The sequence below is a fragment of the Streptomyces ficellus genome (assembly GCF_030406405.1).
Classification (GTDB): domain Bacteria; phylum Actinomycetota; class Actinomycetes; order Streptomycetales; family Streptomycetaceae; genus Streptomyces; species Streptomyces ficellus_B.
This window is the reverse complement of record NZ_JAUEPL010000053.1, coordinates 1-51,096: the sequence shown is the minus strand read 5'-3', so window position 1 is coordinate 51,096 and position 51,096 is coordinate 1. Positions and strand designations below refer to the sequence as shown.

The following is a 51,096-nucleotide window of genomic DNA, read 5'->3' as shown; positions in this document are numbered from 1 at the left end:
CAGCGCCGAGGACCCGGACCGCGAGCAGGAACTGGCGCTGGCGCTGTGCGCCCGCCGCGTCGACGGGCTGATCGTGATCCCGGCCGGTACCGATCACCGGTACCTGGAGCCGGAGATCAGGGCGGGTCTCGCGACGGTCTTCGTGGACCGCCCGGCCGGGCGGATCGACGCGGACGGGGTGCTGTCCGACAGCTTCGGCGGCGCCCGCGCGGGCGTGGCGCACCTGATCGCGCACGGGCACCGCCGGAGCGGGTTCAACGGCGGCCGGCCGCGCCGCCCCACCGCCGTGGCGCTGCCCCCGTCGGCCCGGCTGCTGGACGAGCTGGGCCTGGCCCGGGCCACGCCCGCGTCGCTGATGGCCCGGTGGGCGTCGGCGCCGGACGGCACGGCCGTGCTGGGCGCCGGTCCGCGAGGGCCGCTGGCCGTGGACCTCACCACAGAGGGCCCGCATCTGCTGATCGAGGGCCCGCCGGGCAGCGGCCGCACGGAGCTGCTGCGCGCGGTCGCCGCCTCCCTGGCGGCCGCGTCCCGCCCCGACCGGCTGGCCCTGCTGCTGGTCGACGGCTCGGGCGGCGGACGCGGCGAAGGGCTCGCCCCCTGCGCCGAACTCCCGCACGCCACCGAGCATCTGGTCGCCTCGGACCCCGTTCGGATGCGGGAGTTCGCCCAGGCACTCGGGGCGGAGCTGAAGCGGCGCGCCGAGCTGCTGGGCCGCCAGGAGTTCACCGAGTGGCAGACCCAGCGCGAGGTGGCGGACCGGATGGTCGGCCCGCGACGGCCCGCCGACCACGACAACGACCACAACGACCACGCCCGCGACCACGGCCCCGGCCACCGCACCGACGACAACGCCCCGCCCACCGGCACGCTGCGGCTGCGCCCCGCCGCCGCCCGTACGAAGAACGAGGTCCCGCTGCCCCGCCTCGTCGTCCTGGTCGACGACTTCGACGCGCTGGTCGCGCCCGCCCTCGGCAGCCCCGGGCGGCCCGCTGCCGGGTCGGTCGTGCGGGCGCTGGACGCCGTGGCGCGGGAGGGCCACCGCCTGGGCGTGCACCTGGTGGCGGCGTCCGCCCGCCCGGACCGCACGGCCGACACGGAGCTGGCCCACGGGGCGCGGCTGCGTATCGTGCTGGACGCGCCGCCCGTGTCGCCCGGTCCCGACGTCCCGGCGCCGGGGCGCGGCCGGCTGGGTCACCCGGACGGCCGGGTGACGCCGTTCCAGGGCGGCCGGATCACCGGGCGCATCCCGCGTACGGCGACGCAGCGGCCCACCGTGGTGCCGCTGGAGTGGGAGCGGATGGGCGACCCGCCGACCCGCCGCCCGGTGCGCGAACTGGGCAACGGCCCCACCGACCTGGCGCTGCTGGCCAGCGCGCTGGACCGGGCGGCCCGCTCCGTCGACGCGACACCCCTGCCGCCGCTCACTTCCGGCCACCAGCCCTCACCGCGGCACTGACGGCACGTCACGACCCGATCACGATCGCCGACTTGACACCCAAGGCGGTATTGCGACCCCCGTACACCGGGCGTAGACCTGACGGCGGGACGCGCACGCGCGGGGACGAGCGCGAGCGGAAGCGCATGGAAGAGACGGGGCAGTGATGCGCACAACTCTTCGGACACGCAGGGCCGCCATGGCGATCGCGGCCGCCTGTGCCCTCGCCCTCGCCGGGTGCGGCGGCGGCGACGGCGGGAAGGGCGGCTCCGAGCCGGCGAAGGACACCACCAAGGACGCCACCGGCGGGGCCGCGACCGTTCAGCTGCCCAGGCTGGACGGCCAGCAGGTCCAGGTCGTGGCGGTGTGGACGGGCCCGGAACAGCAGGCCTTCACCAAGGTCCTCGACGAGTTCGAGAAGCGCACCGGGGCACAGGTCGCCTACGTACCGACGCAGGACGCGATGCTCAACTACATCGGTACGAAGATCGCGGGCGGCGCGCCGCCGGATGTCGCCATGCTCCAGCAGGTCGGGGCGCTCCAGCAAGCCGTCGAGCGCAAGTGGGCCAAGCCGGCCGGCGCCGGGGCCAAGGAGCAGCTGGCCAAGAACTACTCCAAGGGCTGGCAGGACCTGGGGGCGGTCAACGGCACGCAGTACGGGGTGTACTTCAAGGCCGCCAACAAGTCGCTGATCTGGTACAACACGGCCGTCTTCGAGAACGCGGGCGTATCGGAGCCGAAGACCTGGAAGGACCTGCTGAGCACCGCGGAGACGATCTCCGCCTCCGGTGTGACCCCCTTCTCCATCGGTGGCGCGGACGGCTGGACGCTCACCGACTGGTTCGAGAACATCTACCTGTCGCAGGCCGGTCCCGAGAAGTACGACCAGCTGGCCAAGCACCGGATCAAGTGGACCGATCCCTCGGTCACGAAGGCGCTCACCACCCTCGCCGAGCTGTTCGGCAAGCCGAACCTGATCGCGGGCGGCGCGGCCGGTGCCCTGCAGACGGAGTTCCCGGCGTCCGTCACGCAGACGTTCACGGGCGGCGACGAGCCCAAGGCCGCGATGGTCTTCGAGGGTGACTTCGTCGCCATCAACATCGCCCAGACCGACGCTGAGATCGGCAAGGACGCCAAGGCGTTCCCGTTCCCGGCGGTGGGTGCCGAGCCGCCCGTGGTGACCGGCGGCGACGTGGCCGTCGCGCTGACCGACAAGCCCGCCTCCCAGGCGCTGCTGACGTTCCTGGCGTCCCCCGACGCGGCCCGCGTCTGGGCGGCGGAGGGCGGGTTCATCTCCCCCAACAAGTCGATGGACGTGGCGGCGTACCCCAACGACGTGCAGCGCGACATCGGCAAGGCGCTGATCGCGGCGGGCGACGACTTCCGCTTCGACATGTCGGACCAGATGCCGCAGTCGTTCGGCGGGACGCCCGGCAAGGGTGAGTGGAAGGCGCTTCAGGACTTCCTGAAGAACCCGAAGGACATCGCGGGTGTCCAGCAGCGGCTGGAGGCCGACGCGGCCAAGGCATTCAAGGGCGACTGACGCCATGTCGGCGGCGGTTCCCCCGGGGGGCACGGTGACACCGGTGCCCCCCGGCACACGCAAGAGCGCCACCGGTACGCGCAGGAGCGTCACCGGAACCCGCAAGGTCGTCGCGGCCGGCTTCCTGCTGCCCGCGCTGGTCCTGCTGGGCGCGCTCGTGGTCTACCCGATCGGGTACTCGGTCTACCGGTCCTTCTTCGACCAGTCCGGCAACGGCTTCGCCGGACTGGGCAACTACGTCGAGATCTTCACCGACGACACCATCCTCACCGCCGTCAAGAACAACGCCGTCTGGGTCGTGGTCGCGCCGACCGTCGCCACGGCCCTCGGCCTGATCTTCGCGGTCCTCACGGAGCGGGTCCGCTGGGGTACGGCGTTCAAGCTGATCGTCTTCATGCCCATGGCGATCTCGATGCTGGCCGCCGGCATCATCTTCCGGCTGGTGTACGAGCAGGATCCGGACCGTGGCGTCGCCAACGCCGTGTGGGTGGGCGTGCACGACGTGTTCTCCGAGTCGGCCGGCTACCCCAAGGCGCGGCCGCTCGACGTCCACCCGCTCAAGGCGGCGGGCGGCGGGGCGTTCATCACCGAGGAGCCCGTCCGGGCCGGCACACAGGTGAAGCTGCCGCTGGTCGGTGTGGCGCCCGCGAAGATGCCGGGCGACGCGAAGCCCGCCACCGCACCGCCCACGAGCGGGGATCAGGTCACCGGCACCGCCTGGCTGGACTTCACCAAGGGCGGCGGCGGCACGTCCAACACCATCGACGCCAAGGAGCTGGGCCTCAAGGGGCTCAAGGTCGAGGCGGTCAAGGACGGCAGGGTCGTCGCCACCGCCACGGCGGCCGCCGATGGCACCTTCTCCCTCTCCAAGGAGGCGGACGGCGCCCATCTGCGGCTGCCGGAGAGCAACTTCCGCGAGCCGTACAACGGCGTGGACTGGCTCGGCCCGTCCCTGGTCACCCCGGCCATCATCGGCAGTTACGTATGGATGTGGGCGGGTTTCGCGATGGTGCTGATCGCGGCCGGTCTGGCGGGCCTGCCGCGTGAGCTGCTGGAGGCGGCCCGCGTGGACGGTGCCAACGAGTGGCAGGTGTTCCGCCGTGTGACGGTCCCGCTGCTGGCGCCCGTCCTCGCGGTCGTCCTGGTCACCCTGATGATCAACGTCCTGAAGATCTTCGACCTGGTGTTCATCATCGCGCCGGGCTCGGTCCAGGACGACGCGAACGTGCTCGCGCTCCAGCTCTACCGCTCCTCGTTCGGCACGGACGCGCACCTCGGCGTGGGCAGCGCCATCTCCGTACTGCTCCTGCTGCTGGTGATCCCGGTGATGTTCTTCAACATCCGGCGCATACGGAAGGAGGCCCGGCGATGAGCGACCGTTCCGCCCCCGCCGCGGTCTTCTGCCGGGGGTCCGGGGGTTGTCCCCCGGGCAAGCACAGCAACATCCGGCGCATACGGAAGGAGGCCCGGCGATGAGCGGCAGCACCCGGCAGAGCCTCGCCGCGCGTATCGCGGCCCGTACCGGCGGCGGGGTCATGCGGGTCTTCCTGGTGCTGGTCGCGCTGTTCTGGCTGATGCCGACGGTCGGCCTGCTGCTGTCCTCGCTGCGCGACCCCGCCGACATGAGCGCGAGCGGCTGGTGGACGGTGTTCACCGCGCCCGCCCAGCTCACCACCGCCAACTACGCGAACATCCTCGACAACGACACCATCACCCACTCCCTCCTCTCCACGGTCCTGATCACCGTCCCGGCGACCGTCCTCGTCGTCGTGATCGGTTCGCTGGCCGGATACGCCTTCGCGTGGATGGAGTTCCCCGGCCGCGAATGGTGGTTCCTGCTGGTTGTCGGCCTGCTCGTGGTGCCCGTGCAGGTCGCCCTCGTACCGGTGTCGAAGCTGTTCGGCGAGATCGGCATCTTCGAGACGACGCTCGGCGTCGTGCTGTTCCACGTGGCCTTCGGCCTGCCGTTCGCGATCTTCCTGCTGCGCAACTTCTTCGCGGAGATCCCCCGCGAGCTGCTGGAGGCCGCCCGGCTCGACGGGGCGGGCGAGATCCGGCTGTTCACCCGGGTGGTCATGCCGCTGGGCGGCCCGGCCATCGCCTCGCTGGGCATCTTCCAGTTCCTGTGGGTCTGGAACGACATGCTGATCGCGCTGATCTTCGCGGACTCCGAGTCGCCGCCGATCACGGTCGCGCTCCAGCAGCAGGTGCGGCAGTTCGGCAACAACGTCGACATCCTGGCGCCCGGCGCCTTCGTCTCCATGGTGATCCCCCTCGCCGTGTTCTTCGCCTTCCAGCGGCAGTTCGTCTCCGGTGTGATGGCGGGCGCGGTGAAATGACGCCAGGCATACGGGGGACGGCGGCCGTCCCCCGTATGCCACGGCGGGCGTAACCCGGTCGGTCCACCGGCAGTTCCCGGGCCATGCCCCGGTTCAGCGTCATCGTCCCCGCGTACAAGGTCCAGGCCTATCTGCACGAGTGCCTGGAGTCGGTGCTCTCGCAGTCCTGCGGCGATCTGGAGCTGATCGCCGTGGACGACTGCTCACCCGACGGCTGCGGGGCGGTCATCGACGAGTTCGCCGCCCTCGACCGCCGGGTCGTCGCCGTGCACCTGCCCGAGAACGCCGGCCTGGGTCCCGCCCGCAACGCCGGGCTCGCCCGCGCCACCGGGGACTACATCGTCTTCCTGGACGGTGACGACACCTTCGTGCCGGGCGCGCTCCAGGCCATCGCCGACCGCCTGAAGGAGACCGGCTCGCCCGACCTCCTGGTGTACGACTACGCCCGCGTGTACTGGTCGGGCGAGGCGGTGCGCAACGAGTTCCACCGCCACCTCAGCGAGGCCGGCCCGGCGCCCTTCCCGCTGACCGAGCGCCCGGAGCTGCTGCGGGTGCTGATGGTGGTGTGGAACAAGGCGTACAAGCGGGAGTTCGTCGAGCGCGAGGGCTTCGCCTTCCCGCCCGGCTTCTACGAGGACACGCCCTGGACGTATCCGGCGCTGATGGCCGCCGGGTCGATCGCGACCCTGGACCGCGTCTGCGTCCACTACCGCCAGCGCCGCACGGGCTCCATCCTGCGCACCACCAGCCTGCGCCACTTCGACCTGTTCGACCAGTACGAGCGGGTCTTCGCGTTCATCGACGCGCGGCCCGAGCTGGCGCGCTGGCGGCCCGTGCTGTTCCGGCGCATGGCCGACCACTTCACGTCGGTCTTCACCGCGCGCGGCCGCCTCCCGCGCGGCACCCGCGCCGCCTTCTTCCGCCGCGCCCGCGGCCACTACCGCCGCTACCGCACGCGCGGCGCGACGCCGAAGCTCACCACGCGCGTCCGGCACGCCCTGGTCCGGCTGGGCAGCCACCGCACGTACCGCGCGCTCATGGCCGCCCGGGTGCTGCTCAGGCATGCCCTGCGGTACGGCTCCGCGGCCGCGCGCGCCCTGCGCGGCGCCCTGCTCCAGTTGCACTACCGCGTCCAGCTGTGCCTGCCGGTGCGCGCCGACCGGGCGGTGTTCGCCGCGTACTGGAACCGCGGGTACGCGTGCAGCCCGGCCGCGATCGAGGAGCGGGTGCGCGAACTGGCCCCGCACGTCCGCACGGCGTGGATCTGCGCGCCCGAGCACGCCGCGACGGTGCCGCCCGGCACGCGGTGGCTCCGGCCGGGGTCGGCCGCGTACTGGACGGCGCTGGCCCGCTCCGCGTACCTGGTCAACAACGTCAACTTCGACCGGCGGCTGGTCAAGCGGCGCGGCCAGCTGCTGATCCAGACCCAGCACGGCACGCCGCTGAAGCACATGGGCCTGGACCTCCAGCACCGGCCGGCCGCCGCGCGTTCCCTGGACTTCGCGCAGCTCCTGCGCAACATCGACAAGTGGGACTGCCTGATCACCGCCAACCGCCACTCCAGCCTGGTGTGGGAGCGGGTCTACCCGGCCGCCTACCGCACCCTGGAGTTCGGCTGCCCGCGCAATGACGTCTTCCAGCGCGCCACCGCCTCCGACGTCGCCGCGCTGCGCGAGTCGCTGGGCATCCCCGAGGGCCACACCGCGATCCTGTACGCCCCCACGCACCGCGACTACGCACACCCCCAGCCGCGGCTGCTGGACCTGAACCGGCTGCTGCTGGCCCTCGGTCCCCGCTACGTCGTCCTGGCCCGCCCCCACCCCACGCACGGCACCGGGCCCGAGGCCACCACCAACCCCCGGGTCATCGACGTCTCCGCCCACCCCGCCGTCGAAGAGCTGTGCCTGGCCTCCGACGTGCTGGTCACCGACTACTCGTCCCTGATGTTCGACTACGCGGGCCTGGACCGGCCGATCGTCGTGCACACGGAGGACTGGACGGCGTACGACGCGGCCCGCGGGACCTACTTCGATCTGCGGGCGTTCCCGCCGGGCGCGGTGGCCCGCACCGAGGACGAGCTGATCGACATCTTCGCCACGGGCCACTGGCGCGGTTCGCGCTCGGCGCAGCTGCGGGCCGCCTTCCGGGCGCGCTTCTGCCCGTACGACGACGGGTACGCGGCCGAGCGGGTGGTGCGGCACCTGTTCCTGGGCGAGGACCCGGCGGCCCTGCCGCCCGTCGTACCGGTCGAGGACCGCCGCCCGGCTCCGGCGCTGGGCGGAGCCGGGGTGCTCTTCCCGGCCCCGCGCTGAGCGCCGCTACCGGCGTACGAGCGCCTTGGCGGCCCGTCGCACCGGCCCCCGCTGCACCACCGGGCCGAGCAGCCGGCCCACCACTCCCCCCGGCCGCCAGCGCAGCTGCAACCGTCCCGCCTCCCGCCCCTCCGGCTCGACCGTCACCCGGTGCCGCCCGGCGCCGGCCACCTCGAAGGGCGCGAAGTCCAGGGGCGCGAGCAGCACGCCGGTGTTGCCGCCGCACCCGTCGGTGACCTCCAGCACGGGGTGGCGCACGCCCCGGAAGCCGTGCACGGGCAGCGACGCGGCCGCCAGGTCGAGCCGTACGGTGCCCTCGAAGACGCCGCGGCCCGCCGGGTCCAGCCGCAGCGGCACGGTCAGCCGCCGCCCGGCCGGTGAGACGTGCAGGCGCGCGGGCTGGGGGGCGAGCCGCAGCCGCAGCCCCGGGTCGTAGGTGCGTACCGTCAGGTCCACCGCGGCGCCCGGCCCCTGCGCGACCCGGGTGATCTCGTGCCGGAACCGGGCGGAGCCGAAGGGGCAGCCCTCCAGGTCGAGGTCCGCGAGGTCCAGGTCACGCCGCGCCGCCTCCGATGAGGGCAGCGCGCTCCCCCAGTACGTACGCCCCCGCCCGTCGCGCACCGTCTCGCGGGGGCCCGCGCCGTGCGCAGCGCCCCGGGCGGCCAGGCGGGCCTCCTCGTGGCGCCCCTCCCGCAGCAGCCCGATCACCACCCGCTCGTCCCGCCGCAGCCGTGCGAACGCGGCGGCCGACAGCCCGTCCAGATACGGCACCACCTCGGCGGCGAACTCCTCGACCCACGCGACGTCCCGGTAGGGCAGGTCGCCCGCGTACAGCCGCAGGTCGTGCGAGAGGAACTTGTAGTCCTTCTCCTCCCGGACCGCCGCCGACGCCCCCTCCTCCTCCAGGAACGCGTCGATCAGCCGCGCGACCGTCACCCGGTCCCGCACGTTGGACATCAGGTGGCGCCGGTTGGAGATCGTCGCCGCCTCCGCGCCGGCGTAGGGGGCGATGTACCAGCGGTAGACGGGCTCGGTGATGACGGTGAGGGCGCGGGCGTGGGTGTAGGCGCGGGCGGAGAACAACTGGTCCTCGTAGTGCAGGCCCTCGGGGAAGCGCAGGGCGTGCCGGTCCAGGAACTCCTTGCGGTACATCTTGTTGGTGGACAGCGGTTCGAACAGCAGCCGGGGCTCGTCCTCGATGCCGCGGACCGTGCGGCGCCGGGTGAACAGCGGCGCCATCCAGGCGGAGACGTCGCCGGTGTCGGTGCGCACCCGCTCCACCGCGCCCATCGTGAAGTCGACGTCGGCCTCGGCGTGCGCGGCGAGCAGCAGTTCACAGGCGCGCGGCGGCAGTTCGTCGTCGCTGTCGAGGAACATCAGGTAGGGCGCGCGGGCGATGTCCATGGCCCGGTTGCGGGGGGCGCCGCAGCCGCCGCTGTTGCGCTCCAGCCTCAGCACCCGGATGCGGTCGTCCTGGGCGGCGAGCGCGGCCGCGACCTGCGGGGTGGCGTCGGTGGAGTGGTCGTCGCTGATGATGATCTCGATGTCGCGCAGGGTCTGGGCGCGTACGGAGGCGATGGCGCGCGGCAGGCGTTCGGCGTCGTTGTGGACGATGACCGTGACGGTCACATCGGGGATGGTGATCATCGGCGCGCGGCCTCCTCGGGGGTCGGGGCGGGGGTGCGGCGCTCCAGGGGCAGCACGGGCGGCAGGCTCTCCTCGCCCTCGCCGAGGAAGACGCGGCGGACGACGCGCTCGGCGGCGCGCCCGTCGTCGTACTCGCAGAAGCGCAGCCGGAAGTCGTGGCGCTGTTTGGCGGCGGCCTCGTCGCACCAGGTGCCGTCGAGGAGGATGCCGGTCAGGTCGTCCTGGGTCCGGGTGACGGGCCCCGGCGGTTCGGCTGTGATGTCGAAGTAGACGCCGCGGGTGGCGGTGTAGGTCTCCCAGTCGTCGGTGTGCAGGACGATGGGCCGGTCGAGGTTGGCGTAGTCGAACATGATCGACGAGTAGTCGGTGATCAGCGCGTCGGCGGCCAGGGCGAGTTCTTCGACGGGGTCGTAGCCGGTGACGTCGAGGACGCGGTCGTGGCGCGGGCCGGGCAGCCGCTCGTGGAAGTAGTGGCCGCGGACGAGCAGGACGGTGTCCTCGCCGAGGTCGTCGGCGAGCCGGGGCAGGTCGAGGCGGGGCGTCCAGCGGGATTCGTGGTCGCGGTGCGTGGGGGCGTACAGCAGAGCCCGCTGACCGGGCCGGATGCCGAGCTTGGCGCGGGCGGCGCGGACGTCGGCGGCGGTGGCGCGGTAGTGGATGTCGTTGCGCGGATAGCCGTAGTCCAGGGTGCGGTAGCCGGAGGGGTAGGCGCGCTGCCACATCTCGGTGGAGTGGCTGTTGGCGGACAGGCTGTAGTCCCAGCGGTCCACGCGCTCCAGCAGGGTCTCGAAGTTGAGGCCCTGGGCGGCGGCGGGGTGCTCGCGCTGGTCGACGCCCATGCGCTTGAGGGGGGTGCCGTGGTGCGTCTGGAGGTGGACGGTGCCGGGGCGTTTGACGACTGCGTTGGGGAAGTTGACGTTGTTGACCAGGTACTTGGCGCGGGCGAGGACGTCCCAGTAGCGGCGGGTGCCGGGCAGGACGTGGTCGGTGCCGGGCGGCAGCAGCGGGACGCGGTCCGGTTCGACGATCCACACCTGGCGGATGTCGGGGGCCAGTTCGGCGAGTTCGGCGGCGATGGCGGCGGGGTTGCAGTGGACGCCGCGCCCCCAGTACGCGGAGAAGACGGCGAGGTCCTGGTCGATGCCCCGGCGCAGGGAGCGGCGGTAGTGGTGGCGGGTGCGGGCGGCGGCGACCTGGCCGGCGCGGGTGGCTGCGCCGCTCTGGAGGGCGCGGCGCTTGTCGTTGGCGATGCGCAGCAGGCGGTAGCCCAGGTGGGCGCCCTGGCCGAGGAGGGCGTGGCGTACGCCGTCGAGGCCGCCGGGCCGGTGGTGGCCCTCGGGGCGGAAGCGGGCGGTGTGGCGGGCGGCGCGGCGGAAGTACTCGGTGAGCAGGGCGGGCGGCAGTTCGTCGCGCCGGGCGAGGGTGGTGAGGTAGTCGCCGACCATCCGGTCGTAGAGCCGGGCGCGCAGGGCGGTGGGCGCGTCGGCGGCCAGGGCGAGCTGGTGGAGGCGTTCGTACTGGCCGAAGGCGGCGAAGTGCTGCTCGGGTCCGGCGGCGCGGCGTTGGGCGGGGCGGTCCTTGTGGCGGATGAGGCCGATGGTGCCGCAGGCGGTGATGCGCCGGGCGAGGAGGAGCACGGCGTACGAGAGGTAGAGCTCGTCGTGCCCTTCGGTGCCGATCAGCTCGGGGTGGCCGGCCAGCAGCCGGGCGCTGATGAGGCGGTTGCCGAGGAGGGGCGCGATGCCGAGGAGGCCGGGGTGGCCGACGAGGGTGGTGTCCGCCGGGACGGCGGCGAGGAGGTCGGTGGTGCCGCTGGGCACGGCCTCGTCCCACCAGTGGGCGTGGTGGTGGTCGAACAGCAGCACGTCCGGCGCCGTCCGCAGGGCGCCCAGCCGGGCGGTGAGGGCGGCCGCGGCCCCGGCGGGCAGCCGGTCGGTGGCGGGGTGCAGGAACTGCAGGTGGGCGCCGGTGGCGGCGTGGGCCGCGGCGGCCCGGGCGGTGGCGGCCGGGGCGTCGGGGGCGACGGGCACGACGGTGACGCGCGGGTCGCGCACCTCGTGGACGGCGGCGAGCGCGCGTGCGGCGCCGTCGTCGTCGGCGACGGTGACGACGATGTCGAGGTCGGGGGGCGTCTGTGCGGTGACGCTGTCCAGACAGGCGCGCAGCCGGCTGTGCGGGGCGTGGCCGGTCACGATGACGCTGAGGGGTGTGGGCATGTGCGTGCGCTCCTCGCGGAGGGGGGTCAGTTCCGTTGGCCGTAGAAGACGGTCACCAGGCCGATCACCACCAGCAGCGAGCCGGCCCAGGTCCACACCGAGGTCCGCTCGTGCAGCAGCGTGGAGCCGGCGAGCACGATCAGCAGATAGCCGAGGGCGTTGAAGGGGTACGCGATGGACAGCGGCACCCGGGCGAGGGTGGACATCCAGGCGACGGCGGACACCGCGAAGACGGCGAGGCCGACCACCACCCAGGGCGTGGTCGCGGCGCGTACGGCCAGGGAGCCGCCGGTGCGCTCGGCGGTGGTGGCGGCGGCCTTCATCCCGTGTTTGAGCATGATCTGGCCGGCCGCCGAGGAGAACACGGCGAACAGCAGCAGCGTCAGGCTGGGCAGGGTCAACGTCCGCCTCCGGGGCGCCGGTCCGGGCTCAGACGCCCACGTGGTGGGTGGGGCTGTCGGCGGGGACGAACTGACGGTTGAGGATGTCCTGGACATCGATGTGCTCCCCAGCGATGATCGTCCGCGCCGCATGCGGGGTGAGCAGTGCGACGTACTGGTAGCCGAAGAGGGTGGGCCGGATGCGGGTCAGCCCCTTGGACAGCCCGCCCAGGACCGTGGCGGTGGGGCCACCGCCGAGGACGGACCAGAAGGGCGCCCCGGTGGCGGTCAGGGACAGCACGTCGTACCCGGCGGAGCGGACCGTGCGGCGCAGGCTGGCGCGGCTGAAGAAGCGCAGGTGCGTCTCGTCGAGGATGCCGCGCCGGTCGTAGTCGAAGACGCCGAGCGCGACGCGCAGCCGCGAGTACCAGTGCCCGAAGTTCGGTACGGACACAAAAACGTGCCCGCCGGGGCTCAGGACGCCCCGCACCTGGGCGAGCAGGCGCTCGGGCCGGGAGAGGTGTTCGATGACGTCCCCGGCGACGACGTAGTCGTACCCCTCCCCGATCCCCTCGGGCAGCCCGTCCTCCAGGTCGGCGAGGAAGAACCCGCCGGAACACCGCTGCCGTACGCCGTCGACCTCGACGCAGTCGATGCCGGTGACCTGGTGGCCGAGGGCTTCGAGGCGCTCGGCGAACAGCCCGCCGGAGCAGCCGACGTCCAGGACGCGGCCGGGCGGCAGGGCGCTCATCTTGTCCAGGATGACGGCGTGCGAGGAGCCGTCGCCCTCCTTGAAGGCGTACTCGACGGGCTTGGGGATCCAGCCGCAGGTGCCGAAGCCCTTCTTCGCCAGCCGGTATTCGAGGACGTCCTTGATGACGTCCTTGGCGTAGCGCATGCCGTTGACGTAGCAGATCTCGTCCCCGTAGTAGGTCGGGATGGGGATCTCGCGGATGCGCATCCCGGCGTCGGCCAGCTGGACGATGATCTGGGTGTCGAAGTCGAAGGCGTCGGTGTTGCGGTCGATGGGCAGGCGGCGCAGGGCGTCCACCTTGTAGGCCCGGTAGCCGGAGTGGAACTCGGTGAGCCGGGAGCCGAGCAGCTTGTTCTCCAGCCGGGTCAGCACGCGGTTGCCGAGCCATTTGTAGAGCGGCATGCCGCCGCGCAGGGCGTCGCGGGGACGCATCATCCGGGACCCGAACACCGCTTCGCACTCGCCGCGTACGAGCGGTTCGACCATCTGCGGCAGCAGCTCGGGCGCGTACTGGCCGTCGCCGTGGAGGAGGACGACGATGTCGAGGCCGCGCTCGGCGGCCAGGGCGTAGCCGGCCTTCTGGTTCCCGCCGTAGCCGAGGTTCTTGGTGTGCCGCATGACGACGGTGGGCGGCATGCCGTCGAGCTGGGACCAGCGGCAGCCCGCGGTGAAGGTCGCGTCATGGCTGGCGTCGTCGAGGATGAGGATCTCGGCGATCTTCGGCCGGAAGTCGGCGGGGATGCGGTCGAGGGTCTTCTCCAGCGTCGCTTCCGCGTTGTACGCCACCACCAGGATGCCGATCCTGGGGCTTGGCCGGCTGCTCTGGCCTTCCGTCACGGGCTTCTCCACTCTCGCGGGGTTCGGGGGCGGGTCAGTTGGCAGAGGGCGCGGTGGGCGTCTGCGTACGGGGTACGGGGTCGTCCACGGGTGACGCCTTGCCGGGTGGCGCTTGGGGCGCGGTGCGCCGGGCTTCGGGCAGCAGCGGTACGGCGGGCCCGGGCGCCGGGCCGGACAGGGCGCGGTGGATGCCCGAGGCCACGCAGACCGCGAGGACCGCCCACCCCAGCGCGCCGAAGGCCATCTCCGTGTCCGTCCAGTGCACCGGCCGCTGCCCGGAGTAGACCGACGCCGCCACCCCGCCGACGACCGCCCCGTACGCCAGCCCCTGCCACAGGCCCACGACGAACAGCCCGGCCGCCGGCCACGCCAGGTACTGCACGCCCGAGGCCGTGCTGAGCAACAGCAGCAGCCCGAGCGTGACGGCGACGGCGAGCGGCGCGTCGGCCGGGCGCCGCCAGGCCAGCCACACGCCCACCGCCATGATCGCCGCGACGATCAGGAAGTGGCCGTCCCCGCGCACCAGGGCGACGTACGACTCCGGCACCCCCGCCCAGCGGGCGAAGCGGATGACGCCCCAGAAGCTGAAGTTGCCGCCCGCGTACTCCAGTACGTTCGCCTTGAGCCCACCCGGCACGGTCGCGATCACCGGCCCCCACACGGCGAGGAACAGCGCGGCGGACCCGGCCGTGAACCGCAGCAGCGCGCGCCGCCCGGCGCGCCAGGCGGCGGCGAACAGCAGTGGTACGGCGACGACGGGGATGAGCTTGACGCTGACGCACAGCGCCGCGGCGAGCCCGGCCGCCAGCGGCATGCGCCGGTCGGTCAGCAGGTAGGCGGCGGCGAAGGCGAACATCACCGCCACCGAGTCGGTGTTGCCGTGGTAGCCGGACGTGGCCACCAGGACGGGGCACAGCGCCGCGCCCACCGCGCAGAACACGGCCGTACGCGGCCGGGCGGCGCGCCGGCGGACGATCGCGAACACCAGCAGGACGGTGATGAAGTCGGCGAGACACGCGGGGAAGCGGATCAGGGGCCGCCAGGGCACGCCCTGCTGGGCCAACCACTCCATCCCCAGCAGCATCCAGCTCGCCAGCGGCGGGTGGTTGTAGACCGGCAGCCACGGCATCTGCTCGGCGTAGATGCGGACCGGGTCCGTCCGGGCGATGGCCCGCGCGAAACCCCAGAAGAAACGCACGTCGGCGGGGCCGCGTGTGTTCGCCGCGAGCGCCATTTTCGACACGAACGCGACTGCCGCGACAACGAGGACGACGATCCGGGCTTTCCGTACATCCCAGGACAGGGACGACATTCCGACGTTCATGGTTGCCGAACGTAGCAATACCAACGGCACCTAGCGAAGCACCGATAAACATACTTAAGCGGCAATGGAGTTCACTGCGCGGGCGTTATAGCGCCGGAACGGGTTTACCGAATCACACGTATGGCCCACCACGGCACGTAATTCGTGGCGCTCAACTCTCGTTCACAACCTGCACCTTGTCCCCGTCAGCCGAGGCAGGCACCCAGTGAAAGCACTCGTACTCTCCGGAGGCGCCGGCACCCGGCTGCGCCCCATCACGCACACCTCCGCCAAACAGCTCGTCCCGGTCGCCAACAAGCCCGTGCTCTTCTACGGTCTCGAATCGATCGCCGCCGCCGGAATCCGGCAGGTCGGCATCATCGTCGGCGACACGGCCGAGGAGATCCGGGCCGCGGTGGGCGACGGGTCGCGCTTCGGCCTGGACGTCACCTACATTCCCCAGCACGCCCCGCTGGGTCTCGCCCACGCCGTGCTGATCGCCCGCGAATTCCTCGGCGACGACGATTTCGTGATGTATCTGGGGGACAACTTCATCGTCGGCGGAATCACGGAGCTGGTCGAGGAGTTCCGCGCCACCCGGCCCGCCGCCCAGATCCTGCTGACCAAGGTGCCCGACCCGCGCGCCTTCGGGGTCGCCGAGCTCGACGTCGACGGGCGCGTCGCCCGGCTGGAGGAGAAGCCGGCCGCGCCACGCAGCGACCTGGCGCTGGTCGGCGTGTACCTCTTCACGTCCGCCGTGCACGAGGCGGTGCGGTCCATCGAGCCGTCCGCGCGCGGCGAGCTGGAGATCACCGACGCCCTCCAGTGGCTCATCGACGAGCGGCGCACCGTCACCTCGACGGTCATCTCCGGCTACTGGAAGGACACCGGCAACGTGGCGGACATGCTGGAGGTGAACCGGTCCGTCCTGGAGCTGCTCACCCCGCGCAACGACGGCAGCGTGGACGACGCCACCGAGATCATCGGCCGCGTCCGCATCGGCGGCGGGGCGACCGTGCGCGGCTCGCGCATCGTCGGGCCGGTCATCATCGGCGCGGGCACCGTCGTGGAGAACTCCTACATCGGCCCGTCCACGTCCATCGCCGAGAACTGCCGGGTGACGGACAGCGAGATCGAGTACTCCATCGTGCTCAGCGGCTCCTCGCTGCTCGGCGTGGGGCGCGTCGAGGCGTCCCTCATCGGACGTAACGTCGAGATCACCCCCGCCCCGCCCATCCCGGCCGCCCACCGCCTGGTGCTCGGCGATCACAGCAAGGTGCAGATCTCCGCATGAAGTCCGTCCCGCGCATCCTGGTCACCGGAGGAGCCGGTTTCATCGGCTCGCACTACGTCCGTACGCTGCTGGGGCCGCCAGGCCCCGGCCATGCCCACGCCCAGACCCAGGCCCAGGTCACGGTCCTCGACCGGCTCACCTACGCCGGGAACCCCGCGAACCTCGACCCTGTGCGGGACCGTCCCGGTTTCCTGTTCGTGCACGGTGACATCCGGGACGCGGACCTGGTCGACAAGCTGGTCTCCGAACACGACGAGATCGTCCATTTCGCCGCCGAGTCGCACGTGGACCGCTCGATCCTGGGCGCCGCCGAGTTCGTCCGCACCAATGTGCTCGGTACGCAGACACTGCTGGACGCGGCCCTGCGGAACCGTATCTCCACCTTCGTCCACATCTCCACGGACGAGGTGTACGGGTCCATCGAGGAGGGCTCCTGGACGGAGGACGCGCCGGTGCGGCCCAACTCCCCGTACGCCGCGTCCAAGGCGTCCGCCGACCTGATCGCGCTCGCCTACCACCGCACGCACGGCCTGGACGTGCGCGTGACGCGCTGCTCCAACAACTACGGCCCCCACCAGTTCCCCGAGAAGGTCATCCCCCTGTTCATCACGCGGCTCCTGGAGGGCGGCCGGGTGCCGCTGTACGGGGACGGCTCGCACGTGCGCGACTGGCTGCACGTGGACGACCATGTGCGCGGCGTGGAGCTGGTGCGCACCCGGGGGCGGGCGGGCGAGATCTACCACATCGGCGGCGGCACGGAGCTGTCCAACCGGGAGCTGACCAGCGCGCTGCTCGACGCCTGCGGCGCGCACTGGTCCCGGGTCGACCATGTCGAGGACCGCAAGGGCCACGACCGGCGGTACTCGGTCGACTGGACGAAGATCCGCGAGGAGCTGGGCTACCGGCCGGGCAAGGACTTCGCGACGGGCCTGGCGGAGACGGTCGCCTGGTACCGGGAGAACCGTTCCTGGTGGCAGCCCCTGCTCGGCCGGGCGGCGCTGTGAGTTGGCTGGTCACGGGCGCCGGCGGGATGCTCGGCCGGGACGTGCTCAGGTGCCTGGGCGGCGACGCGGTGGGCCTGACGCGGCGGGAGCTGGACGTGCGCGACCCGGTCGCGGTGCGGGCGGCGCTGGCGGCACTGCGCCCTTCGGTGGTCGTCAACTGCGCGGCCTGGACGGCGGTGGACGACGCCGAGACGCGCGAGGGCGAGGCCCTGGCGGTGAACGGCACGGGGGTGCGCCACCTGGCGGAGGCGTGCGCCTCGGTGGGGTGCGTGCTGCTGCACGTGTCGACGGACTACGTGTTCGACGGCCACGCGCGCGTGCCGTACGCCGAGGGCACGCCGCCCGCCCCGCGCACCGCGTACGGCCGCACCAAGCTGGCCGGCGAGCGGGCGGTGCTGGAACTGCTGCCCGAGCACGGGTACGTGGTGCGGACGGCGTGGCTGTACGGGGCGGGGGGCGCCAACTTCGTACGGGCGATGCTGCGTTCGGAGGCGTCGCGGGAGTACGTGGACGTGGTGGACGACCAGCGCGGCCAGCCCACCTGGAGCGCCGACCTCGCCCGCCGGCTGGTCGCCCTGGGCCGCTGTGGCGCGCCGCCGGGCGTCTACCACGCCACGAACGCCGGCGACGGCACGTGGTGGGACCTGGCCCGTGAGACGTTCCGGCTGCTGGGCGCGGACCCGGGCCGGGTGCGGCCCACCACGAGCGCGGCCTACCCGCGCCCGGCACCCCGTCCCGCGTACAGCGTGCTGGGCCACGACCGCTGGCGCGAGGCGGACCTGCCCCCGCTGCGGGACTGGCGGGAGGCGCTGCGGGAAGCGCTCCCCGCGCTGCGGCTCACCGCCGCCGGCACCGGGCCCTGACAACCGGGCGCCGAGGCCGTTGCCTTCCCCGGTCCGGGGTACACGCGGATGGCCGGACCCCGGACGCAAGGAGACACGATGGCCGACTCGTCGATGAAGGCCGTGGGCTGGGCGCGGAGCTTTCCCGTTTCGGGTGGCGTACGAGCGGGGCGGTGCTGGGCACGCGAGCACCTGGAGTCCCTGGGCTGGACCGAGAGCGCCCCCGAGACGACGGACGACGTGCTGCTCACGGTGTCGGAGCTCATCACCAACGCGCATGTCCACGCCCGCAGTTCCGCCCAGGTGGTGCTGACCTGGGACAACCGGTGCCTGCACGTCAGTGTCCACGACTCCGGCGGCAGCGGGATGCCGACCCCGCGCGCGCCTGACACCGTCTCGACGGGCGGCCGGGGCCTGGCCCTGGTCGACGCGCTGGCGGATCACTGGCACACCCACGCCCAGCAGCACGGCAAGACCATCACCGCCTGCTTCACCCCGTCCGGCGGGGACGGGTGAGCAGACGTCACACCGCGCGGAAACGCGGCGCGGCAACCCGGTCGTGATTTCCGCTGGTGAATACCGGTCATGAATCCCGGTCATGATCCCCGGTCATGAATACGGCCCGCTTCCCTCCCGGGAAGCGGGCCGTACTCAACGACTCACATCAGTGGCGCATCAGTGGCGGAAGGCGTCCTTGGTGTTCTCCTTCGCCTGCCGCAGATCGCCCTTGGACTGCTCGGCGCGGCCCTCGGCGGTCATACGCTCGTTGCCCACGGCGCGCCCGATCGCCTCCTTGGCCTTGCCCTTGGCCTGCTCGGTCTTGGCCTGCGCCTTCTCGTCGGCTGCCACCGGAATCACTCTCCCAAAAAGTTGACGACGTGATTCTCCTCCCGTCTTGCCGAAACACCGGCACGCAAACCCGGGAAGAAAAGAAGATCTGGATTGTGCGATCTTCTTTATGCCGGGCACGAGGGGCTTCGGAGGTTGATAACCATGGTCCCGCTTCTTCTCGTTCTGCTTCTCGCCCTGATTCTTTTCGGTGCGGGTTTCGCCGTAGAGATCCTCTGGTGGATCGCGGCCATCGTGCTGGTCGTCTGGGTGGTCGGGTTCCTCGTCCGCCCGGCGGGCCACGGCGGCACACGCGGCCGCTGGTACCGCTGGTAGGCGCTGACGCACCATCAGATCGAGCGCCGGGCACCCGCCTCACCCGAGGCGGTGCCCGGCGCTCGATGGTTCCGGCTCCGCAGCCGCCCGTCAGCGGCTCGCCGGAATGAGCGGCGACGCCCCGGTCTCGTCCCCCCGAGGGCCGGCCCGCAGCCCCTCGTACCACTGGACACACGCCGCGTACGACGGCAGCAGGCCCGCCGCCTCGGCCTCGGCGAGCGTGGGGGCCGTGGCGTCCTTCTCGGACAGTACGGGGGTGAGGCCGGCCGGCCAGTCGATGGCGAGGTCCGGGTCGAGCGGGTGGATGCCGTGCTCCCGGGTGGGGGCGTAGCCGCGCGAGCAGAGGTAGACGACGGTCGCGTCGTCGGTGAGCGCCATGAACGCGTGCCCCAGCCCCTCCGCGAGGTGGACGGCCCGGTGGTCGCGGTCGTCGAGCTCGACCGCCTCCCAGGCGCGGTAGGTCGGCGAGCCCGTGCGGATGTCGACCACCACGTCCACCACCGCGCCACGTACGCACGTCACGTACTTGGCCTGGCCGGGCGGCACGTCCGCGAAGTGGACGCCGCGCAGGGTGCCGCGCGCGGAGACCGAGCAGTTGGCCTGGGCGAGCCCGAGGCCGTACCCGGCCGCCTCATGGAGCTCCGGCGCCCGGAACCACTCGTGGAAACTGCCCCTGCTGTCGTGGAAGACGCGGGGTTCCATGACCCACGCGCCGTCAATGCCGAGCGCACGCACCGGCCCACCGTCCTTTCGTGTCGGCAGGCCCAACCGCCCCGCGCGCCGGGCGTCACCGAAGCGCGTCCGACCGGGTGACGGGGGTGTCCCTCAGCTCTTGAGCGCGGCGACGGCGGCCGTGGCCAGGTCGTCCAGGTACCCCTGCGGCAGCGGGGTGCGGACCACGACCAGGCGCCAGTAGAGCGGGCCGATGATCAGGTCCAGGGCGCGGTCGGCATCCGCGTCGACGGGGAGTTCGCCGCGGGCCACCGCCTCGCGGACGACGACCGCGGCCACGCCCTGCTGGCTGTCCAGCAGGGCCGCCTTGATCGCGTCGGCGATCTCGGGATGGCGGGCGGCCTCGACCAGCAGGTCAGGGATGACCTGCGAGGCGACCGGGTGGCGCAGCGCGTGCGCGGCGACCTCCAGGAGGGCGCGGACGTCTCCGTACAGCGAGCCCGTGGCCGGTGCGGGCAGGCCCTGCGCGGCGAACGCGGTCAGCAGGTCGAGGACGAGCGACAGCTTGGACTTCCAGCGCCGGTAGACGGCCGTCTTGCCGACGCCGGCCCGCCGCGCGATGCCCTCGATGGACATCCGGGCGAAGCCGACCGCCGCCAGTTCCTCGAAGACGGCGGCACGGATCGCTTCGGTGACGTCCTCCCGGAGCACGGCGGCTCCGGCGGGCGGCCGGCGGGGCGGCGGTGTGGTCATGCCCCGGATCATAGCGCCACGCCCACGTCACGACGGGACGGTTGCGTTGCGACGTATGCACGTCCTAGTCTCGCCGTAGCGACGAAACGGGTCCGTTCCGTCGTCACCCCCTTGCCGAGGAGATGCCCAGTGAGCACGCGGACACTCGCACCCCCACCACCGGTGAAGGACGTGCGGGACCTGAAGGAGGCTATGGACGCGCAGGGAGCGGAGGACCTCCGGGCCCTCGCCCTCCGCCACGGGCTGACCGTCAGCGGCGCCCGGCCGCCCCTGCCCGACTACCTCCGGCAGCTGTGGTCCCGGCGGCACTTCATCACCGCCTTCGCCACCGCCCGCCTCACCGCGCAGTACAGCCAGGCCAGGCTGGGCCAGGTGTGGCAGGTGATGACGCCCCTGCTCAACGCGGCGGTGTACTACGTCATCTTCGGCGTGCTGATGAACACCAGGGCCGGCGTCCCCGACTTCGTGCCGTTCCTGGTCACCGGCGTCTTCATCTGGACGTTCACGTCCAGTTCGATCATGGCCGGTACCCGCGCCGTCAGCGGCAACATCGGTCTCGTACGCGCCCTGCACTTCCCGCGCGCCAGCCTGCCCATCTCCCTGGCCCTCCAGCAGCTCCAGCAACTGGTCTTCTCGCTGTGCGCGCTGGTCGTCATCCTGTTCTGCTTCGGTGTCACGCCCGGCTGGTCCTGGCTGCTCGCCGCCCCCGCGCTCGCCCTGCAGTCGCTGTTCAACACCGGCGTCTCGCTGGTCATGGCGCGGCTCGCCGCCCGCACCCCCGACATCGCGCAGCTGATGCCGTTCCTGCTGCGTACCTGGATGTACGTGTCCGGTGTGATGTGGAGCGTCGACCACGTCCTGGCGCACAACCACCTGCCGCACGCCGTGCTGCTGGCGCTGGAGTGCAATCCGGCCGCCGTCTACATCGACCTCGTGCGCTTCGCGCTCATCGACAGCTTCACCTCCGCCCAGCTGCCGCCGCACGTCTGGGCTGTCGCCACCGGCTGGGCGCTGTTCGCCGCCGTGGGCGGTTTCATCTGGTTCTGGAAGGCAGAGGAGACCTACGGCCGTGGCTGACCCGCGCAGTACCGAAGAGCGGATTCCGACCGTCGTCGCCGACGGCGTGCACATCACGTACACCGTCCAGGGCGCCGGCAAGGGCGGCAAGGGCAGCGCGACGGCCGCGCTCGGCCGGCTCCTGTCCCGTACGCGCACGGCGTCGCCGGGCACCCGGACCGTCCATGCCGTCAAGGGCGTCAGTTTCGCCGCGTACAAGGGCGAGGCGATCGGCCTGATCGGCTCCAACGGCTCGGGCAAGTCCACCCTGCTCAAGGCCATCGCCGGCCTGCAACCCACCAGCCAGGGCCGGATCTACACCCACGGCCAGCCCTCCCTGCTCGGCGTGAACGCCGCCCTGATGGGCGACCTGACCGGCGAGCGCAACGTCATCCTGGGCGGGCTCGCGATGGGCATGTCCCGCGAGGAGATCAAGGAGCGGTACGACGACATCGTCGACTTCTCCGGGATCAACGAGAAGGGCGACTTCATCTCGCTGCCGATGCGCACCTACTCCTCCGGCATGGGCGCCCGGCTGCGGTTCTCCATCGCCGCCGCCAAGTCCCACGACGTCCTGCTGATCGACGAGGCGCTGGCGACCGGCGACGCGAGGTTCCAGCGCCGCAGCCAGGAGCGCATCGGCGAGCTGCGCGAGCGGGCCGGGACCGTGTTCCTCGTCAGCCACAGCAATGGGGCGATCCGGCAAACGTGCGACCGGGCGATCTGGCTGGAGGCCGGAAAACTGCTGATGGACGGCCCGTCGGCGGACGTGGTCGACGCGTATGAGGCACACACCGCGAAGAAATAGCCCATAGCGGGTTAAAGTGCGCACCGATGACCATCTATCGGATCAGCGCACGCCGCACACCTCTGTTCACGGACCGGTCACCCGCGCTCGCGCTGACCGCCGTATGGGCCCTCACCCGCGCCGGGATGCTGCTGCTGCTGTGGCGCGACACCCTCGGCATCGGCGGGCTGGGCCGCGAGGTCTACCTGCTGTACCGGCACTGGCACCAGCTGCTCTCGCAAGGCACCTTCCCGCCCGGTGACGCCACCTGGCAGTACCCGCCCGGCGCCGGGCTCGCCATCCTGGCGCCGGGCCTGGTACCCGGGCTGACGTACTACCAGGCGTTCGTCGCGCTCACGCTCCTCGCCGACGCCGTCATCACCTTCGCGCTCGCCCGGGCCGGCGCGAGCGGTGCGTGGCTCTGGGTGATCGGGCTGCCGCTGCTGCTGCACCTGCCCCTGGCGCGGTACGACGTCCAGGTCACCGCCCTGGCCGTACTGGCGCTGCTGGCGCTGCGCGCCGGCCGCTCCCGCGTCGGCGGCGCGCTCGCCGGGATCGGCGCCATGGTCAAGGTGTGGCCCCTGCTCACCCTGATCGGCACGCCCCGCGGGCACCTCACGCGCCGGGCCTGGGCGTGGGCGACGGTGGCGGCGGGCGCGCTGTTCACCGTCCTGGCGCTCGGGTACGCGCACCCCCTGGACTTCGCGCGCCAGCAGGGCGGCCGGGGCGTGCAGATCGAGTCGCTGGGCGGCACCGCGCTGTCGCTGGCGCGGCTGGCGGGGTGGTGGCCGGGGGAGGTGCGGTACCGGTACGGGGCCTTCGAGCTCACCGGGCCGTACGCGACCGGCGTGGCCCACTTCGCGCTGCTGCTGACCGGGCTCGCCTTCTGCTGGCTGCTGCTGTGGCGGGTGCGGTCCTGGCAGTGGAGCGCGGCGACCCCGCTGGACGCCGCGCTCACCGCCGTGCTGCTGTTCACGGTGACCAGCAGGGTGATCAGCCCCCAGTACATGGTGTGGCTGCTGGGGCTCGCGGCGGTCTGCCTGACCTGCCGGGAGACCAGTCAGCGGCAGGTGGCGCTGCTGATGCTGCCGGCGGCGGCGCTCAGTTCACTGGCGTACCCCGTGCTGTACGAGGAGGTCATCACGGTCACCCCGGTCGGGGTCGCGGTGGTGGCGCTGCGCAACGGACTGCTGCTCGCCGCCACGCTGCTGTCGTGCCGGCGGCTGTGGGCCTCGACGGTGCCGGGGCCGCCGTCGCTCAAAGGGCTGTGACCGGCCGAAGGGCGCCCACCGGATGCGGCGGGCGCCCTTCTCAGCGCTCGGCGATCAGCTGTGCGTACGCAGCAGCGTCCGCATGGTCCGCATCGCCACCGACAGGTTGGCCAGGTCGAACGAGTCCGAGCTCTGGATCTCCTCCAGCGTCGTGCGCGCCCGGCTCAGGATCGCGGCGTTCCTCTGCTCCCACGCCTTGAACCGCTCCTCCGGCGTCGAGGTGCCGTTGCCCGCCGACAGCACGTCCGCGGTGAGCGCGGCGTGCGCGGCGTACAGGTCCTCGCGGATGGAGGCGCGGGCCATCGACTGCCAGCGGTCGGCACGCGGCAGCTCGATGATCCGGTCCATCAGCTGGGTGATGCTCAGCCGGTCGGCCAGGTCGTAGTACACCTCGGCGACCGCCATCGGGTCCTTGCCCGTCCGGTCCGCGATCGCCACGATGTCGAGCGTCGGGAAGGCGGACGAGAACCCGGCCACCCGCAGCGCCAGCTCGTCCGGGACGCCCGCCCCGGTCAGCTCGTCCACGATCGACTCGTACCACTCCAGGTCGGCGCCGCGCAGCATCTTCGGCAGCTGCGCCCACACCTGCTCGACCCGGTCCGCGAAGAACTCGACCGTCTCCGCGAGCCGCACCGGCTGCGGCCGGTTGCCCAGCAGCCAGCGCGTACCGCGCTCGACCAGGCGCCGCGAGTGCAGCCGGATACGGGTCTGGACGTCGGCCGCGACGCGGTTGTCGAGCTCCTCGACGGCGTCCCACACGGTGTTCAGCCCGAAGATCGCGCGGGCCGCGCAGTGCGCCCGGACGATCTCCTCCACCGACGCGCCGGTCTCCTCGCGCAGCCGGTGCAGGAACGTCGAGCCGCCGGTGTTGACGGTGTCGTTGACCAGCACCGTCGTGATGATCTCCCGGCGCAGCGCGTGGGCGTCGATCTGCTCGGCGAACTCCTCGCGCAGCTTGGAGGGGAAGTACTCGTGCAGCAGCTTGCGCAGGTAGGGGTCGTCGGGCAGATCCGTGTGGATCAGCTCCTCCGCCACCGTGATCTTGGTGTAGGCGAGCAGCACGGCCAGCTCGGGCTGGCTGAGCCCCTTGCCGGCGTTGAGCAGCTCGCGGATCTGCCGGTCGCTCGGCAGGAACTCCAGCGCCCTGTCGAGCTTGCCCTCGCGGCCCAGGCGGCGCATGAAGCGCTGGTGGGCGTGGAGGAGGGACGGGGACTGCCGGACCGCGTTGGCCAGGGCGACGTTCTGCGCGTAGTTGTTGCGCAGCACCAGCGCGCCGACCTCGTCGGTCATCTCGGCGAGGATCTTGTTGCGCTGCTTGACGGTCATGTCGCCGTCCGCCACCAGGGCGTTGAGCAGGATCTTGATGTTCACCTCGTGGTCGGAGGTGTCCACGCCGGCGCTGTTGTCGATGGCGTCGGTGTTGATCTTGCCGCCCTCGCCGTCCGGACCACCCTTGCGGGCGAACTCGATCCGGCCGAGCTGGGTCAGGCCCAGGTTGCCGCCCTCGCCGACGACCTTGACGCGCAGCTCCTCACCGTTGACGCGGATGGCGTCGTTGGCCTTGTCGCCGACGTCGCCGTGCGTCTCGGTGGTGGCCTTGACGTACGTACCGATGCCGCCGTTCCACAGCAGGTCGACCGGCGCCTTGAGGATCGCCTGCATCAGCTCGGCCGGGGTCAGCTTGGTGACGGGGCCCTCGATGCCGAGCGCGGCCCGCATGTGCGCGTTGACCGGGATCGACTTGGCGGTACGCGGGTGGATGCCGCCGCCCGGGGACAGCAGCTGCTTGTCGTAGTCGGCCCAGGAGCTGCGCGGCAGCTCGAACAGGCGGCGGCGCTCGGCGTACGAGACGGCCGCGTCCGGGTTCGGGTCGATGAAGATGTGCCGGTGGTCGAAGGCCGCCACCAGCCGGATGTGCTCGGAGAGCAGCATGCCGTTGCCGAACACGTCACCGGACATGTCGCCGACGCCCACGACCGTGAAGTCCTGGGTCTGGGTGTCGTGGCCCAGCTCGCGGAAGTGCCGCTTGACCGACTCCCAGGCGCCACGGGCGGTGATGCCCATGCCCTTGTGGTCGTACCCGGCCGAGCCGCCGGAGGCGAACGCGTCGCCCAGCCAGAAGCCGTACGCGACGGCGACCTCGTTGGCGATGTCGGAGAAGGTCGCGGTGCCCTTGTCGGCGGCGACGACGAGGTAGGTGTCGTCCCCGTCGTGCCGGACGACGTCGACCGGCGGCACGACCTCGCCCGCCACCATGTTGTCGGTGATGTCGAGCAGCGCCGAGATGAACGTCTTGTAGCAGGCGATGCCCTCGGCCAGCCACGCGTCACGGTCGACGGCCGGGTCCGGCAGCTGCTTGGCGACGAACCCGCCCTTGGCGCCGACCGGCACGATGACGGTGTTCTTCACCATCTGCGCCTTGACCAGGCCCAGGATCTCGGTACGGAAGTCCTCGCGCCGGTCGGACCAGCGCAGACCGCCACGCGCGACCTTCCCGAAGCGCAGGTGGACGCCCTCCACGCGCGGCGAGTACACCCAGATCTCGTACGCGGGGCGCGGCGCCGGCAGGTCGGGGATGGCCTGCGGGTCGAACTTCATCGACACATAGGCGTGCGCCTCGCCGCTCTCCGCCTTCTGGAAGAAGTTGGTGCGGAGGGTGGCCTTGATGACGGTGAGGAAGGACCGCAGGATCCGGTCCTCGTCCAGGCTCGCGACCTGGTCGAGCGCGCCGTCCAGCTCCTCCATCAGGCCGTCGGTCAGCTCGGTGCCGGCCCGCTGCCGCTCCGGAGACATCCGCGCCTCGAAGAGGGAGACCAGCAGCCGGGTGGTGTGGACGTTGTGGCGGAGGGTGTCCTCCATGTAGTCCTGGCTGAACGTGGAACCGGCCTGGCGCAGGTACTTGGCGTACGCGCGCAGCACCATCGCCTGGCGCCAGCTCAGCCCCGCGCTGAGCACCAGCGCGTTGAAGCCGTCGTTCTCGGCCCGGCCGGTCCAGGTCGCGGCGAACGCCTCCTGGAACCGCTCACGCGCGTCGTCGGCCAGGTAGTCGCCGCTGGCGGAAGCGGTCGAGCTCTGCGGCATGCGCAGCCCGAAGTCGTAGATCCACGCCTGCGTACGGTCCGCGCAGCGCAGCTCGTACGGGCGCTCGTCGACGACCTCGACACCGAGCCGGTTGAGGACCGGCAGGACGGCGGACAGGGAGATCTGCGCGCCCGTCTTGTAGATCTTGAAGCGGCGCTCGCCGGGGCCGGCGCCGACCGGCTCGTACAGGGAGAGCGCGAAGTCCCTCTCGCCCCGGACCAGCTGCTCCAGGTGGGCGAGGTCGGAGACGGCGGCGCGCGGCGTGTGGTCGGCCTTGTAACCCTCGGGGAAGGCGTTGCCGTAACGGCGCAGCAGCTCGGCGGCGCGCTCCTCGCCCATCTCGGCGTTGAGCGCCTCGCCGAAGCCGTCCTCCCAGGAGCGGGCGGCTTCGACGAGCCGGGCCTCGATGCGCTCGGCATCGGCCTCGGTGAGCGGGGTGAGCTCGGTGCCCTGCGGGACGCGGACGACGAAGTGCAGCCGGGAGAGGATCGACTCGGTGTTCCAGGCGGTGAAGTCGACGCTGGTGCCGCCGAGCTCCTCCTTCAGGATGTCGATGATCCGCAGCCGGACGGTGGTGTTGAAGCGGTCGCGCGGCAGGTAGACGAGGGCGGAGTAGTAGCGCCCGTACTCGTCCTGGCGCAGGTAGAGCCGGAGCCGGCGGCGCTCCTGGAGGTAGAGCACGCTGGTGACGATGGGCAGCAGCTCGTCGACGGACGTCTGGAACAGCTCGTCGCGCGGGTAGGTCTCCAGGATCTGGAGCAGGTCGCGGCCGTCGTGGCTGTTGGGCGAGAAACCCGCCTTCTCCAGGACCTCGGCGACCTTGCGGCGGACGACCGGGACGCGGCGGACGGACTCGGTGTACGCGGCGGACGAGAACAGCCCGAGGAAGCGCCGCTCGCCGACGACGTTGCCCTGCTCGTCGAACTTCTTGACGCCGACGTAGTCCAGGTACGACGGGCGGTGCACGGTCGCGCGGCTGTTGGCCTTCGTCAGGATCAGCAGCTTGTGCTCGCGCGCCTTGGCGCGGGCGTCGCGCGGGAGGCGGTTGAAGGACGGCGAGACGGGGTGGGCCTCGTCGCCGCTGTGGTGCGGGTCGGAGCGCAGGATGCCCAGGCCGGTGCCGGGTACGGCGGCGAGCGCGTCCTCCTCGGTGAGCTGGTACTCGCGGTAGCCGAGGAAGGTGAAGTGGTCGTCGGCCAGCCAGCGCAGCAGCTCGCGGGCCTCCTCGACCTCCGTGTTGCGCAGGTCGTCGGCGATCGGCTCCTTGGGCAGGTTCTCGGCGATGCGCAGCGCGGCGTCGCGCATCTTCTCCCAGTCCTCGACGGTCTCGCGGACGTCGGACAGGACGCGCAGCAGGTCGGCGGTGATCTGCTTGAGGTCGGCGCGGTCGGTCTCGCGGTCGATCTCGACGTGGATCCAGGACTCGGTGAGGGTGTCGTGCCGGTCCTTCTTGTCGCCGCCGTCGCCGAGCACCTCGATGAGCTTGCCCGCCACATCGCGGCGGACGACGAACTGGGGGTGGATGACGACGTGGATGCCGCGGCCCTGGCGTGACAGCTCGTTGGTCACCGAGTCGACGAGGAAGGGCATGTCGTCCGTCACGACCTCGACGACGGAGTGGCTGCACGTCCACCCGTTCTCTTCCACGGTGGGCGTGTGCACGCGCACGCTGGCCGTGCCCTGGGGGCGGTTCTCGGCCAGCCGGTAGTGGGACAGCGCCGCGCCAAAGACGTCCACCGGGTCCCGGTCCAGGAGGTCCTCGGGAGCCGTGTGCAGGTAGTAGCGCTGGAGGTAGGCGAGAACGGTGTCCTGGTCCGGACGTTCCCCGCTCTCGGCCTCGGTCTGGAGTTTCCCCCCGACCGGGCTGTGCTCAGCTACCCGGGCGGCCCGTTCGAGCAGCTCGGCCTTGGCATCGTCCAGCTTGGTCTGCATGTCCTCTGGCTCCTGTCGCGCGCCGTTGCGTGACGTAGGTGAAAGAGACACAACGCCACGACGCGGGGTATCCGGTCTGAGGCGACGTTATGCCGCGATGAGAGATGTCCGGGCCGTTATTGGCCAATTTTGGCGATCGGGCCGGATGGGAAGGGTCAGCGATCACCCGGGCACGGTGGCACTCCGGGCGCAGGCCGGGGGCTCCGCTGCCCCCACGGCGTATCGCGCTGATCACGGGTCCAGGCTATCGCTCCTGCCCCCCGGCCCGTCATGAGCCGTATGTGTACAAAACCGGGCCTGGAAGTTTGACACTCTGGACAGCGACATGAGAGCCGGACGGTGATGACCGCCAAGATCCGGCCGTTCACGGGCACGGGGCCCGGTGCGGGGCCGGCACCGGACCGGCACGGACCGCGCACGGGAGCGGCACCGGACCGGCGCGGGGCCCGGTGCGGGGTCTGGCACCGGACCGGCACGGGGATCGGCGCCGGGATCGGCACGCCGACACGGGGTCGGCACCGGATCGGCACAGGCCCGCCACCGGATCGGCGCCGGATCGGCACGGGTCCCGGTGCGGGGTCTGGCACCGGACCGGCACGGGGATCGGCGCCGGGATCGGCACGCCGACACGGGGCCGGCACCGGATCGGCACAGGCCCGCCACCGGATCGGCACCGGGAAAGGCACCGGGATCGGCACCGGACCCGGCGCGGGGATCGCCACCGGATCGGCACGGGCCCCGCAGGGAGCGGCACGGACTGGCGCGGGGATCGGCGCCTGACCGGCACGGGCACCGCAGGGAGACCGGCACCCGGATCGGCACGGGCCCCGGCACGGGCCCCGCACGGCTCGGAACCTGGACCGGATCGGCAGCGGCAGCGCAGTCGCCGGGCCGGGTGCGCCCGCCCGGGCAGCACCCGCGCCGACCGCACCCCCTTACGCCACCAGTTCCTCCGCGACCGCCACCGCCTCCTCCAGCGTGTCCACGACCGGGACGCCCACCGACTCCAGGCTGGCCCGGCAGTGCGAGCCGCCCGTGTACAGCACCGCCTGCGCGCCCACGTGCGCCGCCGCCACCGCGTCGTCCGCAGCGTCCCCGATGACCACGACCCGGTCCGGCGACGCCACCGTCCCGGCCAGCGCCAGCAGGTGGCGCACCATGTGCGCCGCCTTGCCGGCCGTCGAGTCACCGATCCGGCCGTCCACCCGCACGAACCGCTCCTCGATGCCGTGCCGCTGCACGATGGGTATCAGGCGCTCGTGCGGGGCCAGCGACAGCAACGACTGCGTGAACCCCGCGGCCTGCCGCGTCGCCAGCAGTTCCGCGGCACCGGCCGTGAGCCCGCACGCGCCGGCACGCGCCCAGTAGTGCCGGTGGAACGCCCCGTCCATCACCACCCACTCCGCCTCCGTGGGCAGCCGGCCCATCAGCCGCTCGTAGAACAGCGGAACCGGCACGCAGTACAGCTCGCGGTACCGCGCGAGGGTGATCGGCTCCATGCCTATCTCCTCGAACGCCGCGTTCGTCGCCCCGATGACCGCGTCGATGTCATCGAGCAGCGTGCCGTTCCAGTCCCACACCAGATGTGTGCCGCGCTTCCCCATGCCACGAAGGTACCGGCAGGCTCTGACAACCGGCCAAGGCCGGAGCAGGCCCCCGGGCGACCCCCGGACGCCTTGCAGGCGCCCTCCAGGGGCTCTCAGTCGATTCCCGCTCGCCCCGGTCGCCCCCCGGTCGCCCGCGGTCGCGCCTCAGTCGAGCAGCCCGGGAATCTCCTGCACCCCGTACCACAGCAGCTCATGGTCCTCCGCCCCGTCGACCACGAACTGGGCGTCATCGTCCCCGTGATCCGCCGCGCCCAGCGCCTGCGCCGCCGCCGCGACGTCGTCCTCGGCGTCGTCCGCGTCCGCGTGCACCGCCGCCGCCGTGGTCAGCGGCACCGTGCCCGCGATGCGCACCTCGCCGACCGACGAGGGATCCAGCGCCCCGTCGGGATCGGCGACGGCCGCGCCGTCCGGGACGTCGACGGCCACCACGACCCTGCGCCGGGCGGCGTCCGGATCGGCGGCCAGCATGCGCAGCGACGCGGCCGCGGCCCGGCTCAGCGCGGCGTACTCCAGCTCCTCGATGTCCTCGGAGACGTACCACTCGCGCAGCCCGGGTGTCACCGCGTACGCGGTCAGGGGGCCGGGGCCCAGCTCGCCCGCTTTGTGCGCCTGTGCGAGACCGGGGAGGGTCAGGGGGACGTACACGCGCATGGCAGGCCGCTTTCGTAGTCGGGGACGCCCTCAGGATACGTGCGGAGTACCCGTTCGGGCCCGGTCCCCGCCCGGCCGCCCCGTCCACCTCGTATGACCCGTTCACCGCCGCTCACCAGGCCCCCGCCCGCGCCCCTCACCCGGATAGGTGATCCACCCACGACTTCGCACACCGCCCCTGCGGCGATTGCGGGCGTCCACCCCGCCCCGTAGAAGATCACCAACGCACGTTACTGCCCGGTAGCGAACCGGGCGCGACGGAACGGGGACGACCACCATGAGCACCACCGCAACCAGGACGACGAACGGTCCGGCCGGCCACCGGGGCCGACGCGGACCCGGCGGCTCGGTCCGGCCGCTCGCACCCCGCCCGGCCGCCGGCAGGACACCCGGCCGCACCACCGTGCCGGCCCGCCGTCCGGTGCCGCCGCACCTCGTCTTCGCCGAGCGGCTGCTCGCCGTCCTCAGCGGCGAGCGCCCGGTCCACTGGATGCTCGGCCAGACCATCGGCGAGGCGTACGACCAGCTCATCAGGCTCGCGCCGACCACGCCCCTGCGCGCCCGGGGTGTGCGCCCCGTCATCCGCCGGTGCGGCGGCTACCCGCTGCGCCCGGGCGTCGTGGAGGCGTTCGCCAGCATCGCGGCCGGGGAGCAGGTCCGGGCGATGGCGTTCCGCCTGGAGAAGGGCACCGACCACAAATGGCGCTGCACGGCCATCGAACTCGGCGGCGAACGCGACCGCCCCTAGGAGGCGCCACCCAGAGGCGACCGCCCCTAAAAGGTGCCACCGAAAGCACGGGGCCGGACACGCGGCTTCCGCCACGCACCCGGCCCCGGAGAACCCTCGGGAGCAAGCCCGATCAGGGTTACTTCTTGCGGCGACGGCCGCCCTTCTGCGCCTTGCGCCGCTCCGCACGCGTCATCCCGTCCGTCTCGGACCGGGCCGCGCCGTCCCCGTTGTGGAAGTCGCCCTCGATGACACCGCCCTCGCCGTCCACGGTCGGCGCGGAGAAGTGCAGCCGGTCCGGCCGCTGCGGCGCGTCCAGGCCCTTGGCCCGGATCTCGGGACGCCCGGCACCGGCCGGAACCGCGTCCTGCTTGGCCAGGGAGGTCTTCGAGGCCGCGGCCGCGTCCTGCACCGGCACCTCCTCGACCTGCCGCTCGACCTGGACCTCCAGGTTGAACAGGTAGCCGACGGACTCCTCCTTGATGCCCTCCATCATCGCGGTGAACATGTCGAAGCCCTCACGCTGGTACTCGACCAGGGGGTCCTTCTGCGCCATCGCGCGCAGGCCGATGCCCTCCTGGAGGTAGTCCATCTCGTAGAGGTGCTCGCGCCACTTGCGGTCCAGCACGGACAGCACCACGCGGCGCTCCAGCTCACGCATGATGTCGGAGCCGAGCTGCTTCTCACGCGCGTCGTACTGCTCGTGGATGTCCTCCTTGATGGACTCCGCGATGAACTCGGCGGTGATGCCGGCGCGGTCGCCGGCCGCCTCCTCCAGCTCCTCGATGGTGACCTTGCACGGGTAGAGCTGCTTGAAGGCGCCCCACAGCCGCTCCAGGTCCCACTCCTCCGCGAACCCCTCGACGGTCTCCGCCTCGATGTACGCGTCGATGGTGTCGTCCATGAAGTGGCGGATCTGCTCATGCAGGTCCTCGCCCTCCAGGACGCGGCGGCGCTCGCCGTAGATGACCTCGCGCTGCCGGTTGAGCACCTCGTCGTACTTCAGGACGTTCTTGCGGGTCTCGAAGTTCTGCTGCTCGACCTGCGACTGCGCGGACGCGATCGCACGCGTGACCATCTTGTTCTCGATCGGTACGTCGTCGGGAACGTTGGCCATCGCCATCACGCGCTCGACCATCTGCGCCTTGAACAGCCGCATCAGGTCATCGCCCAGCGACAGGTAGAAGCGGGACTCACCCGGGTCGCCCTGGCGGCCGGAGCGGCCGCGCAGCTGATTGTCGATACGGCGCGACTCGTGCCGCTCCGTACCGAGGACGTACAGCCCGCCGAGCGCCTTGACCTCTTCGAACTCGGCCTTGACGGCGAGCTCGGCCTTCTCCAGCGCGGCGGGCAGGGCCGCGGCCCACTCCTCCACGTGCTCGACCGGGTCCAGGCCGCGCTGGCGCAGCTCCGCCTCGGCGAGGTCGTCGGGGTTGCCGCCGAGCTTGATGTCGGTACCGCGGCCGGCCATGTTGGTGGCGACGGTGACGGCGCCCTTGCGGCCGGCCTGGGCGACGATCGACGCCTCACGGTCGTGCTGCTTGGCGTTGAGCACCTCGTGCTGGATGCCGCGCTTGGACAGCTGCTGCGAGAGGTACTCGGACTTCTCGACCGACGTCGTACCGACGAGGATCGGCTGGCCCTTCCTGTGCTTCTCCTCGATGTCGTCCACGACCGCGGCGAACTTGGCGACCTCGGTGCGGTAGATCAGGTCCGACTGGTCCTTGCGGATCATCGGCCTGTTCGTCGGGATCGGGACGACGCCCAGCTTGTAGATCTGGTGGAACTCGGCGGCCTCGGTCATGGCCGTACCGGTCATGCCGGAGAGCTTGTCGTAGAGGCGGAAGAAGTTCTGCAGGGTGATCGTGGCGAGAGTCTGGTTCTCGTCCTTGATGTCCACCCCTTCCTTCGCCTCGATCGCCTGGTGCATGCCCTCGTTGTAGCGGCGGCCGGCGAGGATACGGCCGGTGTGCTCGTCCACGATCATGACTTCGCCGTCGATGACGACGTAGTCCTTGTCCTTCTTGAACAGTTCCTTCGCCTTGATGGCGTTGTTCAGGTACCCGACGAGCGGGGTGTTGACCGACTCGTAGAGGTTGTCGATGCCCAGCCAGTCCTCGACCTTGGCGACGCCGGACTCGTGGATGGCGACGGTGCGCTTCTTCTCGTCGACCTCGTAGTCGCCGGTCTCCTCGATGCCCTTGAGCGGGTTTCCGGCCTCGCCCCTCTTGAGGCGGGTGACCAGCTTGGCGAAGTCGCCGTACCACTTGGTGGCCTGGTCGGCCGGGCCGGAGATGATCAGCGGCGTACGGGCCTCGTCGACGAGGATGGAGTCGACCTCGTCCACACAGGCGAAGTTGTGGCCGCGCTGGACGAGCTCCTCCTTGGACCACGCCATGTTGTCGCGCAGGTAGTCGAAGCCGAACTCGTTGTTCGTGCCGTACGTGATGTCGCAGTTGTACTGTTCGCGGCGCTGCGACGGCGACATATTGGCGAGGATGCAGCCGACGTCCAGGCCCAGGAACTTGTGGACCCGGCCCATCATGTCGGAGTCGCGCTCCGCCAGGTAGTCGTTGACGGTGATCATGTGCACGCCCTTGCCGGACAGCGCGTTGAGGTACGCCGGGAGCGTGCCGACGAGGGTCTTGCCCTCACCGGTCTTCATCTCGGCGACGTAACCGAGGTGCAGCGCGGCGCCGCCCATGAGCTGGACGTCGTAGTGGCGCTGGCCGAGCACGCGCTTGGCGGCCTCGCGGACCGTCGCGAAGGCTTCGGGCATCAGGTCGTCGAGGCTCTCACCGTCGGCGTACCGCTGCTTGTACTCCTCGGTGAGCGCCCGCAACTCGGCGTCGGAGAGGTTGACGAAGTCCTCTTCGATGGAGTTGACCTGGTCCGCGATGCGGTGCAGTTTGCGCAGGATCTTGCCTTCGCCTGCACGCATGAGCTTGTTGAAGACGGACACTGAGGTTGGTCTCCTTGCCGGTCGGGCCTGGCACTAGGTCTTGTCATGACACTGGCACGGGCACGGCAGGTGGGCCCCACCGCAACGGCCATCGTAAGCGAGGACGCCGCCGCGCCGGGAGGTCCGCACGTACCGAGGCCGGCTGCCGTGCCGACATGCCGCCCGCAAAGAGAACGCACGGGACGCGCGGAAGGTGCCGCCGAAGCGGAAGCTGAACCCGAAAAGTGTTCGCTCCGGGCTCCCCCGCCCCACCACAATTCCGGCATGGAGCCCGTCACCCTCACCACCGAGCGCCTGCGGCTGCGTACGCTCACGCCCGCCGACGCCGAAGAGGTCCACGCCGCCTGTCAGGACCCGGACATCCAGCGCTGGATCCCGGTCCCTTCCCCGTACGAGCGGCAGCACGCGGCCGAGTACGTGGGACGTACCGTCCCGGACGGCTGGCGCGCGGACACCGCGTACACCTTCTGCGCACGTCCCCGCGAAGGCGGTCCGCTGCTGGCTTCCGCCGGCCTGCACCACCGGCGCTCGGGCGCCTGGGAGATCGGCTTCTACACGGTCAAGGAGCACCGGGGGCGCGGTTACGCGGGGGAGACGGTGCTCGCACTGGCCCGCTGGGCGTTCACCGACCTCGGCTGTACGCGCCTGGAGTGGCGGGCCCAGGTGGGCAACGCCGCGTCGCGGGCGGTCGCCGAGAGGGCGGGTTTCACGGTGGAGGGCACCCTGCGGGCGGCCATGGACCACAGGCAGACGCTGCGGGACTGCTGGATCGGCGCCCTGCTGCCCTCGGACCTGGGACTCCCCAGCGCCTACCCGTACCTCCCGTCCCCGCCCCCGTCCTGACCGCCCCGGTCCTGCCCCCCGTCCTGACCGCCCCAGTCCTGACCGCACCGTCCTGACCGCACCTGTTCCCCCAGCCCCTCCGGAGTGTCAGTGCCGCCGTCTATCGTGCCGAGCATGACGACCCTGCCGCGTCCCACCGCCGAGCTCTCCGCCGACGAGGCCCGTCGCATCGCGCTGCGCGCCCAGGGGTTCCTGGGCGCGCCGGACCGCCGCGCCGGCGTGCGCGGAATCCTGCGGCACCTCGGCGCCGTCCAGCTGGACACGATCTCGGTGCTCGCCCGCTCCCACGAGCTGATTCCGTACGCACGGCTGGGCGCCGTCGGCCGCAAGACCGTCGAGGCGGCCTACTGGACCCCCGCGTCCCTTGACGGGTCCCCGGCACGCCCCCACGCCTTCGAGTACTGGTCGCACGCGGCATGCATCCTGCCGATCGAGGAGTGGCCGCACTTCGCCTTCCGCCGCCGCGCCTACCGCGCGCGCCCGCACTGGTACCACGACCTGCCGGACGGCGCCTACGACGCGGTGATCAAGCAGCTGCGCGCCGAGGGGCCGCTGACGGCCACGGAGCTCGGCGGCGCGAAGAACGGCGGCGAGTGGTGGGACTGGTCGGAGTCGAAGGTCGCCGTCGAGCGGGCGCTGATGTACGGGGAGGTGGTCTGCACCGAGCGGCGCGGCTGGAAGCGGGTGTACGACCTGGCCGAGCGGGCCGTCCCCGACCATCTGCTGCACGACGAGCTGGACGACACCGAGTGCCTGCGCCGCCTGGTGCGGCTGGCCGGGCAGGCGCTGGGCGTGGGCACGCGCGCGGACATCGCCGACTACCACCGCCTCAAGGGCGAGCAGTTCGACGCCGTGGTCGCCGACTCGGGGCTGGTGCCGGTGCGGGTGCAGGGCTGGGAGAAGCCGGCCTGGGCGGACCCGGAGGCCCTGGCGAGCGTGGCGCGCGGACGGCACCGTACGACACTGCTGTCGCCCTTCGACTCGCTGATCTGGGAGCGGGCGCGCACCGAGCGTATCTTCGGCTTCACCCACCGGCTTGAGGCGTACGTCCCCAAGCAGAAGCGGATACACGGCTACTTCGCGATGCCGCTGCTGGCGGGCGGACGGCTGCTCGGCAGGGCCGACCCGGCACGCGAGGGCAGGACGCTGGTGGCCAAGCAGGTGTCGCTGGACTCCGCCAAGGCGGTGGCCCCCATGGCCCAGGCGCTGCGGGAGGCCGCCGAGTGGGTGGGATGCGATTCCGTCCGGATCGAACGCGTCGACCGGCCGGAACTCGCCGCCGCCCTCTCGTCCGCCCTCACCTGATCTCGAGGATCTTCTCCCTCATCGCGTAGACCACCGCTTCCATCCTGGAGTGCAGCTGGAGCTTCTCCAGGATGTTGCGGACGTGGTTCTTCACGGTGTTCTCCGAGATGAACAACTCCTTGGCGATGTCCCGGTTGTTCATGCCGGTGGCGACCAGCTTCAGGACCTCCAGCTCACGGTCGGTCAGCCTCGGGGCGGGGACGAGCCGGCGCTCGTCGGTGCGCTGGATCATCGACTTGAACTCGGTGAGCAGCTTGGAGGCCATCGACGGGCTGATCTGCGACTGGCCGTCCGCGACCGCCCGGATCGCGGTGGCCACCTCGTCGGTGGAGATCTCCTTGAGGAGATAGCCCGTCGCGCCCGCCTTGATCGCGTCGTAGAGGTCGGCCTCCTCGTCGCTGATCGTCAGCATGATGATCTTGGCGCTGGGGGCCACCTCCTTGATGGAGGTGCAGGCCTCGATTCCGCCCCGCTTGGGCATCCGGACGTCCATCAGCACGATGTCGGGCAACAGGTCGGCGGCCTTGTCGACGGCTTCCGCGCCGTCGCCCGCCTCACCCACCACCTGGATGTCCTCCTCCTGCGCGAGGACGATCTCCAGCCCCCTGCGGAAGAGCGCGTGGTCGTCCACGACAAGGACCCGGATGGGCTCCTTGCGGGACGCGTCGCCGTCCGCTTCCGGGCCCGCCTCGCTCCCGGCACTCGCCCCGCCCACCGGGGCGTCGGAGCCGCCCGGGTGGTGCACCGGGCCGAAGCTGTCCGCCATCGTTCCTCCCCCTGCAGGCCTGGCCTGACATTCATGTTCGGTCCGCCAACCGGGGCCCTTGGAGCACTGGTTGGCGCGCCCACCATGATTTCATGCCCGGACGGCGGAACGGTGCTCTCGTGGGCGCGCGGTGGTGCCCCTGGGGGCGCACAACGGCGCTCCAGAGGCACCAACCGGGACGAGTCAGCTGCCGTCAGCCGCCGAGCGCGCCGCCGGCGCCGCTCGCGTCGGAGCCGGCCAGCGGATCGGTCTCCAGGTGGATGACGCCGTAGTCATAGGCGTGCCGCCGGTAGACGACGCTGGGCTGCTTGGTCTCCGAGTCGACGAACAGATAGAAGTCGTGTCCGACCAGCTCCATCTCGTAGAGAGCCTGGTCGAGCGACATCGGGGCGGCCGTGTGGGTCTTCTCGCGGACCACCAGGGGCCCCTCGCCCCGCACCTCCAGCGGGCCCATCCGGGTCGTCGGAATGGACTCCGACCGTTCCTCCACCGCGACGGCGCCGTTCCCGTTCAGCATGGCCACGCCCGGGACGGCGTTGGGCACTTCGGCAGCCGAAAGACGGCCGCTCCCACGGCGGGTGTGACGCTTGTCGTGCTGCTTGCGAAGGCGGGCCTCGAGCTTGTCCGTGGCCAGGTCAAGCGCTGCGTACGGGTCGCCGGCCGCCGCCTCCGCCCGGATCACGGGCCCCCGGGAGTGGAGGGTGATCTCCACGCGGTCGGACCGGTCCGCCTGCCGCGGGTTGTGTTCCTTGGACACCTCGACGTCGAGGCTGATCACCTTGGCGTCGAGCTTCTGGATCTTCTCCAGCTTCAGCTTCTCGGCCACGTGCTTACGGAACCGTTCGGGCACCTCGGTCTTGCGGCCTTTGACGACGATGTCCACGCAGAACTCCGTTCCCGGATCGCTCCTGCCGGCTCACCACCGGCGAGCATCTCCCTTTTGCACCAGACCCCGGTGATTTCCGGAGCCTCGGACTTGGCGACTCGACCTCCTCCTCCCCCGTCGGCAAGATCCCCACCCCACCACCTTGGATGTCCTGACCGGCCCCCGGAATCTCGCCGGAAGCACGGCAGTGCATTCGGTGAAGCGCGGCTTTCGCCATTCCTCACACCCGAACATAGCTCGCTCGGACCGGTGTCGGCACCCGCTATCCGCACGAACCTCCGATCAGGTGTTTTTCCTCCTTCACTAGCTGCAACGATGCAAGTTCCCCGTCAGTTCCGGTTTATTGCGAACGACGCGGGGGTCGCGGCGACAACCGCGGCGTTCATCCGTACGTGCCCGGGAAATCGCGGCTCCGAAGTGGCACGCAGTGCCCGCGCCGCCTCGACCAGCGAGGCCCCGGTGGTCATGAGGTCGTCCACCAGCACGGGCCTGCCGACGGCCAGCAGCCGCCCCGCGCCGGCCGCCACGTCCAGGGCCCCGGCCAGGTTCGCGAGCCGTTCCCGCGCGCCCAGCCCGGACTGGTCCGCCACCGCCCGGCGCAGCCGCAACACGGGCAGCGCCCGCGCCGCCACCCCCGTACGCCGCAGCTCGCCCGCCGCGGCCAGCGCGATCCGCCGTGCCGCGTCGTGCCCACGCGCCCGCACGACGCGCCGGGCGGAGGGAACCGGCACCAGGAGCAACGGGCCGCTCCCCGTGCCGGGAGAAGCCGCTACAGCCGCCCTCACGGCCCCGGCGAGCGCGACGCCCAGCGGCCGGGCCAGTCCCAGCACACCGCGCTCCTTGTGCCCCAGCAGCACCGCCCGTACCGCGTCCTCGTACGGCGCCGCGGCATGGACCACCGGCAGCCCCGCCGGCTCCGGCACAGGCCGCACCCGCCGCGCCCGAGACCCGTACAACGCCTGCTCACAACGCGCGCACAGCGTCGTACGAGCGCGGCCGCAGCCCCCACAGGCGACCGGCAGCACCAGCCCGGTGATCTCCCGCCACCATCCCCGCATGGCACCACTGTGCCAACGGCGCACAGCCCCGGCCACCCCTGTGGAAAACCCCGACGCCGACCCCGGCACCGGGCACGCTGCCGACGATGCGCGCGGCAGGGCGCGGCCCCGGCGCCGCCCGGACCTGCGGCGATCCCCGGAGCAGCACGCGTCAGCCCGGGTAGACCGGTGACGTGCCCTTGTCCACCATCGGCTGCCAGTTGGCACCCGCCTGCAACCGCACGATCCCGTCGTCGGACGAGGCCGCCACCAGCGGCGCCCGCTCGTCGTTCGCCGCCGCGACCGCCTTCACCTGGTTCAGTCCCGGCACCGCCGCGGCCGATGTCGAACCGTCCGTCTGGATGTAGCGCACCTGCTGCACCCCGCCGGCCAGCTTGCCCAGCACCACCAGCCGGCTCGGCCCCGCCCACGACACCGACGTCACCGACTCCATCCGCGGCGCCACGGCTTGCAGGCCGACGACCTCGACCGTCTGCTTCGCGCCGGAACCGCGGCGTTCGATCCGCCCGATGTGCAGGGTCGTCTTGTCGCCCTCGGTCAGGCGCAGCGCGATCCGCACCCCGTCCTCGGAGACCCGCAGCTCCTCGATCCGCACACCGTCGGTGAGCCACGGCGCCGCGACCTTGAGCGGCTGCCCGGAGCCGCCGGGCACGAACAACAGCCGTGGGTTCGCCGGGTCGCGGTCGGCCACCCACAGACCGTCGCGTCCGTCCCAGCTGGGCGCGGACAGCCGGTCGGCCGGCTTGGCACCGTTGCTGTGCACCAGCGGCTCGGGCAGGTGCGCGTCGGCGACCACGGAGGCCACCCGCATATTGCTCTCGCCGTCCGAAACGGCGGCCGCACGACGCTCGTCCCGGGCCACCGCCACCGTGCTGATCCTCACCGACCCGTTGCCGAAGGGTCCGGGCACAGGCTCCGGCGTCCCCACGTCCTCAGCGCCGACCTCCAGCTCCGCCAGCCGTCCGGAGGCGTCGACGAAGTACGGATTCACCCGGAGTCCGCCCGAGGGGTCGGCCCGGTAGTTCTCCTTCTGGCTCTCCCCCAACAGGCACAGCGTGCGACCGTCCTCACGCTGCAACTCCACCTGCTCGACCCGGGCGGAACCCAAATCTCCCACGGTGAACAGCAATTGGGCCGCCATTCGCCGACACCGGTCGAGCCCTATATTGTCCGCCTTTTTATTGAGCGGCACCTTGAGCTTGTTCTGGTCGTCCGGGGTCAGCGACGTAACGCCGCTCTTCAGCGCCACACCCGTCGGGAAACTGGAATCCACCACCGGCTCAAGCCAGTCGGTCGGCCCCTCCAGCAGCGCCTTGACGGTCTGCGCCACCGGGTCCATCCGCGTCACCGGATCCTGCCGCTGCCTGATGTACACCGGGTCGGCCACGACCCACTGCCGGCCGGAGGCGAAGTAGTACGTGTTGACCGAACGGTAGTTGCGCTGGAAGTCCGACTCGCCCAGCAGCAGACCCTGCGGCAGGCGGGCGATACGCCATTCCTTGCTCTTGCCGTCCGGGCCGGTGACCTGCGCCAGCTCGATCGTTTCGCTGTAGTCGGTGCTACGCATCGGCTGGTAGGCGTGCCGGCTGTTCACGGTCGCGATCTGCTTGCCGTACAACGGGTAGACGAGGTTCCGTGTCTCCCGGACGCTGATGCGGTCCGGCTGCCTGCTGACCGGCGCGGCCGTGAGCACCGTGGTGCGCTCCTCGGGCTTCCAGGTCCGCGCCGCCTGCTTGGTCAGGTACGTACGGGCCGTCGCGAACCCCGGGTCGTCACCCGTCATCGCCTCCAGGAACCCGTCGACGATCTCGCCCGGCTCCGCGTTCTCCCGCGGCGTCACCGGATACACCCGCACCTGGGAGTCCCCGGGGTTGGACGCCTTGACCTGGGACACTTCCCCGCTGTCCGGCATGGACGCGCACCCGGCCAGCAGTGCGCCGCAGCCGAGCAGCGCGGCTGCGCGTACCGTACGTCCACGGCCGCGACGACGCTCAGCGCCCACGAGTCGTACCCTCCCGCTTCCCGTCCTGCGCGGGCGAGGTCCCCTCGCCCGCCCCCCGCTCTCCGCCGCCACGCGCCACGACCCGGGCCCCGTTCCCGGGCAGGGCCGTCGGATCGGCCGCGACCTGCGCCGCCTGCCGTGGCGGCAGCGCCGTACGCGACGCGATGGGCAGCCCCGCACGGGCCGCGCCCCCGGCCTGCCCGGGCACCGTAGGCAGCCGGCCAGCGCCCTGCGCTTCCTCGGCGGCCGCCCGCTCCCGGTTGCGCCGCGAGTCCTCCGGCTCCAGGGGTATCGGCGAGCCGCGCAACGGCTCGTCCGCCGTACGCGGCAGCGTCAGCCGGAACTGCGAACCGCCGCCCGGTTCCCCCCACGCCTGCAGCCAGCCGCCGTGCAGCCGCGCGTCCTCCACGGCGATCGACAGCCCCAGGCCCGTACCGCCGGTGGTGCGCGCCCGTGCCGGGTCCGCCCGCCAGAAGCGGTTGAACACCCGCGTGGCCTCGCCGGGCTTCAGCCCCACCCCGTAGTCGCGCACCGCGACGGCCACCGCGCCGCCCGCGGCGGCCATGCGGACCACCACGTCGCGGCCCTCGCCGTGCTCCACGGCGTTGACGACCAGGTTGCGCAGCACCCGCTCGACCCGGCGCGCATCGGCCTCCGCGACCACCGGCTGCTCGTCGCCCACCACGAGGATCCGGCCGCCCTTGCGCTCGGCCAGCGGCTCGGCCCCGCCGATCACCCTGCGTACGACCTCCCGCAGGTCTATCGGCTCCGCCTCCAGCGCCGCGGCGCCCGCGTCGAAGCGGCTGATCTCCAGCAGATCCGACAGCAGCGACTCGAAGCGGTCCAGCTGGTCGCCCAGCAGCTCCGCCGAACGCGCCGTCACCGGGTCGAAGTCCTCACGCGCCTCATGGATGACATCGGCCGCCATCCGCACGGTCGTCAGCGGTGTACGCAGCTCGTGCGACACGTCCGAGACGAACCGCCGCTGCATCCTCGATAGCTCCTCCAGCTGCTGGATCTTGTGCTGTAGGTTCTGCGCCATCTTGTTGAAGGCCTCACCGAGCCGGGCGATGTCGTCCTCGCCGGTGACCTTCATCCGCTCCTGGAGCCGGCCCGCCGACAGCCGCTCGGCGATGCCGGCCGCCATCCGTACCGGCGTCACGACCTGCCGGACCACCAGCCAGGCGATGGCCCCGAGCAGGACCACCACGAACAGACCGGCCGTCGCGAGCGTCGTCTTCACCAGTGCGAGCGAGTCCTCTTCCTGTGTCAGCGGGAAGAGGTAGTACAGCTCGTAGGAATTGCCGTCGATGTCATTGAGCCGTTTGCCGATGACGAGCCCGGCCTCGGACGGCTTGCCATCGGTGTAGTTGATCCGGGTGTACGTCTGGAACGTCCCCGTGCCCTGCGCCACCGACTCCCGCAGCTGCGGCGGAATACTCCTCGCCGGTTCCACCCCACCGGACGCCCGCGCGCCGCGGCTGGGCGCCGTGCCCTCCGAGTCCGAGCTGAGAGCCACCACGTTGAACGCGCTCTGACCACCGCTGGCGAGCTGCACGACCAGGTCGGACCGCCAGTTCAGCGAGGCACGGGCGGTCCCGCCCGCGGCGGAGCCGCCGTCCTGGCCGCCCGGCCCCGTGGGCATGCTCGCCTGGTCCTGGGCCGCCGAGAAGCCGCCGGACGCCTGGCTCTGCGCGGCCCTCTCCTTGGCGTCCAGCAGGCCGTTGCGCATCTGTCCGATGACGACGAAGCCGAGCAGCAGCACCACTCCGAGCGACATCAGCAGTGTGCCGGCGACCACCCGCAGCTGGATGTTCCTGCGCCACAGCCGTAGGGCGGGCAGCAGCGGCCGGCGCACCCAGCGCACCAGGAGCCGGAGCACCCGACCGCCGAGCGCCCCGTCCTGGAGGAGCCGTCCGCCCTGGAGCAGACGGCTCAGTCGCCAGGACTCACGCCCCGGCCCGGCAGCCCGCCCCGCACGGACTCCCGGGTTCCCGGGCTTCGGAGCAGCGCTGCCGCGGGACATGTCAGCTCGGTCCGGCCTTGTAACCGACACCGCGGACGGTCACGACGATCTCCGGCCGCTCCGGGTCCTTCTCGACCTTGGAGCGCAGCCGCTGCACATGGACGTTCACCAGCCGCGTGTCCGCGGCGTGGCGGTAACCCCACACCTGCTCCAGCAGCACCTCACGGGTGAACACCTGCCACGGCTTGCGCGCCAGGGCGACCAGCAGGTCGAACTCCAGCGGGGTGAGCGCGATGGACTGTCCGTCCCGCTTCACCGAGTGGCCGGCCACATCGATCACCAGGTCACCGATGGTCAGCTGCTCCGGCGCCGGCTCCTCCGACCTCCGCAGCCGCGCCCGGATCCGGGCGACCAGCTCCTTCGGCTTGAACGGCTTGACGATGTAGTCATCGGCCCCGGACTCCAGGCCGACCACCACATCGACGGTGTCGCTCTTGGCGGTCAGCATCACGATCGGCACACCGGACTCGGCCCGGATCAGCCGGCACACCTCGATGCCGTCCCGGCCGGGCAGCATGAGATCCAGCAACACCAGGTCCGGCTTGACCTCCCGGAAAGCAGCAAGTGCCTTGTCGCCGTCCGCTACGAACGACGGCTCGAAACCTTCACCACGCAGCACAATTCCGAGCATCTCGGCCAGTGCGGTGTCGTCGTCGACGACAAGGACGCGTCCCTTCATAATCGACATCATCCCATTAGCTAATCGTTACCTGGCGTGACCTGGCACACAGCTCGGAAATTCCTCCTCCGGTCACCGGCGACACCGCCCCCAGCTCGGTGACGATCGCCGTCACCAGCTCGGGGGGCGTGACGTCAAACGCCGGGTTGTACGCCTGCGTTCCCAGCGGAGCCACCGGGAGCCCTCCCCCCACTCCGACCCCACCGCTCAGCACCTGCGGCGGCGCAGTGAGCTCCGTCACTTCCTGCCCGGGCCGCTGCTCCACCTCTATGGACGCTCCGTCCGGGGTCGTGAGGTCGATCGTCGTGGTCGGCGCCACCACGATGAACGGCACGTGGTGGTACTTGGCCAGGACCGCGAGCGGGTAGCTCCCGATCTTATTGGCCACCGAACCGTCGGCGGCGATCCGGTCCGCCCCGATCAGCACGGCGTCCACCTCCCCCGCCGCGAACAGCGAGCCCGCGGCATTGTCCGTGAGCAGCGTGTACGCCATCCCGTTGCGGGCCGCCTCGTACGCCGTCAGCCGGGCCCCCTGCAACAGCGGCCGGGTCTCATCCACCCACAGCCGCCGCAGCCTGCCCGTCCGGTGCGCCTCCAGCGCCACGGCGAACGCGGTCCCCTCCCCGCCGGAGACCAGCGCCCCGGTGTTGCAGTGGGTCAGGATCCGGTGGCCACCGCCGGGCAGGAGCTCGTCCAGCAGCGCGAGCCCGTGCCCCGCCATCAGCACACTGGCTTCGGCGTCCTCCCGGTGCAGGGCCCTGGCCTCCGCGAGCGCCGCCCCTGCCGCCGCATCGCGGTCCTCCCCCTTCTCGATCGCCGCCCGGTGCGCGGCGACCGCCCGCCGCACGCCGTAGGCGAGGTTCACCGCGGTGGGCCGCGCTCCCGCCAGCAGCTCGGCCGCCTCCTCCACCTCGTAGCCCCGCGCCGCGGCCAGCGCCACGCCGTAGGCACCGGCGATGCCGAGCAGCGGCGCCCCCCGCACGGCGAGGGTCTGGATCGCCCCGACCAGCGCCGGCACATCCGTACAGACCAGCTCGACCTCCTCGGCGGGCAGCCGCGTCTGGTCGAGGAGCACGACCACCGGCCCTTCCGGCGGCTCATCCCAGCGCAGTGAGGGAAGCGTGGACGGTGCGGTGCCGACGGGAGTTTGTGCGTACTGATCAGCCATCCGCCCAGTCTGCCCGCTGAACCACGGACAATGAAGGTGGCGAGGAGATCCGGCCCCGGGCCCGCCGGTGGACGGCGCGTGGCACGATGGCTGCCAACCTGCCGCCCTACCGAGCGGCCCAGCACCGTGACCGAGCCGGCTCGCCGAGCCGGTACCGCGACCAATTCACGAGGTGGACGACCGTGAACGACACTCCGGGCTGGGCCTCGCCCGGATCTTCTCCCTCCGACGGCCAGGGCGGCGACGCCCCCCGGCCCGCCGAGCCGTCCGACGAACCCGGCACCGCCCCCAAGTGGTCCCCGAACCAGCCGCCGCCCGCCCAGTGGTCCCCGCCGACCATGCCGGGCCCGTCCGGCCCGGTCCCGCCGCACACGCCCGCACCGCGCTGGGGCGGCGGCGCACACCAGGGTGGCTGGGGTCGGCCGCCGGCCGCGAAGCCCGGCGTCATCCCGCTGCGCCCCCTCGGCGTGGGCGAGATCCTCGACGGTGCGGTCTCCACTCTGCGGGCCCACTGGCGCACCGTGCTCGGCATCACGCTGACCGTTTCCGTCTTCACGCAGCTCGGCGACATTCTCATTCAGCGGTACGTGGTGCCGGCGCCCCCGCAGCTCAAGCCGGACCCGACTCCGGCGGAGGCTCTGGAGCAGTCGGTCGAGTCCCTCCAGGCCAGCCTCATCTCCCTGGCTCCCACGATGGGCCTCACCCTCATCGGCACGTTCATCACCACCGCTCTGCTGACCATGGTGATCAGCCGCTCGGTGCTGGGCCGGCCCGTGACGCTCGCCGACGCCTGGCGCGAGGCCAGGCCGCGTCTGCCTCATCTCCTCGGCCTGGTGCTGCTGCTGCCCCTGATGAGTGCCGCCATCATGGCCGTGGGCCTGCTTCCGGGCCTGCTCCTGGACGACTCGCCCGTGGGCGTGCTGCTGGCCGTCGTCGGCGGTATCGCCGCCGCCGTGGTCATCGTCTGGCTGCTCGTCCGTTTCAGCCTCTCCTACTCGGCGCTGATGCTGGAGCGGCAGGGCGTGCTCGCGGCGCTGCGACGCTCCGCCAAGCTGGTTCAGGGCGCCTGGTGGCGGATCTTCGGCATCCTGACCCTCACCATGCTGCTGATGCTGCTGATCTCGATGATCATCGCGATTCCCTTCTCCATCGTCGCGCTGGCGGTGGACGGGCAGGGACTCGGCGGCCTGCTCGCCGGTACGCCTCCGGAGTTCGGATGGCCCTTCCTGATCATCACCGGCATCGGTGCGGTGATCGCCGCCTCGATCACCTACCCGATCTCCTCCGGCGTCTCGGTCCTCCTCTACATCGACCAGCGGATCCGGCGGGAAGCCCTCGACCTGGAGCTGGCCCGCGCCGCCGGCGTGCCCGGATACGGCTCCCCCTCGCCGGACGACACCGCCCCCAGGAGCTGATGCGGTGCCCAGCACGGGGGGCATGACGACGGCGTGGCTGCTGACCCACGCGAACGATGACGTGCCGGTGGACAGTCCCCGCCTCCCCGCCCGCGAGGCGGCGGAGCGGGAGCTGTCCAAGCCCATGTACCACGAGAACGACCCCAACCTCCTCCAGCGCGCGCTCGACAGCTTCTGGGACTGGGTGGGCCGCCTCTTCGCCTCCGCCTCGGACGCCACTCCGGGCGGGCTGCTCGGACTCGTGGTGATCGCCCTGGTCGTCGTGGCCCTCATCGGCGCCCTGTGGTGGCGGCTCGGTACCCCGCAGCGCACCCCCGTCAGCGCGGACTCCCTGTTCGGCGACCGTCCTCGCAGCGCCGCCGAACACCGCGCCACCGCGGACAAGCACGCCGCCGCCGGCCGCTGGAACGAGGCCGTCCAGGAACGGATGCGGGCCATCGTGCGCTCCCTGGAGGAACGCACCCTCCTCGACCCGCGCCCAGGCCGCACCGCCGACGAAGCCGCGGCCGAGGCGGGCCGAACCCTGCCCGGCCACGCGGACGAACTCCGTGCCGCCGCACGTGAATTCGACGACGTCACATATGGTGGGCGCACCACCGACCAGCGCGCGTACCAGCGGCTCAAGGACCTGGACACCGCGCTGGAACGCACCAAGCCCCAACTGAGCGACGTGGTCCAAGGAGCGGCCGGATGACCTCCACCGCCACCACCTCGACATCCCTCACCCCTCATCAGATGTGGACGCGGGCACGGGGGCTGCTCCTCGCCATCGCCATCCTGATCATGGCCGGGATCGTCATGGCGCTGGTCCGCTCCGGCACCCAGCACGGCCACCTCGACCCGCGCTCCGCCGACCCCAACGGCAGCCGCGCCGTAGCCGAGCTTCTCAAGCAGCGCGGTGTCACCACTCGCGTGGTCACCACGCTCGACGAGGCCACCGACGCGACAGGGCCCAACACCACCCTCCTGGTCACCACCCCGGATCTTCTGACGGGCCACCAGCGCAGCGTCCTGCGCGGCGACATGGACACCATGCGCGGCCGTACCGTCCTCGTCGCCGCCGGCACCACCTCCGTCGGCACCCTCGCCCCCGGGGTGACCACGGGCCGTTCCGCCCCGGTCTCGACTCTCGCCCCCGAGTGCTCCCTGCCTGCCGCGCAGCGAGCCGGCGACGCCGACCTCGGCGGCGAGCGCTACGTGACCGACGCCCCCGGCAGTGACGCGTGCTACCCCAGCGACGGCCGGGCCACTCTCCTGAGGATCGACGAGCCCACCGGCGGTGACACGGTCCTCCTCGGCGCCCCCGACATCCTCTACAACGACCGCCTCGACCAGCAGGGCAATGCCTCGCTCGCCCTCCAACTGCTCGGTTCCCGGCCTCATCTCGTCTGGTACCTCCCCTCGCTCAGTGATCCATCCGCCGCACAGGGCGGCGACAACACGGACGGCAACGGCGCCTCCGGCGACAGCGGATTCCTCGAACTGATCCCCTCCGGTTGGCTCTGGGGCACTGTCCAGCTCGCTGTCGCCGCCGTCCTCGCCGCCGTCTGGCGCGCCCGGCGCCTCGGTCCGCTGGTGACCGAGCAGCTGCCCGTCGCCATCCGCGCCTCCGAAACCACCGAGGGCCGCGCCCGCCTCTACCGCAAATCGAACGCCCTCGACCGCGCGGCCACCGTCCTTCGCACCGCTACCCGAACCCGGCTGGCCCCCCTTCTGGGCGTCCCTCCGAGGGAAGCCCACTCACCCGACGTCCTGCTCCCGGCCGTGTCCGCACGGCTCCCGTCAGAGGGCCGAGACCTCCGGACTCTTCTGTTTGGTCCCGCTCCCTCCGATGACGCCGCGCTCATCCTTCTGGCAGACCAACTCGACGCCCTCGAAAGAGAGGTACGCACCTCATGAGTGCCCCGACCCCCGAGACCGCTGAGAACTCGGACAGCGCCCGCTCCTCCCTGGAGGCTCTGCGCACCGAGATCGCCAAGGCCGTGGTCGGGCAGGACCCAGCTGTCACCGGACTGGTCGTCGCCCTGCTCTGCCGAGGCCACGTCCTCCTCGAGGGAGTGCCCGGAGTCGCCAAGACGTTGCTCGTCCGCGCACTTGCCGCATCCCTCCAACTGGACACCAAGCGCGTCCAGTTCACCCCTGATCTGATGCCGAGCGACGTCACGGGGTCCCTCGTGTACGACGCCCGAACAGCCCAGTTCTCCTTCCAGCCCGGCCCGGTCTTCACCAACCTCCTACTCGCCGACGAAATCAACCGCACGCCGCCGAAGACCCAGTCATCGCTTCTGGAAGCGATGGAAGAGCGCCAGGTCACGGTAGACGGCACGCCGCGCCCGCTCCCCGAGCCCTTCCTCGTCGCCGCCACACAGAACCCGGTCGAGTACGAGGGCACCTACCCGCTCCCGGAGGCCCAACTTGACCGGTTCCTGCTCAAACTGACGGTCCCTCTGCCCTCACGCGAGGACGAGATCAACGTCCTGACACGCCATGCCGAGGGCTTCAACCCGCGCGACCTCCAAGCCGCAGGAGTACGTCCGGTCGCCGGCCCCGCGGAACTGGAAGCCGCCCGCGCCGCCGTCGCCAAGACCACGATCTCCAGCGAAATCGCCGGCTACGTCGTCGATATCTGCCGTGCCACCCGTGAATCCCCCTCACTGACTCTCGGCGTCTCCCCGCGAGGCGCCACCGCCCTGCTCTCCACCGCCCGCGCCTGGGCTTGGCTCACCGGCCGCGACTACGTCATCCCTGACGACGTGAAGGCCCTTGCCCTGCCGACCCTGCGCCACCGCATCCAGCTGCGCCCCGAGGCGGAGATGGAAGGAGTCACCCCGGACTCCGTCATCACCGCGATCCTGACCCACGTCCCCGTTCCCCGCTGAGGCAGTGAAACCGTGGCCCTCACCGGACGAACCGCGCTCCTCGCCGCGATCGGCACTCTCCCCGTCGGCATCCTCGCCCCCAACTGGACGGGGATGCTCGCTGTCAACGCGCCCCTCTCGCTCGCAATTCTGTGCGACTACGCGCTCGCCGCGCCAGTGCGAACACTGCGGTTCACCCGAAGTGGTGACACAAGCGTTCGACTCGGTGACGCCGCCCACGTCCACCTCACGATCACCAACCCGTCCCGGCGCCGGCTGCGCGCCCACCTCCGTGACGCCTGGCCGCCCAGCAGTTGGCTTCCCGGCAGCGAGCAGGCCGCGTCCCGGCACAAGCTGACCGTCCCTGCCGGTGAACGCCGACGCCTCACCACCGTGCTCCGGCCAACTCGCCGCGGCGACCGTCACGCTGATCGTGTCACCGTGCGCTCCTACGGCCCGCTGGGTCTCGCCGCCCGCCAGGGCGATCACAAAATCCCGTGGACGGTCCGTGTCCTGCCGGCTTTCACGAGCCGGAAGCACCTTCCTTCCAGGCTGGCCCGCCTCCGGGAGCTCGACGGCCGCACCAGCGTCCTCACCCGCGGCCAGGGCACCGAGTTCGACAGCCTCCGCGAGTACGTCCCTGGCGACGACACGCGTTCCATCGACTGGCGCGCAACGGCCCGCCAGCAAACCGTCGCCGTACGCACCTGGCGCCCGGAACGTGACCGTCACATCCTCATCGTCCTCGACACCGGCCGTACCTCAGCCGGCCGAGTCGGTGACGTGCCGCGCCTGGACGCCGCCATGGACGCCGCGCTGCTCCTCACGGCTCTCGCGTCGCGAGCCGGCGACCGAGTGGACCTCCTCGCCTACGACCGCCGCGTCCGCGCCCGCGTGCAGGGCCGCACAGCAGGCGACGTCCTCCCCGCACTGGTCAATGCCCTCGCCCCGCTTGAACCCGAACTCATCGAAACCGACGCCCGCGGCCTCAGCTCCGCGGCCTTGACCAACGCGCCACGCCGGTCCCTCATCGTGCTCCTCACCAGCCTTGAAGCCGCCCCCATCGAGGAGGGACTGCTGCCGGTACTCCCGCAGCTGACCCAGCGCCACACTCTCCTCGTAGCCTCGGTCGCCGATCCACATACGGAAGCGATGACGAAGGCGCGCGGCACCGTCGAAGCGGTCTACGAGGCCGCTGCCGGCATCCAGGCCCAAGCCCAGCGCCGCCACACATCGGAAAAGCTCCAGCGCCACGGTGTCACGGTCGTGGACGCCACCCCCGACAAGCTCGCCCCGGCTCTTGCCGACGCGTATCTCGCCCTCAAGGCCACAGGCCGCCTCTGAGACCAAAGGAGGAAATCCGACCCAAAAGAGAAAGGTTCGGATTGCCCCTGAACGCAGGAAAGCCCCGCACCAGAAGGTGCGGGGCTTTCCCACAATAATTGTTCGGCGGTGTCCTACTCTCCCACAGGGTCCCCCCTGCAGTACCATCGGCGCTGAAAGGCTTAGCTTCCGGGTTCG

General features: G+C 71.6%; 40 protein-coding genes and 1 rRNA gene. 21 read left to right on the top strand and 20 right to left on the bottom strand.

Annotated elements, in window-relative coordinates:
- From QWM81_RS26610 to QWM81_RS26590, 5 genes are all read left to right on the top strand, one after another.
- On the top strand, positions 1-1,456 hold a 1,456-nt coding region (locus QWM81_RS26610; protein ID WP_290114906.1), incomplete at its 5' end, for an FtsK/SpoIIIE domain-containing protein.
- 145 nt (positions 1,457-1,601) lie between these two features.
- Complete coding sequence (locus tag QWM81_RS26605; protein ID WP_290114905.1) at positions 1,602-2,978, top strand: ABC transporter substrate-binding protein; 1,377 nt, start codon at positions 1,602-1,604, stop codon at positions 2,976-2,978.
- A gap of 4 nt (positions 2,979-2,982) precedes the next feature.
- The gene (locus tag QWM81_RS26600) at positions 2,983-4,350 is read left to right on the top strand and encodes a carbohydrate ABC transporter permease (RefSeq protein ID WP_435372460.1); all 1,368 of its coding nucleotides are present in this window, start codon (positions 2,983-2,985) and stop codon (positions 4,348-4,350) included.
- 100 nt (positions 4,351-4,450) lie between these two features.
- The gene (locus QWM81_RS26595) at positions 4,451-5,317 is read left to right on the top strand and encodes a carbohydrate ABC transporter permease (RefSeq protein ID WP_290114903.1); all 867 of its coding nucleotides are present in this window, start codon (positions 4,451-4,453) and stop codon (positions 5,315-5,317) included.
- A gap of 83 nt (positions 5,318-5,400) precedes the next feature.
- Positions 5,401-7,629, top strand: coding sequence for a bifunctional glycosyltransferase/CDP-glycerol:glycerophosphate glycerophosphotransferase (locus QWM81_RS26590; protein WP_290114902.1), 2,229 nt, complete (start codon positions 5,401-5,403; stop codon positions 7,627-7,629).
- A 6-nt stretch (positions 7,630-7,635) separates the two neighbouring features.
- Here the strand turns inward: QWM81_RS26590 and QWM81_RS26585 are convergent, their stop codons facing one another.
- Genes QWM81_RS26585 through QWM81_RS26565 form a run of 5 tightly spaced genes read right to left on the bottom strand, consistent with a single transcriptional unit; the run spans position 7,636 to position 14,787 of the window.
- Complete coding sequence (locus tag QWM81_RS26585) at positions 7,636-9,276, bottom strand: glycosyltransferase family 2 protein (protein WP_290114901.1); 1,641 nt, start codon at positions 9,274-9,276, stop codon at positions 7,636-7,638.
- Positions 9,273-11,492, bottom strand: a complete 2,220-nt coding sequence (locus QWM81_RS26580) for a CDP-glycerol glycerophosphotransferase family protein (protein WP_290114900.1) — start codon at positions 11,490-11,492, stop codon at positions 9,273-9,275. Before QWM81_RS26580 ends, QWM81_RS26585 begins: the two co-directional genes overlap by 4 nt.
- A gap of 26 nt (positions 11,493-11,518) precedes the next feature.
- Positions 11,519-11,893 (bottom strand): DMT family transporter, encoded by a 375-nt coding sequence (locus tag QWM81_RS26575; protein WP_290114899.1) that lies wholly within the window; start codon positions 11,891-11,893, stop codon positions 11,519-11,521.
- A 28-nt stretch (positions 11,894-11,921) separates the two neighbouring features.
- Positions 11,922-13,463, bottom strand: a complete 1,542-nt coding sequence (locus QWM81_RS26570; protein WP_290114898.1) for a bifunctional glycosyltransferase/class I SAM-dependent methyltransferase — start codon at positions 13,461-13,463, stop codon at positions 11,922-11,924.
- Between the two features lie 34 nt (positions 13,464-13,497).
- Positions 13,498-14,787, bottom strand: a complete 1,290-nt coding sequence (locus tag QWM81_RS26565) for a hypothetical protein (RefSeq protein ID WP_290114897.1) — start codon at positions 14,785-14,787, stop codon at positions 13,498-13,500.
- A gap of 205 nt (positions 14,788-14,992) precedes the next feature.
- On the opposite strand from QWM81_RS26565, the gene QWM81_RS26560 reads away from it, so the two are divergent.
- The 4 genes from QWM81_RS26560 (at position 14,993) to QWM81_RS26545 (ending at position 18,422) form a co-directional block, all read left to right on the top strand.
- The gene (locus tag QWM81_RS26560) at positions 14,993-16,060 is read left to right on the top strand and encodes a glucose-1-phosphate thymidylyltransferase (RefSeq protein ID WP_290114896.1); all 1,068 of its coding nucleotides are present in this window, start codon (positions 14,993-14,995) and stop codon (positions 16,058-16,060) included.
- Positions 16,057-17,064, top strand: a complete 1,008-nt coding sequence (rfbB, locus tag QWM81_RS26555; protein ID WP_290114895.1) for a dTDP-glucose 4,6-dehydratase — start codon at positions 16,057-16,059, stop codon at positions 17,062-17,064. Before QWM81_RS26560 ends, rfbB begins: the two co-directional genes overlap by 4 nt.
- On the top strand, positions 17,061-17,927 hold the full coding sequence (gene rfbD / locus QWM81_RS26550) for a dTDP-4-dehydrorhamnose reductase (RefSeq protein WP_290114894.1): 867 nt from the start codon (positions 17,061-17,063) through the stop codon (positions 17,925-17,927). Before rfbB ends, rfbD begins: the two co-directional genes overlap by 4 nt.
- Before the next feature lie 78 nt (positions 17,928-18,005).
- Entirely contained in the window at positions 18,006-18,422 is a 417-nt protein-coding gene (locus QWM81_RS26545; RefSeq protein ID WP_290114893.1) for an ATP-binding protein, read from the top strand.
- Positions 18,423-18,581: 159 nt separating this feature from the next.
- Here QWM81_RS26545 and QWM81_RS26540 read toward each other — a convergent pair whose 3' ends face one another.
- Positions 18,582-18,755, bottom strand: a complete 174-nt coding sequence (locus tag QWM81_RS26540; protein WP_290114892.1) for a CsbD family protein — start codon at positions 18,753-18,755, stop codon at positions 18,582-18,584.
- A 144-nt stretch (positions 18,756-18,899) separates the two neighbouring features.
- Between QWM81_RS26540 and QWM81_RS26535 the strand changes: the two genes are divergently transcribed.
- Positions 18,900-19,070 (top strand): hydrophobic protein, encoded by a 171-nt coding sequence (locus QWM81_RS26535; RefSeq protein ID WP_290114891.1) that lies wholly within the window; start codon positions 18,900-18,902, stop codon positions 19,068-19,070.
- A gap of 90 nt (positions 19,071-19,160) precedes the next feature.
- On the opposite strand, the gene QWM81_RS26530 is transcribed toward QWM81_RS26535, so the two are convergent.
- Positions 19,161-19,805: a dTDP-4-dehydrorhamnose 3,5-epimerase family protein gene (locus tag QWM81_RS26530; RefSeq protein WP_290114890.1), complete on the bottom strand. Its 645-nt coding sequence runs from the start codon at positions 19,803-19,805 to the stop codon at positions 19,161-19,163.
- 90 nt (positions 19,806-19,895) lie between these two features.
- A complete protein-coding gene (locus QWM81_RS26525) occupies positions 19,896-20,507 on the bottom strand; it encodes a TetR/AcrR family transcriptional regulator (protein ID WP_290114889.1) in 612 nt (203 codons plus the stop codon).
- 180 nt (positions 20,508-20,687) lie between these two features.
- On the opposite strand from QWM81_RS26525, the gene QWM81_RS26520 reads away from it, so the two are divergent.
- Genes QWM81_RS26520 through QWM81_RS26510 form a run of 3 tightly spaced genes read left to right on the top strand, consistent with a single transcriptional unit; the run spans position 20,688 to position 23,609 of the window.
- The gene (locus QWM81_RS26520) at positions 20,688-21,572 is read left to right on the top strand and encodes an ABC transporter permease (RefSeq protein WP_290114908.1); all 885 of its coding nucleotides are present in this window, start codon (positions 20,688-20,690) and stop codon (positions 21,570-21,572) included.
- Positions 21,565-22,359, top strand: coding sequence for an ABC transporter ATP-binding protein (locus QWM81_RS26515; RefSeq protein ID WP_290114888.1), 795 nt, complete (start codon positions 21,565-21,567; stop codon positions 22,357-22,359). Before QWM81_RS26520 ends, QWM81_RS26515 begins: the two co-directional genes overlap by 8 nt.
- Before the next feature lie 26 nt (positions 22,360-22,385).
- Positions 22,386-23,609, top strand: a complete 1,224-nt coding sequence (locus tag QWM81_RS26510; RefSeq protein ID WP_290114887.1) for a glycosyltransferase 87 family protein — start codon at positions 22,386-22,388, stop codon at positions 23,607-23,609.
- Positions 23,610-23,663: 54 nt separating this feature from the next.
- Here QWM81_RS26510 and QWM81_RS26505 read toward each other — a convergent pair whose 3' ends face one another.
- The 3 genes from QWM81_RS26505 to QWM81_RS26495 form a co-directional block, all read right to left on the bottom strand.
- Complete coding sequence (locus tag QWM81_RS26505; RefSeq protein ID WP_290114886.1) at positions 23,664-28,622, bottom strand: NAD-glutamate dehydrogenase; 4,959 nt, start codon at positions 28,620-28,622, stop codon at positions 23,664-23,666.
- Between the two features lie 935 nt (positions 28,623-29,557).
- Entirely contained in the window at positions 29,558-30,226 is a 669-nt protein-coding gene (locus QWM81_RS26500; RefSeq protein WP_290114885.1) for an HAD family hydrolase, read from the bottom strand.
- A 147-nt stretch (positions 30,227-30,373) separates the two neighbouring features.
- Complete coding sequence (locus QWM81_RS26495) at positions 30,374-30,880, bottom strand: DUF6912 family protein (RefSeq protein ID WP_290114884.1); 507 nt, start codon at positions 30,878-30,880, stop codon at positions 30,374-30,376.
- Positions 30,881-31,157: 277 nt separating this feature from the next.
- Between QWM81_RS26495 and QWM81_RS26490 the strand changes: the two genes are divergently transcribed.
- Positions 31,158-31,628, top strand: a complete 471-nt coding sequence (locus QWM81_RS26490) for an Rv3235 family protein (protein ID WP_290114883.1) — start codon at positions 31,158-31,160, stop codon at positions 31,626-31,628.
- Between the two features lie 118 nt (positions 31,629-31,746).
- On the opposite strand, the gene secA is transcribed toward QWM81_RS26490, so the two are convergent.
- A complete protein-coding gene (gene secA / locus QWM81_RS26485) occupies positions 31,747-34,569 on the bottom strand; it encodes a preprotein translocase subunit SecA (protein WP_290114882.1) in 2,823 nt (940 codons plus the stop codon).
- A gap of 264 nt (positions 34,570-34,833) precedes the next feature.
- Here secA and QWM81_RS26480 point away from each other — a divergent pair, with 264 nt between their 5' ends.
- A complete protein-coding gene (locus QWM81_RS26480; RefSeq protein WP_290114881.1) occupies positions 34,834-35,412 on the top strand; it encodes a GNAT family N-acetyltransferase in 579 nt (192 codons plus the stop codon).
- 114 nt (positions 35,413-35,526) lie between these two features.
- Positions 35,527-36,717: a winged helix-turn-helix domain-containing protein gene (locus QWM81_RS26475; RefSeq protein WP_290114880.1), complete on the top strand. Its 1,191-nt coding sequence runs from the start codon at positions 35,527-35,529 to the stop codon at positions 36,715-36,717.
- On the opposite strand, the gene QWM81_RS26470 is transcribed toward QWM81_RS26475, so the two are convergent.
- The 7 genes from QWM81_RS26470 to mtnA form a co-directional block, all read right to left on the bottom strand.
- On the bottom strand, positions 36,710-37,483 hold the full coding sequence (locus QWM81_RS26470; protein WP_290114879.1) for a response regulator: 774 nt from the start codon (positions 37,481-37,483) through the stop codon (positions 36,710-36,712). The two genes, QWM81_RS26475 and QWM81_RS26470, sit on opposite strands and share 8 nt — an antisense overlap.
- 193 nt (positions 37,484-37,676) lie before the next feature.
- Positions 37,677-38,366, bottom strand: coding sequence for a ribosome hibernation-promoting factor, HPF/YfiA family (hpf, locus tag QWM81_RS26465; RefSeq protein ID WP_290114878.1), 690 nt, complete (start codon positions 38,364-38,366; stop codon positions 37,677-37,679).
- Between the two features lie 332 nt (positions 38,367-38,698).
- Complete coding sequence (locus QWM81_RS26460) at positions 38,699-39,427, bottom strand: ComF family protein (protein WP_290114877.1); 729 nt, start codon at positions 39,425-39,427, stop codon at positions 38,699-38,701.
- A gap of 151 nt (positions 39,428-39,578) precedes the next feature.
- Positions 39,579-41,429 carry an LpqB family beta-propeller domain-containing protein gene (locus QWM81_RS26455; RefSeq protein WP_290114876.1) on the bottom strand — a complete coding sequence of 617 codons (1,851 nt, stop codon included), beginning with the start codon at positions 41,427-41,429 and terminating at the stop codon, positions 39,579-39,581.
- Complete coding sequence (gene mtrB / locus QWM81_RS26450) at positions 41,419-43,455, bottom strand: MtrAB system histidine kinase MtrB (RefSeq protein WP_290114875.1); 2,037 nt, start codon at positions 43,453-43,455, stop codon at positions 41,419-41,421. The genes QWM81_RS26455 and mtrB overlap by 11 nt, the downstream gene beginning before the upstream one ends.
- Position 43,456: 1 nt before the next feature.
- Positions 43,457-44,146 carry a two-component system response regulator MtrA gene (gene mtrA / locus QWM81_RS26445; RefSeq protein ID WP_199819794.1) on the bottom strand — a complete coding sequence of 230 codons (690 nt, stop codon included), beginning with the start codon at positions 44,144-44,146 and terminating at the stop codon, positions 43,457-43,459.
- 4 nt (positions 44,147-44,150) lie between these two features.
- Positions 44,151-45,302, bottom strand: coding sequence for an S-methyl-5-thioribose-1-phosphate isomerase (gene mtnA / locus QWM81_RS26440; protein ID WP_290114874.1), 1,152 nt, complete (start codon positions 45,300-45,302; stop codon positions 44,151-44,153).
- Between the two features lie 182 nt (positions 45,303-45,484).
- Between mtnA and QWM81_RS26435 the strand changes: the two genes are divergently transcribed.
- Genes QWM81_RS26435 through QWM81_RS26415 form a run of 5 tightly spaced genes read left to right on the top strand, consistent with a single transcriptional unit; the run spans position 45,485 to position 50,919 of the window.
- On the top strand, positions 45,485-46,717 hold the full coding sequence (locus QWM81_RS26435; protein ID WP_290114873.1) for a DUF7544 domain-containing protein: 1,233 nt from the start codon (positions 45,485-45,487) through the stop codon (positions 46,715-46,717).
- 4 nt (positions 46,718-46,721) lie between these two features.
- Complete coding sequence (locus QWM81_RS26430) at positions 46,722-47,411, top strand: DUF4129 domain-containing protein (protein ID WP_435372459.1); 690 nt, start codon at positions 46,722-46,724, stop codon at positions 47,409-47,411.
- Positions 47,408-48,616 (top strand): DUF4350 domain-containing protein, encoded by a 1,209-nt coding sequence (locus QWM81_RS26425; protein ID WP_290114872.1) that lies wholly within the window; start codon positions 47,408-47,410, stop codon positions 48,614-48,616. Before QWM81_RS26430 ends, QWM81_RS26425 begins: the two co-directional genes overlap by 4 nt.
- The gene (locus tag QWM81_RS26420) at positions 48,613-49,596 is read left to right on the top strand and encodes an AAA family ATPase (protein ID WP_290114871.1); all 984 of its coding nucleotides are present in this window, start codon (positions 48,613-48,615) and stop codon (positions 49,594-49,596) included. Before QWM81_RS26425 ends, QWM81_RS26420 begins: the two co-directional genes overlap by 4 nt.
- Before the next feature lie 12 nt (positions 49,597-49,608).
- Positions 49,609-50,919, top strand: a complete 1,311-nt coding sequence (locus QWM81_RS26415) for a DUF58 domain-containing protein (RefSeq protein ID WP_290114870.1) — start codon at positions 49,609-49,611, stop codon at positions 50,917-50,919.
- A 100-nt stretch (positions 50,920-51,019) separates the two neighbouring features.
- Here QWM81_RS26415 and rrf read toward each other — a convergent pair.
- Positions 51,020-51,096, bottom strand: a 5S ribosomal RNA gene (gene rrf, locus QWM81_RS26410); the annotation flags it as partial.

Excerpts from the sequence above, each read along its gene's own strand:
- QWM81_RS26605 (WP_290114905.1), top strand. The coding sequence starts at position 1,602 with ATGCGCACAACTCTTCGGACACGCAGGGCCGCCATGGCGATCGCGGCC.
- QWM81_RS26600 (WP_435372460.1), top strand. The coding sequence starts at position 2,983 with ATGTCGGCGGCGGTTCCCCCGGGGGGCACGGTGACACCGGTGCCCCCC.
- QWM81_RS26595 (WP_290114903.1), top strand. The coding sequence starts at position 4,451 with ATGAGCGGCAGCACCCGGCAGAGCCTCGCCGCGCGTATCGCGGCCCGT.
- QWM81_RS26590 (WP_290114902.1), top strand. The coding sequence starts at position 5,401 with ATGCCCCGGTTCAGCGTCATCGTCCCCGCGTACAAGGTCCAGGCCTAT.
- QWM81_RS26585 (WP_290114901.1), bottom strand. The coding sequence starts at position 9,276 with ATGATCACCATCCCCGATGTGACCGTCACGGTCATCGTCCACAACGAC.
- QWM81_RS26580 (WP_290114900.1), bottom strand. The coding sequence starts at position 11,492 with ATGCCCACACCCCTCAGCGTCATCGTGACCGGCCACGCCCCGCACAGC.
- QWM81_RS26565 (WP_290114897.1), bottom strand. The coding sequence starts at position 14,787 with ATGAACGTCGGAATGTCGTCCCTGTCCTGGGATGTACGGAAAGCCCGG.
- rfbB (WP_290114895.1), top strand. The coding sequence starts at position 16,057 with ATGAAGTCCGTCCCGCGCATCCTGGTCACCGGAGGAGCCGGTTTCATC.
- QWM81_RS26545 (WP_290114893.1), top strand. The coding sequence starts at position 18,006 with ATGGCCGACTCGTCGATGAAGGCCGTGGGCTGGGCGCGGAGCTTTCCC.
- QWM81_RS26535 (WP_290114891.1), top strand. The coding sequence starts at position 18,900 with ATGGTCCCGCTTCTTCTCGTTCTGCTTCTCGCCCTGATTCTTTTCGGT.
- QWM81_RS26525 (WP_290114889.1), bottom strand. The coding sequence starts at position 20,507 with ATGATCCGGGGCATGACCACACCGCCGCCCCGCCGGCCGCCCGCCGGA.
- QWM81_RS26520 (WP_290114908.1), top strand. The coding sequence starts at position 20,688 with ATGGACGCGCAGGGAGCGGAGGACCTCCGGGCCCTCGCCCTCCGCCAC.
- QWM81_RS26510 (WP_290114887.1), top strand. The coding sequence starts at position 22,386 with ATGACCATCTATCGGATCAGCGCACGCCGCACACCTCTGTTCACGGAC.
- QWM81_RS26505 (WP_290114886.1), bottom strand. The coding sequence starts at position 28,622 with ATGCAGACCAAGCTGGACGATGCCAAGGCCGAGCTGCTCGAACGGGCC.
- QWM81_RS26500 (WP_290114885.1), bottom strand. The coding sequence starts at position 30,226 with ATGGGGAAGCGCGGCACACATCTGGTGTGGGACTGGAACGGCACGCTG.
- QWM81_RS26495 (WP_290114884.1), bottom strand. The coding sequence starts at position 30,880 with ATGCGCGTGTACGTCCCCCTGACCCTCCCCGGTCTCGCACAGGCGCAC.
- QWM81_RS26490 (WP_290114883.1), top strand. The coding sequence starts at position 31,158 with ATGAGCACCACCGCAACCAGGACGACGAACGGTCCGGCCGGCCACCGG.
- QWM81_RS26480 (WP_290114881.1), top strand. The coding sequence starts at position 34,834 with ATGGAGCCCGTCACCCTCACCACCGAGCGCCTGCGGCTGCGTACGCTC.
- QWM81_RS26475 (WP_290114880.1), top strand. The coding sequence starts at position 35,527 with ATGACGACCCTGCCGCGTCCCACCGCCGAGCTCTCCGCCGACGAGGCC.
- QWM81_RS26470 (WP_290114879.1), bottom strand. The coding sequence starts at position 37,483 with ATGGCGGACAGCTTCGGCCCGGTGCACCACCCGGGCGGCTCCGACGCC.
- QWM81_RS26460 (WP_290114877.1), bottom strand. The coding sequence starts at position 39,427 with ATGCGGGGATGGTGGCGGGAGATCACCGGGCTGGTGCTGCCGGTCGCC.
- mtrB (WP_290114875.1), bottom strand. The coding sequence starts at position 43,455 with ATGTCCCGCGGCAGCGCTGCTCCGAAGCCCGGGAACCCGGGAGTCCGT.
- mtrA (WP_199819794.1), bottom strand. The coding sequence starts at position 44,146 with ATGATGTCGATTATGAAGGGACGCGTCCTTGTCGTCGACGACGACACC.
- mtnA (WP_290114874.1), bottom strand. The coding sequence starts at position 45,302 with ATGGCTGATCAGTACGCACAAACTCCCGTCGGCACCGCACCGTCCACG.
- QWM81_RS26425 (WP_290114872.1), top strand. The coding sequence starts at position 47,408 with ATGACCTCCACCGCCACCACCTCGACATCCCTCACCCCTCATCAGATG.
- QWM81_RS26420 (WP_290114871.1), top strand. The coding sequence starts at position 48,613 with ATGAGTGCCCCGACCCCCGAGACCGCTGAGAACTCGGACAGCGCCCGC.